Raw genomic sequence first — 54702 nt, 5'->3', positions numbered from 1 at the left:
CATCGCCGCCTCGCCCGTGCTCACCCCGCCACGCATCGCCTCGGTGCTCGGCATGCGCGGCGCCGTCCGGGTGCCGTTCCGGGTGATCCGCGGCATCGTGACGCTGACGTGGCGGCTCCGGATCCAGCCGACGGACGCCGGCTGGGTGGACATCGCCGCGTCCGTGCCGATCATGTCGACCGAGCGGGCGCGCACGGAACTCGGATGGGAGGCCCGGCACCGTTCCACGGACGCGCTCGGTGACCTGGTGGCCGGGTTCGCGGACGGTGCGAGCGTCCCGGGATCGGGTCCGCTGCACGGGTAGCCTGGCCCGGTGCTGCCTCCGGACCTGCTCGGCGACTGGGCACTGGACCGCCTCGTGCTCGACCGCCGCGCGGGGTCGACCGGGCGGGTCACCGGGACGGCGCGGCTGCGCGCCGTGGACGGGTCGACCGTGTCGTGGGTGGAGTCCGGCACGATGACGTTCGACGGCCGGTCGACGCCGGTCTCCCGGACGCTCCTGGTGCGCGGTGCCGACGACGGCCGGTGGAGCGTGCACTTCGCCGACGGGCGTCCCTTCCACGACTGGGTGTGGGGCGCCGCCGTGGTGCACGACTGCGCGCCGGACGAGTACACGGGCGTGCTCGACGGGGACCGGTCGCGGTGGACCGTCCGGTGGGAGGCGCGCGGCCCGGCGAAGGACTACCGGCTCGACAGCGTGCTGACCCCCGCTCGGTGACGGCGGTCCGCGGCAGACTGGGTGGATGGCCCGCACCTCTGGCAAGTCCTCCGGCACCGACGCTCCGCGCATCACCCTCACCGAGCCCGGTGACCTGACCGGCTGGGCGCCCGGTCCCGGCGACGTGCTCTCCGGGGACCGGATCGACGGCCGGCGGATCGGGTCGCTCGACCTCGCCGGGGAGCGGCTGCCCGACCTCGAGGTCGAGGAGTGCGTGATCGAGGCGCTCCACGCCGACGGCGCCGACCTCCGGGGCGTCCGGATCCACGACACCGTCGTCGGGACGCTCGACGCCCCGGTGCTCCGCGCCTCGAGCAGCTCCTGGCGCGAGGTCCGGATCGGCGGCGGCCGGGTCGGCTCCGCAGAGCTCTACGACTCCGGGCTGAACGGCGTCGAGTTCGTCGGGATGAAGCTCGGGTTCGTGAACCTCCGCGGGGCCACGGTCACCGACGTGGTGTTCCGCGACTGCGTCATCGACGAGCTCGACATCGCCGACGCCCGACTGCTGCGGGTGTCGTTCGAGGGCACCCGGATCCGCGCGGCCGAGGGCTCGAACACCCGCATCGACCACGTGGACCTGCGCGGCGCAGACCTGGACCGGGTCGAGCGGCTCGAGGGCTTCCGCGGTGCGACCATCGCGGCGGACCAGCTGTACACGCTCGCCCCGCTGCTCGCCGCGCAGGCCGGCTACCGCGTCGACTAGCCCCTCGCACCGTGCGAGGCGGCCGCGCAGTGTGCGAGCTTGCGTACACGGTGCGAGGTGCTCTGCCCCGCACGGTGTACGCAAGCTCGCACAGTGCTGACGCGTCGCGGCTACACCCCGGCCTGCACCAGGTCGCCGTGGACCGCGGCGCCCGCCTGGGTCCCGGCAGCCGCGGCGGCGATGACCGTGGCCATCGGGGACGTCACGTTGCCCGCCGCCCAGACCCCGCGCACCGTGGTCTGTCCCATCGCGTCGACCGGCACCGCGCCGGCGACCCGGACGTCCCCCATCCGGACGTCCTCGGCGACGAGTCCGAGCCCCTCGAGCCCGTCGACCCGTGCCTCGGCGGTGCTCGCGGCGGCCAGTGCGTCGAGCTCGACGGTCGACCCGTCGGCGAGTGCGACGCCGGTCAGCGTGCCGTCCGTGGCGAGCACCTGCACGACCGAGTCCTCCACCACGCTGATGCCCCGGGCAGCGAAACCTGCTCGGGCGGTGTCGTCGGCGAGCGCGGGGTCGGCCAGGAACACCGTCACGTGCTCGCTCAGCGCCCGCCAGAGCAGTGCCTGGTGCACCCCGACCGGCGACGTCACGAGCACGCCGATCCGGCGGTCGCGGACCTCCCACCCGTGGCAGAACGGACAGTGCACGACGCCGTGACCCCACTGCTCCGCGAGGCCCGGCACGTCCGGCAGGACGTCCACGGCGCCGGAGGCGACGACCACCCGTCGGGCGCGCACCTGCGCGCCGGAGTCCAGGGTGGCCGTGAAGCCGACCGGGTCGCCGTCCGTCACCGGCGCAGCGGACGCGGCCACGAGCCTCCCGGCCGTCACCTCGACGCCGTACCGGGCGACCTCGTCCCGGCCGGTCCTGGTGAGCTCGAGCGGTGGTGTGCCCTCCTGCCCGAGGTAGTTGTGGACCCCCGCTGCCGGGGCGTTGCGGGGTTCGCCCGCGTCCACCACCAGCACGGAGCGGCGGGACCGGCCGAGGATGAGGGCTGCTGAGAGGCCGGCGGCTCCGCCGCCGATGACGATCACGTCGTAGGTGTCACGCATGCGGACATCGTGCGGTGTCGATCCGTCGCTGGCAACGATCCTTGCTGCTCTGGCAACATTGCGGGATGGCACACGGACACCGGGCACCGTCCCCTCCACGGACGACGGCACAGGTCGTCGACGGGGTGGGGCCGCGGCTGCGCACCCTGCGGCAGCGACGTGCCGTCACGCTGGCGGCGCTGGCGGCGGAGACGGGCATCTCGGTCTCGACGCTCTCCCGGCTCGAGTCGGGGCAGCGCAAGCCGACGCTCGAACTCCTGCTGCCGTTGGCGCGGGCGTACCAGGTGCCACTCGACGACCTGGTCGGGGCGCCGCAGACCGGGGACCCGCGGGTGCACCTGAAGCCCGAGGTGCACGGTGGACGCGTGGTGGTCCCGCTCACCCGACGGACCGGGGGCGTCCGGTCGTTCAAGCAGCTGTTCCCGCCGAACTCGCCCGGCGGCGAGCCGGACCTGCGGACGCACGAGGGCTACGAGTGGCTCTACGTGCTGTCCGGACGGCTCCGGCTGGTGCTCGGCGAGCACGACCTGGACCTCGGGCCCGGCGAGGTCGCGGAGTTCGACACCCACACCCCGCACTGGATCGGCAACGTGACCGACCACGTCACCGAAGTCCTCTGCCTGTACGGGCCGCAGGGGGAGCGGGCGCACGTGCGGGCGCGTCCCCTGGGCTGAGCTCGGTGCGTTCCGTGGCCTTCCTGGGCCGCTGACCATCGAGCAGCGCGCATGGTCAGCCGGTACGCCGCGGGTGCAGGGCCCGTGACGACCGACCCGGAAGGCCCACCATGACGACCACCCCACCCGGGAACGACCCCGGGACCCCGATCCACGACCGGACGGCCGCCGCGGAGGGTCACGAGATCCGCCCCGGCGTCACCGTCCCCAGCTGGGCGGACACCACCCCGCTCGACGACGGTCGCGACGCCGACATCGGCGCCCCGGCCGACTCGCATGCGCCGCCGGTCGCCTCGCACCTGCCGCCGGCCGCTCCCGCCGACTCGCACCTGCCGCCGGCCGCCCCGGCAACCCCCACCGATACCGGCGACGACGGGTCGGACGCGAAGGCCACGGGGGACGCCGCGAAGGCCAAGGCGGACGCCGCGAAGGGCGCTGCGAAGGACACCGCTGCCGACGCGAAGGAACAGGCGTCGAAGGTCGCCGGCACCGCGAAGGAGCAGGCCCAGAACGTGGCGGCAGAGCTCAGCGACCACGCCAGGCAGATCTTCGGCGAGGCGAGCGGCAACCTCAAGGAGCAGGCGGCCGACCAGCAGCAGCGCGCGGCCGGCGGTCTCCGCAGCCTGAGCGACCAGCTCTCCCGCATGGCGGACAACGACGACGAGCAGGGCCTCGCGGCGCGCGTCGTGCGTGACCTGTCGGGTCGTGCGCACTCCGTCGCGGGGTACCTCGACGACCGTGACCCCGGTTCGCTCCTCGATGAGGTGAAGACCTTCGCCGCGAAGCGCCCGGGCACGTTCATCGCGATCGCCGCCGGCGCCGGCATCCTCGCCGGGCGCCTGACGAAGGCACTGACGGCCGAGGCGAAGCACGAGAAGGAGCACGCGCAGGAGCACGAGGCGGCCGCCGATCACGCGTCCCCGTCTCCGTCCCCGGACACGACGAGCGCCACCGGGGTGGGGACCGTCGCATGAGTCACACCGTCCCCGGTGCCGCACCGCGCGGTGAGCCGAGTCCCGAGGAACGCGCAGCCACCACCCCGCTCGGGGAACTGCTGTCCGACGTGTCACGCGACATCTCCACCCTCTTCCGGCAGGAGGTCGCCCTCGCGAAGGCCGAGCTGACCGACTCCGCGAAGAAGGCCGGCAAGGGCGCCGGGATGTTCGGCGGCGCCGGACTCACCGGGCTCTTCACGCTGCTGTTCCTGTCGATCGCCGCCTGGTGGGCCCTCGGGTACCTGGTGGGGAACGCCTGGTCCGCGCTGATCGTCGCCGGGGTCTACCTCATCGCGACGGCGATCCTCGCGATCCGCGGTCGCGCCGCGATCAAGGAGATCAAGGGTGCCCCGCAGACGGTCGAGACCGCCAAGGAAATCCCCGAAACACTCAAGCCGAACACCGGGAGGAAGCCATGAGCACCCCAGACGAGATCCGCGCCGAGATCGAGCGCACCCGCGGCGAACTGGGCGGAGACGTCGACGCGCTCGCCGACAAGGTGAACCCGTCCTCGATCGCCCATCGCCAGACCGAGAAGGTGAAGAGTCGCTTCCAGGACGTCCGCGAGTCCGTGATGGGTGCGGCGGGCTCCGCCAGGTCGAGCACGACCGGCGCGGCCGACTCCGCCAGGGACGCCGGCCAGCGAGCCGTCGGGAAGGCGAAGGGCAACGCGCTCGCCGTCGGTCTGATCGCGTTCGGTGCCGGCTGGCTCGCCTCGGCGCTCCTGCCCTCGTCGGACGGCGAGGAAGCGCTCGCCGGTGAGATCAAGGAGAAGGCGGCTCCGCTCGTCGACAAGGTCAAGGAGCAGGCGAAGGACGCCGGTTCGCAGCTGGGCGACGTCGCCAAGGAGCACGCGCAGGACCTCAAGGCGACGGCCCAGGACGCCGCGCAGACCGTCAAGGACGAGGCGCAGGGCGCCGCGTCCGACGTCAAGGACCACGCGCAGCAGTCCGCAGAGGACGTGCGCGGGGCCTGAGACCGGACCACAGGACGGACGGGAGGCCCGGTGCCAGCTGGCACCGGGCCTCCCGTCCGTCATCCGGTCGCCTCGCGCGGATCGCGCGACCGCCGGTGGGCGGGCGGCTGGGCGGCCGCTGAGGGTCTCGGAGTTCGCTGGAGGGATGCCTGCAGATCCCAGCACCGCGGTCCTGTTCGACATCGACGGCACCCTCGTCGACTCCAACTACGCCCACGTCGACGCCTGGTGGCGTGCCCTCCGGGCGGTCGGCGCCGGTGTGGACGCCTGGCGCGTGCACCGGGCGATCGGGATGGACTCCTCGCGCCTGCTGGACGAGCTGCTGCCGGACGCCTCGGAGGACGAGCGCGACACCGCGAAGCAGTACCACTCCGCGTACTACGCCGAGCACATGCCGCTGCTGAGCCCGCTGCCGGGAGCCCGGGCGCTGCTCGAGGCCGTGGCGTCACGCGGTCACGCGGTGGTGCTCGCGACGAGTGCGCCCGCGACGGAGCTCGAACGGCTGCGCCAGGTGCTCGACGTCGAGCAGTGGATCACCGCGGTGACGAGCTCCGAGGACGTGGACGAGGCCAAGCCGGCGCCCGGCATCATGCAGGTCGCGCTCAACCGGGTGGGGGTCGATCCCACGCGTGCCGTGATGGTCGGCGACGCGATGTGGGACGTCGAGGCGGCGTCCAAGGTCGGGATCCCGTGCGTGTCGGTGATGACCGGCGGCATCGGCGGTGACGAGCTGCGGGGAGCGGGCGCGGCCGCGGTGTACGACGACGCGGCTGCGCTGCTCGCCGGGCTCGACGGGTCCCCGATCGGGGCGCTGGGTGCGGGTGGGTCGGCCGGGTCGGCTGGTTCGGCTGGTTCGGCGGGATCGGCCGGGTCGGCCGGTTCGGCTGGTTCGGCTGGCTCGGCCGGTTCGGCGGCTCGCTCGTGACCGTCCGCGGGGTGGACCACGTCGGGCTCACGGTGCCGGACGTCGACGCCGCCACCGAGTTCCTCGCCGCAGCCTTCGACGCGGTCGTCCTCTACGACACGCTGCCCGCCGACGCACCTCCGAAGGGCGGACACGCGACGGACCGACGACTGGGCGTGCCGGACGGCGCCCGCGAGGTCCGGGTCCGGATGCTCGCGCTGCCGGACGGACCGGGCATCGAGCTGTTCGCGTTCGACGGCGCGCCGCAGCACGACCCCGCGGTGCCGACGGACCTCGGCTGGCAGCACCTCGCGCTGTACGTCGACGACCTCGACGCCACGCTCGACCGGGTCGTCACGGCCGGGGCCGTCGCGCTCGGTGTGCCGCGGCCGTTGCCGGGGCCGGAGGCCGGCGAGCGGAACCGGTTCGTGTACGTGCGGACGCCGTGGGGGAGCACCATCGAGCTGCTCACGTACCCGGACCCGCAGCCGTACGAGCAGTCCACCGACCGTCGGCGCTGGCACCCCTGACCGTTCGCTCGGGCGGGCTGTGTCCGGTCGGGCGGGCTGTGTCCGGTCGGGTTCGGCGGCGTCCGCTCGGTCGGGTTCGGCGGCGTCCGCTCGGCCGTGGGAGGATCGTCGATCGTGATCACGATCGAACGCGTCAGCTGGGACGACCCCCGCGGAGTCGTCCTCCGCGCCCGCATGGACGAGGAGATGCACGAGCGCTACGGCTCCGCCGCCGGCGACGAGGACCCCGCCGTCACCGAGGAACGGAACCGCGCACTCGCCGTCGACCCGTCCACCGTCATCACCTCGTTGCTCGCGATCGACGAGTCCGGTGACGCGGTCGGGCACATCGCCATCAGGCGTCTCCGGGACGAGGTCGAGCTGAAGCGCCTCATCGTGCTGTCCTCGGCGCGCGGGAAGGGCGCCGCGACCGCGCTGCTCGACGAGTGCGAGCGGGTCGGACGCGAGCAGGGGGCCGCACGGCTCATCCTGCAGACGGGTGACAAGCAGCCCGATGCGGTGGCTCTCTACGAGAAGACCGGCTGGCGCGCGATCCCGGTCTACGAGCCGTACGCGGCGACGATGCCGTGGTCGTTCTGCTTCGACAAGGCCCTGTAGCTGGGAACTCTCCTCAAAGGAATTGCACTCTTATGATCGGAGTGCAATTCTTGCTCGGTGAGCACGGCTGAACGCACCCGCACGCTGCGTCGACGCATGATCGTCGAGGCACGTCGGTCGACCGTGGACAACGGTCTGCACGGGTTCACGATCGAACAGCTCTGCGAGACCGTCGGCGTCTCCCGCCGCACGTTCTTCAACCACTTCGCGTCGAAGGAAGACGCCGTCCTCGGCATCGAGCTCAACGCGAACGTCGACATGCTGCTGGCGTACGCCCGCGGAGAGGTCGTCCCGGCGACCCTCGACCCGCTGACGTCCGTCGTCGCGCTCGCCGTCGAGCAGGTCCGCACCGTCGGGCTCGACCGCTCGGACGAAGCCCTGGTCCGCCGGGTCTTCGAGCGTGAACCCGCGCTGGTCGCCCGGTTCCTCTCGGCGACCGACGTGCAACTCGCCAAGGTCGCGGAAGCGGTGCGGGAGCGCTTCGGCTGGACCGTGCCCGACGACCCCCGCGCCCGGCTCGTCACCGAGTCCGCCGCCGGGCTGCTCCGCGTCACCGCCGCCGACTACTTCGACGACGACTTCGACGAGTCGACGGGTCCGCCGTTCGGCGAGTTGCTCACCACGAACCTCCGCCTCATGAGGGCGGCCATCTCCACCGGACAGGACGACACCCCATGAGCACCTCAGCGCCGCGCACCGCCAAGCGCGCACGCCCGGGCAGCGACGGACCACTGCTGCTGACCCAGCGCCGCATCTGGATCATCTTCTCCGCGCTCATCGCCGGGATGCTGCTCTCCAGCCTCGACCAGACCATCGTGTCGACCGCGATGCCGACCATCGTCGGTGACCTCGGCGGTGTCGCACACCAGGCGTGGATCACGACCGGGTACCTGCTGGCCTCCACGATCGTGATGCCGATCTACGGCAAGTTCGGTGACGTCATCGGGCGCCGCAACCTGTTCCTCGTCGCGATCGCACTGTTCACACTGGCGTCCCTCGGGTGCGCCATGTCGACCGACTTCTGGCAGTTCGTGGTGTTCCGCGCGCTCCAGGGCCTCGGTGGCGGCGGTCTGATGATCCTGTCGCAGGCGATCATCGCGGACATCGTCCCCGCGTCCGAGCGCGGCAAGTACCTCGGCCCGCTCGGCGCGATCTTCGGCCTGTCCGCCGTCGGTGGGCCGCTCCTCGGTGGCTTCTTCGTCGACCACATGACCTGGCACTGGGCGTTCTGGATCAACATCCCCGTGGGCATCGCGGCGTTCGCGGTGGCGTGGTTCGCGCTGACCCTGCCGAGCAAGAAGGCAACGAAGCGCATCGACGTCCTCGGTGTCGCCCTGCTCTCGGCGACCACGGCCTGCCTGGTGTTCTTCACCGAGTTCGGCGGCAACAGCGACCACGGCTGGGGTGCACTCGAGACCTGGGCATGGGGTGCTGGCTTCATCGTCGCCGCCGCGCTGTTCGTCCTGACCGAGGCGCGCGCGCAGGACCCGATCATCCCGCTGTCGTTCTTCCGGAACCGCACGTTCGTCACCGCCACGGCGATCGGCTTCGTGCTCGGGCTCGGCATGTTCGCCGCGATCGGCTTCGTCCCGACTTTCCTGCAGATGGCGTCCGGCACCTCGGCCGCCGTCTCCGGGCTCCTGATGCTGCCGATGATGGTCGGCCTGATGGGGACCTCGATCCTCTCCGGGACGCTCATCACGAAGACGGGCCGGTACCGGGCGTTCCCGATCATCGGCACCATCGTCGTCGGCCTGGCGATGCTCGGGATGACGACGCTCGCCGCCGCCACCCCGATCTGGCTGATCTGCGTGTACCTGTTCGTGTTCGGCGCCGGCCTCGGCCTGATCATGCAGGTCGTGGTCCTCGTCGCACAGAACGCCGTCGCGCCGGAGCACGTCGGCACGGCGACCTCGACGAACAACTACTTCCGCGAGGTCGGCGCCTCCCTCGGCGTCGCCGTCTTCGGCGCGATCTTCACCTCGCGCCTGACCGAGTCGCTGACCGACGTCTTCACGAGTGCCGGGGGCAGTGCCTCGCAGGCAGCGAGCGCGAGCTCGAGCATCGACCCGACCCAGCTCGCGAAGCTGCCCGAGGCGGTACAGGACGGCATCGTGAACGCCTACGCCGACTCGCTCTCCCCGGTGTTCTGGTACCTGCTGCCCTTCATCGCGGTGGCGCTCGTCCTGGCACTGTTCATCCCGCAGATGAAGCTCGCGGACGTGGCCGGCATGGTCGCCCGCGGCGAGGCAGTCGGTGGCGCCGAGGCCGACGAACTCGAGCGCGCGCAGCGCGGAGACGCCGACCGTCCGGCCGAGTCGGTCGGCTCCGGCACGGGGTCGGTCCCGACGGCGCGGCACGACGAGTAGTCGTCACCATCCACTGACGGGAGGCCCGGTGCCAGTTGGCACCGGGCCTCCCGTCCGTCCGTGGTCGCGTCCGCGCGCATGCGTCCGCGCCCCGACACCGCAGCGCTCGTTCGACTGGCGCCGTGTCGACTCGTGCGGACGCATCGTCCGCATACGCATGGTTCGACGCGGCAGAAGTCGTTCGACTGGCGCCGTGTCGACCCCTGCGGACGCATCGTCCGCGTGCATGCGTCCGCGCCTTCCGACACTGCAGCGCGCGTTCGACTGGCGCCGTGTCGACCCCTGTGGGCGCATCGTCCGCGCGCATGCGTCCGCACCTTCCGACACTGCAGCGCGCGTTCGACTGGCGCCGTGTCGACCCCTGTGGGCGCATCGTCCGCGTGTGCATGGTTCGACGCGGCAGAAGTCGTTCGACTGGCGCGGTGTCGACCCTTGCGGACGCATCGTCGGCGTGCGCATGGTTCGACGCGGCAGAGGTCGTTCGACCCGCGCCGTGTCGACCCTTGCGGACGCATCGTCCGCGCCCATGTGTCCGCACCTTCCGACACCGCAGCGCTCGTTCGACTGGTGCGGTGTCGACTCGTGCGGACGCATCGTCTACGTGTGCATGGTTCGACGCGGCAGAAGTCGTTCGACTGGCGCCGTGTCGAACCCCGCGTGCCGCCGCACCCGCGCAGCGCCCCGCGGCCCCGCGTGCCGCCGCACCCGCGCCAGCGCCCCGCGGCCCCGCGGCCCCGCGGCCGCCCGCGCCGGGCGCCTCAGGCGCCGGTACTCGCGCGGGGAATGAGCCTCGTGGGGAGCGACGGGGCCGGCGCCGAGGTGCCGTCGAGCATCGCGAGCAGCTGGAGCGCAGCGGCCCGACCGAGATCGGCGCCCGGGAGCGCCACGCTCGTCAGGGCCGGCGCGGTGACGGACGACGACGGCAGGTCGTCGAAGCCCGCGACGGCGAGACCCGCGGGAACGCCGATGCCTCGGGCAGCGGCGACACGGAGCACCCCGTACGCCAGGGTGTCGGCAGCGGCGACGACGGCCGTGACCCCCTCGGCGAGCCACGTGTCGACGACGGCGTCCACCGCGGCAGCGGCGGCGTCGATCGTCAGGTCGGCCTGGGCGCCGGTCTCCGACACCGCGATGCCCGCCGCGGCGCAGGCGTCCTCGAACAGGGACCGGCGGACGGCGAACGTCGTCGCCCGCGAGGTCCCGTCGAGGTACCCGACCCGACGGTGTCCGGCCGCAGCCAGGTGTGCGACGAGCGCGGAGACACCGGGGGAGAGGTCGTAGTTCACGGCGTCGGTGCCTCCCGGGGCGTCGAGCAGCACGACGGGGACGCTCGCGGACATCGACTCGCCCGCGGCCGGGGCGTCGACGAGGATCCCGGCGGGGCGGAGCCGCTCGAACCGCTTGACGTCGGCGTCGACCGGTTGCGCACCGCGCTCGGTGACCGAGAGCACCAGCTGGAAGCGGTCGCCGACGGTGTCCCGCACGCCGCGGATGACCTCGGCGAAGAACGGGTTCGACAGGTCCGGCGCGATGAGGACCACCAGGTCGCCGCTGCCCCGCGCCAGGGAGCTGGCGGCGTGGTCGACGACGTACCCGAGCTCCTCGACGGCGTCACGGACACGCGTGGCGATCGGCACGGAGACCCGCCCGCGGTCCTTGCCGTTCACGACGAGCGAGACCGTCGCGATGCTCGTCCCGGCGCGTTCGGCGACCATCGCCGCGGTGACGCGACGGGAGTTCGGAGGAGGGGGCGCCACGCGTCGATGCTACCGATCCGACCCGCCGGACTTGACGTCAAGCGTTTGATGCGGTGTGATGTCAAACGCTTGACGCGGCGTGCATGGCGCGTCAGGCCATCGACATCCCGGGTCGGACCCGGATCCCCAGCGAAGTGGAGCACCAGTGCCCGAGAAGATCATCCTCGACTGCGACCCCGGTCACGACGACGCCGTCGCGATCCTGCTCGCCCACGGCAACCCGGACATCGAGCTCCTGGCCGTGACCACCGTCGTCGGCAACCAGACGCTGCCGAAGGTCACCCGCAACGCCCTCGCGGTCGCCCGCATCGCCGGCATCACCGGTGTCCCGTTCGCCGCCGGCGCCGACCGCCCGATCCTCCGCCAGATCGAGGTCGCGCCGTCGATCCACGGCGAGAGCGGCCTGGACGGGCCGATGCTGCCCGAGCCCCCATTCGACCTGGACGAGCGGCACGCGGTCGACCTCATCATCGAGACCGTCATGGCGCACGAGCCCGGCACCGTCACGCTGGTGCCGACCGGCGGTCTGACGAACATCGCCCTCGCCGCGCGCAAGGAGCCCCGCATCGTCGAGCGCGTCAAGCAGGTCGTGCTGATGGGCGGCGGCGTGCACGTCGGCAACTGGAGCCCGGTCGCCGAGTTCAACATCGTGATCGACCCCGAGGCCGCCTCGATCGTCTTCGACGCCGGCTGGGACGTCGTCATGGTCGGCCTCGACCTGACGCACCAGGCCCTCGCCACCCCCGAGGTCGCCGCACGCATCGCCGCCGTCGGCACCGGCCCGGCCGCGTTCGTCGGCGAGCTGCTGGACTTCTTCGGCCAGACCTACAAGGACGCGCAGGGCTTCGACTCCCCGCCCGTGCACGACCCCTGCGCCGTCGCGTACGTCATCGACCCGACGATCGTCCGGGCCGTGAAGGTCCCGATCCACATCGAGACCCAGGGCACGCTGACGCTCGGCATGACCGTCGCCGACTTCCGCGCCCCCGCCCCGGAGGACTGCCGCACGAGCGCCGCGATGGAGCTCGACCACGGCCGCTTCTGGGACCTCGTCGTCGACGCCCTCGAGCGCATCGGCGAGACCCCCGACACCGGCTGGACCCCCCGCGCCGCCGCCACCGCCGTCGAAGCCGGCGCCACCGTCACCACCACGGAGATCTGAGAACCATGACCACCTCATCGACGAAGAAGTCGATCGGCGCACTCACCGCCGCGCTCCTCGCAGCCTGCATCGCGTTCCAGCTCAACGCGAGCATGCTCAGCCCCGCCCTGGTCACCATGGCGCGGGAGCTCAAGACCGACGACGCGACGATCGGGCTCTCGCAGACCCTGCACTTCACGCTCGCCGCGCTCTTCTCGCTGTTCCTGCCGCGCCTGTCCGACATCGTCGGCCGCAAGCGCGTGCTGATCGGCATGCTCGCGGTGATGCTCGTCGGCAGCATCGTGGCCGCGCTCGCGGTCAACGTGCCGATGCTCTTCGCCGGCCGCATCATCCAGGGCGTCACCGGCCCGGTCGTCCCGATCTGCCTGCTCGTGCTCCGCAACGAGATCGCCGACCCGAAGCGCTACGGCGCCGCGCTCGGCCTGCTCACCGCGGTGAACGGCGGCATCGCCGGGATCGACTCGCTCGCCGGCGGCTGGATCGCCACGAACTTCGGCTTCCGCGGGATCTTCTGGGTGATCGCCGTCGTCACGGTCATCGCGCTCGGGATGGTGGCCGTCTGGGGCGTCGAGTCGAAGCCGTCCGTCGGCACGCGGATGGACTGGATCGGCGTCGTGCCGCTGGTCGTCTCCGTCGGTGCGCTGCTGACCGCCTTCAACGAGGCGGGCAAGCTCGGTGCCGCCAACCCGGTCCTCGTCGTCGGCGGGATCGTGGTCGCGCTCGCGGCCTTCGCCGTGTTCTGGGCGGTCGAGTCCCGCGTGAAGGAGCCCCTGGTCGAAACCCGGTTCCTGAAGCGTCGGGCGACGTGGGCGCTCCTCGCGACGACGTTCCTCACCATGACGGGCGTCTTCGCCGTCGTGAACGGACTCGTCACGAGCCTCGCGCAGAACCACGACGCCGGGTTCGGGATGGAGGCCGACCTCGCCTCGCTCGTGTTCCTCACGCCGTACGCGCTGGTCGGCTGGATCGTCGGCCCGTTCGCCGGCCGCCTCGCCCCGACCATCGGGTACCGGGCGATCCTGCGCGTCGGGCTGGTCGGCAGCATCGTCGCCACGCTCCTCATGGCGTTCGTCGGGGTGCACTCGCTCCCCGTGCTGGTCGCCGCGACCGTGCTCATCGGCATCACCTACGCCGGCATCGCGAACATCATCCTGAACGGCCTCGGCATCGTGCTGTCCCCGGAGTCGAACCCCGGCTTCCTGCCCGGCCTGAACGCGGGCGCCTTCAACCTCGGCGCCGGTGTCAGCTTCGCCGTGCTGCCGGCCCTGCAGATCGCCCTCGGCGTCGGCGGGTCAGCGGGGACCGCCGGCTACTCGGGTGGCATGCTGCTCGGTGCCGTGATCACCATCGCCGCGCTCGCCGTCTCGTTCCTGATCCCCCGTCCGGAGAGCGCCGAGACCACGTCCGTGGCCCCGCAGAAGGAGACCGTCCGTTGACCGACACCATCGTGATCGTCGGGTCGCTGAACGCGGACCTGGTGGTCCGCACCGACCGCTTCCCGAAGCCCGGTGAGACCCTGCACGGGTCCGACCTCGCCACACTCCCCGGGGGCAAGTCCGCCAACCAGGCGGTGGCCGCCGGGAGGCTCGGGGGCACGGTGCGCATGATCGGTGCGGTCGGCGACGACGGGAACGGTGCGCTGCTCCGCGACTCCGTCGCGGCTGCCGGTGCGGACACGACGCACGTCGCCGTCCGGGAGGGGGTCGCCACCGGCACCGCCGTCATCACCGTGGACGCGCAGGGGGAGAACACCATCGTGATCTCCGGCGGCGCGAACGCCACGCTGACGCCGGACGACGTCCCCGCCGACGCCTTCACGGGTGCCGCGGTGCTCGGGCTCTGCCTCGAGGTCTCCATCGACGTGGTGCTCGCCGCCGCCCGGGCCGCGCACGACGCCGGTGTCACGGTCCTGACGAACCTGTCCCCGTTCGGCGACGTGCCCCGCGAGCTCCTCGACCTCACCGACGTGCTGCTGGTGAACGAGCACGAGGCCGCCGAGCTCGGCGACCACGGTGTCGCCCGCTCGATCGTCACCCGGGGCGGCGACGGCAGTGTCGTGCACGACGGCGACGCCGACCCCGTCGAGGTCCCGGCGATCCCGGTGCAGGCCGTGGACACCACGGGGTGCGGCGACGCCTTCATGGGTGCCGTGGCGCTCCGGCTCGCCGCGGGCGACTCGCTCGTCGACGCCGCGCGGTACGCCGCCGGTGTCGGCGCGTACGCCGCCACCGGAGCCGGGGCACAGGCGTCCTACCCGACCACGGACCAGCTGGATGCGTTCCTGCGGGCGTGAGCCGGGCCTCCGTCCCGGTATCTTGCGTGCATGCGCGTGGGAGTCCTCGACATCGGGTCCAACACCGGCCACCTCCTGGTGGTCGACGCCCACGGCGGCGCGGCGCCGCTGCCGGCGTCGTCGTACAAGCAGCCGCTCCGGCTCGCCGAGCACCTCGACGAGCACGGGGCGGTCACGCGGTTCGGTATCGACGCCCTCACCGACTTCGTCGCCGAGTCGGTGCGGGTCGCCGAGGAACGCGGCTGCGAGGACATGCTCGGGTTCGCGACCTCGGCCGTGCGTGACGCCGTGAACTCCGAGGCCGTGCTCGCCCACGTCGAGGACCGCACGGGCGTCGAACTCGCCGTGCTCTCGGGCTCGGACGAGGCCCGGTTGACGTTCCTGGCGGTGCGCCGCTGGTTCGGCTGGTCCGCCGGTCGGCTGGCCGTGTTCGACATCGGCGGCGGCTCGCTCGAGATCGCCGGCGGGGCGGACGAGGCCCCCGACGTCGCGTGGTCGATGCCGATCGGTGCGGCACGGCTCGCCCGGTCGTTCTTCGCGTCCGGGACCCCGACCGCCGACGACGTCCGCCGGATCCGCCACGAGATCCGCGTCGAGATCGCGCGGGACGCCGGCAAGCTGCTGCGGTCCGGTGCGCCGGACCGAGCCGTGGCGACCTCGAAGACGTTCCGCTCGATCGCGCGGATCTGCGGGGCGGCGCCGTCCGGGGCCGGGCCGCTCGTGCCGCGCTCGCTCGACGGCGCGGTCCTGCGCGAGCGGCTGCCCTCGCTGCTGACGATGTCGGTCGACGAGCTCGCGACGCTCCCGGGGGTGTCCGTCAGCCGGGCGCACCAGATCGTCCCCGGCGCGCTCGTCGCGGAAGCGTGCCTGGACATCTTCGACCTGCCGGCGCTGGAGATCTGCCCGTGGGCACTCCGCGAGGGCGTGATCCTGGAGCGGCTCGACCAGTTGTCCGTGCTCGGAGCTTGACCATTCTGGTCACAACATGACCATAATGGTCACATGAGTCGAACGCTGCCGCCGCGCATCCCCGTCACCTCCGCCGTCCTCTGGCTGCTCGCCGGGGTCGGCTGGCTGACCGGGGAAGCCGTCACCGCATCGGCCTTCCCGGCGTACAGCTACGCGACGAACTACATCTCCGACCTCGGCGTGCCCGACGTCGGGTCGTTCCAGGGCCGGGCGATCGACTCCCCGCTGAGTGCCGTCATGAACACGACGTTCATCGGGCATGGGGTGCTCTTCGCGCTCGCCGGACTCCTCGCCGCCCGCGCCGCCCGGTCGGTGTCGCACCGTGCCTGGCGGGTCGTGGCCGTGCTCGCGGTCGCGCACTTCGTCGGCATCACCCTGGTCGGGCTCTTCCACGGCAGCCAGGCGAGCGCAGACGACGGTGCGATCGTCCTGCACGTGCTCGGGGCCGCCGTCGCGATCGTCAGCGGCAACGTCGTCGCGATCGTGGCGGGGGCGTCGTCCCGTGCCGTCGGGGCACCGAGGGCCTACCGGGTCGCCAGCGTCGTGCTCGGCATCGTCGGCATCGTGTCCCTGGTGATGCTCCTGGTGGACTCGGGCTCCACCGCGATCACCGTGTTCCCCGACGGCGTGTGGGAGCGTGCGTCGGTGTACACGATCGTGGCGTGGGAGCTCCTGTCCGGTGCGGTCCTGCTCGCCGGCGTGCTCCGCCGACGGGCCGGGGTGCGCGCATGACCCGCGCGGGCGACCGGGCTGCGCGCGGCCGCGGTCGGCAGACCAGTGCCGAGATCGAGCGCGACCTGCTCGACATCACCGCTGGGCTCATCGCCCGGCGCGGCATCAAGGACACCGCGGTCCAGGCCGTCGCGGACCAGGCCGGGTACTCCAAGGCCGCGGTCCTCGCACGGTTCGCCAGCAAGGACGCGCTCGTCGCCGCCGCGGTCCGGCGGTGCATCGAGCAGACGGAGGCGATCCGTGACGCGGTCACCGGCGTCGCGGCCGGCCCGGGACGGGATGCCGCTGCCCTGGCGGCCGTCACCGACCTGGCGCTCGAACGGCCGGGGTGGGCGGAGTTCGCGCTGGCGGGCCTCGCCCTCCGTCGGGGCGACGACCTGAGCGAGCGCCTCGAGCCCATGGGCGCAGCACTCCTGGGCATGTTCGACATCGACATCGAGGACGCCGCAGCGGTCACGCTCGACCGTCGGGCCCGGGTGACGGGTGCGTTCGGCGCGGTCATCGTGCTCTCGCTCACCTACGAGACCGAGGCCTCGCCGGAACAGGCGCGTCCGGTCCTGCTCGACGTCGGGTGGAGCACCCTCGGCCATGGCGGGGCGCCCCCGGCGCGCTGAGGTCTACCGGCGCCTCGGCGGGGCGAGCAGCCACGGTCGGATCATCCGGGTGACGAACGGCAGCACCCAGAACGTCATGATCGGCGTGAGCACGAGCGTCGTGATGAGCACCCGGGGCAGCGCCGCGAGGCCCGCGAACGACGGCACGAGCAGCCCGACCAGGATCGTGAACACGAGGTTCACCGGGAAGAACCCGAGCCAGATGCTCACCGCCTGCTTCCACCGCGGGGGAGCGCTCGAGGACGGGGCGTCCTGCGGGACGTCGAACCACCCCTCGATGCCGGTGCGCTTCTCGACGCGGGACTCCACCACGAGGTCACGGCCGAGGTCGAGCCACCGCAGCCGGTCGTCGGAGTTCTCCCACGTCGACAGGGAGTCGTGGTCCGCGAACCGGTAGAGCATGTGCCACTCGCGGGACTGCGCGCGGGAGCGGACCCATCCGGAGCCGAGGAACCCGGGGTAGCGGTTCGCCAGGTTCACGCCGGACTGCACCCAGCGGGTGACCTCGGGGATGCGGTCGGGTTCGACCAGGCGGGTGATCGAGACGGTGACGGGTGGGCCATCGGTCGCGGGTGGCGACGACAAGGCCCCAGGCTCTTCTGGAGTCATGGGACCAGTCTCGCGGATCCGTGTTTCACGCTCGTGACACGGCCGGGCTAGCTCGCCTTCTTCTTCGCTGCGGTCTTCGTGGCGGGCTTCTTCGCCGGGGCCTTCTTCGCCGCCACGGACTTCGCCGGAGCCTTCTTCGCCGCCGTGGACTTCGTGGCGGACGCCGACTTCGTGTCGGAACCCGACGTGCCGGACGCGGACCCGGACGAACGCGAGCCAGACGACGAACGCGACCCGGAGCCTCCCGTCCGCTTCTTGTCCACGGACGCCCGCAGGGCGGCCATCAGGTCGATGACGTCGCCGCCCTCGTCGTCGGACTCGGGCTGCTCACCGAACGTCTTTTCGGTGTCGATGTCGTCGCCGGACTCGAGCTTGGCGTCGATGAGCTGCTGCAGCTCGACCTGGTACTCGTCGGTGTAGCGGTCCGGGTCGAAGTCCGTCGACATGCTCTCGACGAGCGACGACGACATCTTCAGCTCGTTCGCGCTCACCTTCACCGAGGTGTCGAGCGCCTTGAAGTCGGCCGCGCGGACCTCGTCGCCCCAGAGCAGCCCCTGCAGGAGCAGGACGTCGTCGTGCACCCGGAGCACCCCGAGTCGGGTCTTCTGCCGCAGCGTGAACTGCACGATCGCGAGACGGTCGGTCTCCTCGAGCGTCTTCCGGAGCAGGACGTAGGCCTTGGGGGAGCGGGAGTCCGGCTCCAGGTAGTACGTCTTCTCGAACATCATCGGGTCGACCTGGTCGACCGGCACGAACTCGAGCACCTCGATCTCGTGCGACTGCTCCTGCGGGAGCTTCTTGAAGTCGTCGGCGGTGAGCACCACCGTCTTCTCGCCGTCGTCGTACGCGCGCTCGATGTCGGCGTACTCGACCTCGTGCCCGAGCTCGCAGACACGCTTGTAGCGGATGCGTGCCTTGTCCTCGTCGTGGACCTGGTGCATCGAGACGTCGTGCGTCTCCGTGGCGGCGTAGACCTTGATCGGCACGTTGACCAGCCCGAACGCGATGGAGCCCTTCCAGATCGACCTCATGGGCACATGATGCCCGTGTCCAGCCGGTCGCGTGCGGATCTCCGGGCGATCCGGAGGCTGCGGGGAGCGGACGCCGTCCGTGCCGAGCGGTACCGTCGGGCACATGGCGGGGCACCGGGGAGACGTCGATCGGGGTGCCCTGTGGCGGCTCGCACTCGCCGCGGTGTCCGGACCCGCGGTGTGGCTGGCCATCGGGCTCCTCTACGGCGCGGTCGGCCACGACCCGTCTGCCGGGTTCCTGATCGGCGGCGCCGTCGTCCTCCTCGTGCTCGCCCCGGTCGGGACGTGGTGGGGATGGCAGCGCCGCGGCGGACGGCTCGCGGTGGTCGAGACCCGGCAGTGGATCAGGAGCGGTACCGTCCCGGACGACGTCCCCGATGCTGTCTGGCGGCCGCGTGTGGCCCAGCGGCAGGACGACCTGACGATGGGACTCGTCGCCGCGGCGCTGGGCGTGGTGATCGTGGCGCTGAGCGTGGGGTCGGCCGTCACGGGGTCGCCGACGGCGTGGATCAGTGCGGCGATCTGGACCGAGCTCGCGACGCAGCAGGCCGCGACGTGGGCGCGGTGGCGCCGGCCGGTCGCGGCGCTGCTGGCACGCCGTCCTGCCGTCGTCCACAGCGAGGTTCCTCGGGACGTTCCTCCACAGGAGTCCTCGAACTGAACCGCCGCGCGGCCTCCGCGAGCACGATGGGCGCATGAGCCAGCTCGACAAGGACGACCCGCGGACGAAGTACGCGCGCCCGCCGTTCCCCGCGCAGACGCAGCAGGGGTCGGGGCGCGCGAGCGAGATGGACCCGCCACCGGACCACGGCGAGACGAGCTACCTCGGCACCGGGCGGATGCCCGGCTACCGGGTGCTCGTCACGGGGGCCGACTCGGGGATCGGCCGCGCGGTGGCGATCGCGATGGCGAAAGAGGGCGCGGACGTCGCCCTGAACGCCCTGCCCGAGGAGATCGACGACCTGACCGAGGTGCGCGACCACATCGCGGACCTCGGACGGAACGTCGTGATGCTGCCGGGCGACCTCACCGACGAGGACTTCTGCACCGAGCTGGTGCGCACCGCCGTCAGCGAGCTCGGTGGACTCGACGCGCTCGTGCTGGTCGCCGGCGCCCAGCAGGTGCACGAGGACGTCACCGAGCAGTCCACGGCGGACTTCGACCGCACCATGAAGACCAACGTGTACGCCATGTTCTGGCTGGTCCGAGCCGCAGTGCCGCACATGGCGCCCGGCAGCGCGATCGTGACGACGAGCTCGGTGTCCGCGTACGAACCGCAGGGCCGGATGATCGACTACGCGGCCACGAAGGCGGCGATCATCACGTACACGAACGGGCTGGCGCGACAGCTCGCGGCGAAGGGCATCCGGGCGAACACGGTGGTGCCGGGGCCGGTGTGGACACCCCTGCAGCCGATCAGCTACCCGGGCGACGAGATCGCGGCCTACGGGCAGGGCACGCCGTTCGGCCGTCCGGCACAGCCCGTGGAACTCGGCAGCGCATACGTCTACCTGGCCGGGCCGGAGTCGTCCTACACGTCCGGCACGACGCTGACGGTGGCGGGAGCGACCGGGGTGGCGCTGTGAGTCCGGCCCGTCCGAGCACCGCCGCCCGGAAGACCACGGTGCTCGTCGGGGACCGTCGGCTCGCGCTGACCAACCTCGACAAGGTGCTCTACCCGGAGACGGGCACCACGAAGGGGCGGGTGATCGAGTACTACGAGCGGGTCGCCCCGTGGATGATCCCGCACGTCAAGGACCGCCCGGTCACCCGGAAGCGGTGGGCGAACGGCGTCGACGGCAAGGTGTTCTTCGAGAAGAACCTGCCGGACTCCGCGCCGGACTGGGTCCGGCACCACACGATCCAGCACTCCGAGCACGACAACGAGTACCCGATCGTCGACGACCTGCCGACGCTGGTCTGGATGGCGCAGCAGGCCGCGCTCGAACTCCACGTGCCGCAGTGGCGCTTCGGCCCGCGCGGTGGCCAGCAGAACCCGGACCGGCTGGTCCTCGACCTCGACCCCGGTGACGGCGTGGGCCTCGCCGAGTGCGTCGAGGTGGCGGTCGCCGCACGAGAACTCCTGCAGGGCATGGGCCTCGAGCCGTACCCGGTGACGTCGGGGTCGAAGGGCATCCACCTGTACGCCGCACTCGACGGCCGGTCCGCCACGAACCACGTGTCCGAGGTCGCCCACGAACTCGCGAAGGCACTCGAACAGGACATGCCCGACCTGGTCCTGTCCTCGATGAGCCGTGCCGAGCGCACGGGGAAGGTGTTCGTCGACTGGTCGCAGAACAACGGCAACAAGACGACGATCGCGCCGTACTCGCTGCGCGGTCGCCAGCAACCGACCGTCGCGGCGCCGCGCACGTGGAAGGAGCTCACGGAGAAGGGTCTCGCCCAGCTGACCCTGGACGAGGTCCTCGAGCGGGTGGACGACCGCGGCGACTTCCTGCACCCGGTGGCGGCGGCGTCGCTGGCCGTCGGCCGGGCCGACGACGGACACTGGGACAGCGACCGGACGAAGCAGGCCAACGAGTCCGAACGACAGGAACGGACGCACGACCACGGGGACGACCGGCTGTCGACCTACCGCGCGAAGCGCGATGCGTCGAAGACCCCCGAACCCGTCCCGCAGGACGCCCCGACCGTGCGACAGGACGGCACGCCGACCTTCGTCATCCAGGAGCACCACGCCACACGGGACCACTACGACTTCCGGCTCGAGCACGACGGCGTGCTCGTCAGCTGGGCGCTGCCGAAGGGCGAGCCGACGGACCCGGGGAAGAACCACCTCGCGGTGATGACCGAGGACCACCCGCTCGAGTACGGCGGCTTCGAGGGCACGATCCCGAAGGACGAGTACGGCGGCGGGACCGTCACGATCTGGGACGACGGCACCTACGAGCTCGAGAAGTGGCGAGAGGGCGAAGAGGTCATCGTCACGCTGCACGGCCGGACGCACGGCAACCGCCGGCTCGCGCTCCTGCACACCCGCGGACGGGGGCGCGGCCGTGAGGGGGACGAGAAGAACTGGCTCATCCACCTGACGAAGGACCAACCCGACGCCACCGCGGAGCCCACGGGGACGACGCCCGCGCCCCGACCCCGGAGCGGGCACGGGCACGATGACGGCCGCGAGCGCATCTCCGGTGCCGCTGCCGCATCGACCGACCCCGTCGAGCGCCGCACCATGCAGGCGACCCTGGCGAAGGGCGAACCCCGGCTCGGCGCGGATGAATGGGCGTTCGAGATGAAGTGGGACGGTGTCCGGGCGCTCGCGACGGTCCGGGACGGCACGGTCTCGCTCCGCAGCCGGAACGGCAACGACCTCACGGCGCAGTACCCGGAACTCCAGGAGCTCGGCGAGCGGGCCGGCGTCGACGGGGTCTTCGACGGTGAGGTCGTGGCGCTCGACGACCGCGGGCGGCCGAGCTTCCAGCTGCTGCAGAACCGGATGGGACTGACCAAGAAGCGCGAGGTCGATGCTGCGCGGGAACGCACGCCGGTCCGGTTCCTGCTCTTCGACGTGCTCGAGGCGGACGGCCACGAGCTGACCCGGCTGGCGTACGACAACCGCCGCGAAGCCCTCGAGACCGTGGTCGAGCCGGGCGGGGCGATCGACGTCCCGAAGGCGTACCAGGGCGACCTCGACCGCGCGATGGCGGACTCGAAGGCCGAGGGGCTCGAGGGCGTCGTGGCGAAGAAGCGCTCCTCTCGCTACGCCGAGGGCCGTCGTTCCGAAGCCTGGCTCAAGCTGAAGCACCACGCCACACAAGAGGTCGTGGTCGCCGGATGGAAGCCCGGCAGCGGCCGACGTGAGGGCGGCGTCGGCTCACTGCTCCTCGGGATCCCCGGGGACGACGGGCTGCAGTACGTCGGGAAGGTCGGCACCGGGTTCCGCGACCGCGACCTCGACGAGATCGCCGACGTCCTCGCGCCGCTCGAGCGGAAGACGTCCCCGTTCGTCGACGTGCCCCGACCGGACGCCCGGGATGCCCACTGGGTCACGCCGAAGCGCGTCGGGGAGGTCGAGTTCGCGGAGTGGACGGCGGACGGTCGGCTGCGGCAGCCGTCGTGGCGGGGCTGGCGCACCGACAAGTCGCCGGAGGACGTCGTCCGAGAGTGAGCGCGCACTCGACCCATGCATCCGCATGAGGTCCGCTGGAGGCGAACTTCCGTCCCCCGTCCCGCTGTCGGCCGGGGGACGAATCCCTGACGATCACTGAGGAAAACGTGCCTGACTGTTACGTTCCTCGGGACGAAAGGGTGCGGCGATGAGCGCGAGCAACTACCTGCCACCGTTCACTCCGGAGGAGCGCGTCGCGATCTCGGGGGACCAGGCGCCGCGGAAGTCCGTCGACCCGGGGGTGGTCGTTTCCGACCCCGAGGTGACGTACGCGGACTTCCTCGGCGACGAGGTCGACGCCGCCGGGGTCGACGAGCTCGCCGGGGCCGACGACTGAGGAACCGCGACGCCCGCACGCCGCGTCCGGGCCGGCGCACATCGGCGCGGCGGCCCGTGCGCCGGATCAGGGAACGCACGGACCGCCACCGAAGCGCCGTGGCCGGCCGTTCAGGGATGACCGACCACGGCGCGCTCAGATCACCCGCACGAAGACGGCGCGGATGATGGGCACGTACACAAAGACGTCCCGAGTGGGCGATTCGTCACGCAGGAACCCGAAACCGATCCGGAAGGCCGACTCCTGACCGAGGACCAGCCGCTCTCGTCGCTGTCAGACGGCTCGCTCGTCGAGCGGTCCGCGGACGGCGACACCGCAGCGTTCGGCGTGCTCATCCGCCGGTACGGCCCGCTCATGCGCGCCTACGCCGCCCGGATCCTCGGGTACGGCGACGGCGAGGCCGACGACGCCGTGCAAGAAGCATCGCTGCAGGCGTGGCAGCGCATCGACCGCGTCGAGGACCCGGACCGCGTGCGCTCGTGGCTCTTCCGGATCGCCGCGAACAAGGCCCTCGACCGGCTCCGTCGACGCCACCCGCACCTCGACCTCGAGGCCGTTCCAGAGGTCGGCGACGAGCGTCCGGTCGACGAGGTGGTCATCACGCGCATGCAGGTGGACGAACTCGCCCGCATCGCGCAGAACCTGCCGGATGCGCAGCGTGCAGTCTGGGTGATGCGCGAGGTCGGCGGTGCGTCCTACGCCGAGATCGCCGAGGAGACCGGGATGTCGACCACGGCGGTCAGGGGTGCGCTCGCGCGGGCCCGACGCACGGTGCTCGAGCAGATGGAGGGGTGGCGATGAACGACGACGACGTCGACGACCGGTACGGTGCCTTCACGCTCGACGAGCTCTCCGACTACCTGGACTCCGGCGCGGACCCGGTCCGCGAGGACATCGAAGGCGACCCCGACGCCGCCCGGGCGCTCCAGCGACTCCGCGCCCTGCGGGAGGCCTCGAGCGACCTCCTCGCGTCGGACGTGCGAGCGGCCCACGGCGCGGACGAGGCCTGGATCACCGGGGTGCTCGCGACCATCAGGACGACCGCGCACGCGGGGCGGGACATCCCCGTCCCGGACGACGACCCGGACTCGACGCTCGTCGTCACCGAGGGTGCGCTCCGCGGTCTGGTCCGCCGACTCGGCGACTCGGTACCCGGCGTGCTCGTCCGCCGGACGCGCTTCACCGGTGACGTCGGGACCCCCGGCACACCGATCGACGTCGAAGTCACGATCGCGGTCACGGCCGACGCGCCGGTGCGTGAGCGCGCCGATGCGCTCCGCACACTGGTGGCCGCGGCGCTCGCGGACCACGCGCCCTTCCCGGTGCACGCGCTCACGGTCCGCGTGGCGGACGTCCTCACCCCAGGGAGGCCCTCGTGAACACCGACACCCGCACGCTGTCCCGGATCGCGACCGAAGCGGTCCTCGCGGTCGACGGCGTCCGCTCCGTCATCCCGCCGGGCCCGAGCCTCGCCGTGCTCGTGCGCGACGTCCGGTCGGTCCTCGACCTGCCGCGGGACGGCGGCGCCGTGCTCGTCGACGACCGTGCAGATCGGGTGCGGGTGCGCGCCGTGGTCACGATCGACGCCGGACGTCCGGCGGCCGCGAGTCTCCGGGCGGCGCGGGACGCGATCGTCGCGTGCCTGGCCGACGTCGTGGGTCAGCGTCGGACGGACGTGACGGTCCGGGTGGTCGAGATCACCTGAGCGCGAGGCAGCCGGGTGATCGGTCAGGCTGCTGGTGCGGGCCCGTCCGCGGGTTCGGCGTCGTCCGCCACGGGGAGGTCCTCGTCGATGAGTTCGTCCTCGGACGGCTCGACGACCTCGGCCGCCGCTGCCTTGGCCGCATCGATCGTGTCCTGCGACTCGCGCAGCAGTCGGTCGTCTCCGGTGGGTGCCTGCTCACTCATGGCGCCGACGTTACGCGGGAGCGCCTGAACCGGTCTCCCGGCGTGGGCGCTGCGGCGGCTCGAAGTCGACCGCCGAGGTCGGCGCGGGCGACGTCGGCATCGCCGGTGCGGCCGGGGCGCCGTAGGCATCGGCGGCGTCGAGCACCGCACGGGTGGCAGCAGCGGCCGTCCGGAGCGCGTCCGCGATCGGGAGCGCGCGGTGCGCCGGGGTCCGGACCTCGACGCCCCACGGGTCGTCGTAGCCGAGTTCGCGGACGACACGGATGAACCCGGGGATGTCCCACGCTCCGGCACCGGGCAGGTACCGGCCGTCGCGGGACTCGTCGGCGAGCGTCATCCCGCTCGGGGTGGACAGCAGACCGTCGCTCAGTTCGACCGCCGCCAGGGTCGACGGCATCACGCCCTGGCGGATGGACGCCAGCGTGGAGCCGCCGCGGAGCGCGTGCATGGCGTCGAGCAGCAGGCCTCCGGCACCGGCGGCGGTGATGAACCGCGACGCCCGCTCGACGGTGGGCAGGTTCGACCACGGTTCGGGCTCCAGCACGAGCTGTGCACCGACCCCCTCGGCCTGCCGGGCGAGCACGGCCCAGTCCTCGAGCATCGCGGCGGGCGACACACCGGGCAGCGTGACGTCCGCCCGGGCGACGACCTGCCACGCCCGGAGGGACGCGGCGGCCTCGAGCAGCACGCCGCGGTCGGCGTCCTCACCCGTCGTGCGGCTCGTGCACGTCCACCAGTTCCCGAGGGTCCCGAGCTGTACCCAGACGATGCCGGCGTCGTCGAGCATCCGACGGAGCCGGGCGAACCCGATCGTGGCCCGGACCTCGTGCAGGTCGTCGAGGGCGAGGGAGATCCCCGCGAACCCGGCGTCCCCGACGGCGCGGACGCGCGCGTCGACGGGTTCGTCGCCGTCCCATGTCCAGGACGTGGCGAGCAAGTCGTGTTCCAGCACGTCGCACCTCGAATCCGGCAGCCCGGCGGTGGTCGTCCCCGACGTCCACCGTCCCCGCCCAGTGATGTCGACGCCGGGTTCCCGCACGGCGTCAGGCTCAGTGGTACTCCCCGAGGCTCGGAACGGTCCCAGCGCTCCGAAACACCCGCGTCATCTGGCGCGGCTGCGCACGTGCCGCATCACACGATGCGCGTGGTGACCCGCCCGACGCCCGCGATGGTGCCCTCGAGCAGGGCGCCACGGTCGATGCGGCCGACCCCGTCCGGTGTCCCGGTCATCACGAGGTCCCCCGGCTCGAGTCGGACGAACCGGGAGAGCGACGCGATGACCTCGGCGACGGACCAGATCTGGTCGGCGAGGTCGCCCGCCTGCCGGAGCTCGCCGTCGACGCGGAGCTCGACGGCCCCGGCCGCGGGGTCGACCGCTGCTGCGGGGACGACGGTGCCGATCGGTGCGGAGGCGTCGAACCCCTTCGCCATGTCCCACGGACGCCCGAGCCGCTTGGCCTCCGCCTGCAGGTCACGCCGGGTGAGGTCGAGTCCGACGGCGTAGCCCCAGACGTGGTCGAGCGCCTGCGCGGGAGCGATGTCCGCTCCGCCGGTGCCGATCGCCACGACGAGCTCGACCTCGTGTTCGAGGCGGTCGGTCTCGGTCGGGTAGGGGGTGTCCGCGCCGTCGGTCACGATCGCGTCCGCGGGCTTCGTGAAGAAGAACGGCGGCTCGCGGTCCGGGTCGTGCCCCATCTCCCGCGCGTGCGCGGCGTAGTTCCGTCCGACGCAGAACACGCGCCGGACGGGGAAGCGCCCGCCGGAGGACGTCGGGAGGGTCGGGACGGGCGGGGCCGGGATCACGAGGTCGGACACGGCTCCAGCGTGCCACGTCGGCCCGATCAGTCCGCGAACGACGCTTCTTCCCGCAGTTTCCGGGCTCGGGCGCGCTCCTGTCGCTCGCGCCACTCGATCCGGAGCTGCCGCAGCTCTTCTTCGTCCCCGCGAGCGCGCTTGATCGGCCCGTAATGCGGGTCCGCCATCAGGGCCGGAGTCGTGAACTCGAGCACGTCGAGCCATCGCTTGAACGCCTTGTCACTCGCCTCCGAGATCATCACCGCTCCTGTTCTTCGTCGTCCGTTCCGCCGTGTACTCGCGCCGTTCGAGCTCCTCGAGCACCCACTGGTCGTCACGCGTGATCCACTTGCGTGTGGTGAGCGCATGCACCATCAGCATCGCCGCGTCGCGGCGTTCCGCGTTCGCTGAGGTCGTCCGGTCGGCGACCCAGGACCAACGCTGCCACCAGAGATCGCGATGGGACAAGGTCTCGGTATTTCGCCGGGCTGCGCGCCCTTCGAGCACCGTGACGACCGTGGCCGCGACCGCGCCGCAGGCGCTGACCACCGAGACGAGTGCGCTCGTCCAACCGATCCAGGTGCCGTCCATGCCGACCATCGTGCGTCCCGAGGCGAGCCCCGGGACGGACCGACGGCCGACCTGTGGACGGCGAGCCGAGCTTCCAGGCTGTGGACGGATGCCTCAGCGCCCCGGCGCAGCGCCCTCCGTCTCGCCCTCGCCCGGGTCCCCGCCCGTCCCACCCGAGGCGGGCTCGTCCTGCGGCCACCCCGAGAACTCCCACCCCGCGACGGAGGGTGGTCCTCCCCGTTCGCGTAGGCGTACACCCGCGCGGCGTCGCGCGCCTCGGTGAGCCGGTCGAGCAGCGACGCGAACCGGTCCGACCCGTCCGCCACCCGGGTCAGGGCGTCGTGCGCGAGCGCGAACCGGTCCATCTCGTTCCGGATGAGCATGTCGAACGGCGACGTGGTCGTGCCCCGTTCGAGGAACCCGTGCACGTGCAGGTCGTCGTGCCCGTGCCGACGGTAGGTCAGCTGGTGCACGAGCGACGGGTACCCGTGGAACGCGAAGACGGCGGGGGTACCGGGCAGGAAGAGCTCGTCGTAGCGCTCGTCCGAGACCGGGTGCGAGTGCTTCCGGGTGTCCCCGAGCGCCAGCAGGTCGACGACGTTCACGACCCGCACCCCGACGTCCGGCGCGTGCTGCCGGATGATGTCGGCCGCCGCCACGGTCTCGACGGTCGGTACGTCGCCGGCGCTGACGAGCACCACGTCGGCGCGCCCGACGGACGCCTCGGTGCCGGCCCAGTCCCACACGCCGAGCCCCGCGGAAGCGTGGGCGACGGCGTCCTCCAGCGAGAGGAACACCGGCTCCGGGTGCTTGCCGGCGACGATGACCTCGATGCGGTCGGTCGTCTCCATGGCGTGCTCGGCGACCGCGAGCAACGTGTTCGCGTCGGCGGGCAGCTTGATCCGGACGAAGTCCTGCTGCTTCGACGCGACCACGTCCAGGAAGCCCGGGTCCTGGTGCGAGAAGCCGTTGTGGTCCTGCCGCCACACGTGCGACGAGAGCAGGATCGTCAGGTTCGAGACGGGCGCGCGCCAGTCGATGTCGGCCGACGACTCCAGCCACTTGGCGTACTGCCCGACCATCGAGTCGATGATGTGCGCGAACGCCTCGTACGTGTTGAGGACGCCGTGGCGACCGGAGAGCACGTAGCCCTCGAGCATCCCCTCGAGCAGGTGCTCGGACAGGATCTCGATCACGCGTCCGGTGGGTGCGATGTGTTCGTCGTCCGGACTGTTCGCCGCGCGCCAGACCCGGTTCGTGACGTCGAACACCGCGTCGAGCTTGTTCGACACGGTCTCGTCCGGCCCGAACAGCCGGAAGGACGAGGGGTTCTGCGCGGTGAGCGCCGCCACCCACGGTCCGAGCGTGCCGGTGGCCGAGGCCGTCGTGCCGGGATCGACCGCGTACGAGGACAGCCCCGGTCGGTCGAGCGCCGTCCGGATCCGGCCGCCGTTCGCGTGCGGCGTCGCGCTCATCCGCTTGTCGCCGACCGGCCGGATGCCCTCGAGCAGCCCGACGCCCTCGCCGTCCTCGGAGAACAGCTCCGCCGGCCGGTACGACTCCATCCACGACTGCAGCTGCGCGCGGTGCTCGTCGTTCTCGCGCACGGCCGGCAGCGGGACCTGGTGCGCGCGGAACGTGCCCTCGACGCGCTCGCCGTCGACCTCCTTCGGGCCGGTCCAGCCCTTCGGGGTCCGCAGGATGATCATCGGCCACCGCGGTCGGAGGTCCGACGCGCCGGCCATCTCCCCGGCGGCGGCGCGCGCCGCCTGGCCCCTGGCGGCGGCCTGGATGTCGTCGATCGTCGCGAGCGCCCGCCGGAGTGCACCGTCGAACAGCGCGTGCACGGCGAAGGGGTCGTCGTCGACGCGTGCGGAGTCCACGACGATCGGGTCGTACCCGAGGCCGCGGAAGTACGCGGTGAGGTCCTCGCCGGGGATCCGTGCCAGGACGGTCGGGTTCGCGATCTTCCACCCGTTGAGGTTGAGGATCGGCAGCACCGCGCCGTCGGCGACGGGGTCGATGAACGTGTGCGCCTGCCACGAGCCGGCGAGCGGGCCGGTCTCGGCCTCACCGTCGCCGACCACGCAGGTGACGACGAGGTCGGGGTTGTCGAGTGCCGCCCCGTACGCGTGCGCGAGGGAGTAGCCGAGCTCGCCGCCCTCGTTGATCGAGCCGGGCGTCTCCGGCGCAGCGTGCGACGGGATGCCGCCGGGGAACGAGAACTGCCGGAAGAACTGCTGCAGGGTCGTGCCGGGGTAGAGCTCCTGCCACGTGCCGTCGAGCCACGCGTTCGCGTTCATCGCCGGGCCGCCGTGTCCGGGGCCGCAGACGTAGAGCATGTCCCGGTCGGACGAGCTGATCAGCGCGTTGCAGTGCGCGTACACGAGGTTGAGCGCGGGGGAGGTGCCCCAGTGTCCGAGCAGCCGCGGCTTGACGTCGGCGGGCTCGATCGGGCGGGACAGCAGCGGGTTCTCCATCAGGTAGATCTGCCCGACGGTGAGGTAGTTCGCGGCGCGCCACCACGCGTCGATCGCGCGGATCCGGTCGGTCGTCGCCAGGTGCTCAGGAGCCATGCCCCCACGGTACGGATGCGGGAGCCGGAAGGAATCCAGAAACTCGTCCAATCCGTTCGGGGAGGGGTGCCGAATCATCTGCACAGGGCAAATGCCCAGGGCGCTCTCCGGTCGAACACGGCCGGTGCTCGGCGTACGCACAGGAGCGTGCCGGAGGAGCCCACCACAGCAAAGGATCAGTCCCCATGCGCAAGTTCACCAAGACCACGGTCTCCCTCGCCGCTGCCGGCGCGATCATCCTCGGCGGTGCCGGGTTCGGCGTCTCGGCCGCGCAGGCCTCGACCCCGACGATCCACACCGTCGCGTCCTCGTCCTCGAAGATCCCGGCCCCGGTCGCATCGGTGCCCGAGGTCCTCGGCGGCAACACCTCCGTCGCCCTCGACTCCGGCTTCACCGACGCCCTCACCGCCCTGAAGCTCACCCCCGGCGTGTCCGGCTCCGCGAAGCTCGCCGACGGCGCCGTGTCCTTCCCGATCACCGCCGGGAGCGTCACGTACTGGAACCCCAAGGGCGACTACCGTCCCTACGTGCAGGGCCTGCTGGACCACAACGGTTCGGGTCTGACCCTCAAGGCCGGCGACACCACGGTCACGCTGGAGAACTTCGTCGTGAACCCGGGCTCGTCCAAGCTCTACGGTGACGTCCTGGTCAACGGCCAGGTCGCCGCGGCCAACGCGTACCTGTTCTCCCTGCACGGTGGCACCCTCAAGCCGCTCCAGCTCGAGGGCGACAACGCGATCCTGACCGGCACCACCGTGCACGTCTCCAGCGACGCCGCGAAGCTGCTCAACAGCACCTTCAAGACCGACGCCGTCAAGGCCGGCCTGCTCGTCGGGACCGCCACCATCACCGCCCAGATCAAGTAACACCCCCGCACCACAGCACCACACACGAGAACGCCGCCCCCGACACGGGGGCGGCGTTCTCCGTCTGCCTGCGGCGCGGCCGGGAGGCCCGGGTCGGCTCAGCCGCGCCGGCGCCACCAGCGACGTGGCCGGGACTCGAGCCGCAGCGCGTCCGCAGCGCGCGCTGCGGACGCCAGCCGGGCCTCCCGTCGCTCGTGCCACGCCGCGATCTCGACGTCGACGTCCCGGAGGGGCGTGACGACGGGCGGCCCACCGAGGAGTTGCCGACGGGCCTCCTTCACGCGGGCGTTGAAGTCGACGAGGACGTCGCGGACGTCGTCCTCGCGGGAGAGCGCGTCGAGTGCGTCGTCCAGTCCGGCGTCCTCGGTGCGGAGTGCGAGCGCGGGCGGGGCGATGCCCCGGATGTCCTCACGCTCGATCTTCGACTTGATCCACCAGTCCGGGTCGTGCTGCCCGTCGTTCCCCGGGAGCGGCTTGCCGTGGTACGGGTTGCCCTCGAAGACGCCCCGGCGCTCGGCTTCCTCGATCTGCGCCCGGGCGTGCGCCGCCACGTCGGCCGCCTTGAGCAGCCGTCGTTCCTCGCGGACCTCGTCGGGGTCGAGCGAACCGCGTTCGATCTCGCTGTCGACGAGTTGCTGGTAGCGGTAGCGGGCGGCCCTCCTGAGGCGGTCCATGCGTGCGTCGATGTCGTTCATCGTCGTTCCATGATGCGCCGTGCACCATCAGTCCGTCGAGAGCTCCTCGACGGTCAGCGCTGCCTGGATGAGTGCCAGGTGCGACAGGCCCTGCGGGATGTTCCCCATGAAGTCGCCGTCCTCGCTGAGCATCTCGCTGAAGAGCCCGACGTCGTTCGCCTGGTCGACCATGTCGTCCATCAGCGCGCGGGCGTCGTCGACCCGGCCGATGCGGGCGAGTGCCGCGGCGAGCCAGAACGAGCAGGCCACGAACGGCGACTCCTCGTCCTCGATGCCCGAGTACCGGTACACGAGCGGCCCGCGCTGCAACTGCGCCCGGATCGCGTCGATCGTCGCGGCCATCCGCGGACCGCGGTCGAAGCCGGACATCGCGTGGATCAGGATCGAGGTGTCGAGCGCGTCCGTCTCCGGGTGCATCACGTAGTGGCCGAGCTCCTCGTTCCACCCGTGCTCGGCGACCCAGTCCGCGATGAGGGTCCGGTTCTTGTCCCACATGTCGCGGGAGCCGTCGATCATCCCGGCGTCGTGCAGTTCGATGGCGGCGTCGAGGGCCTGCCAGCAGCCGATCTTGCTCGTCGTGTAGTGCTGCGTGTCCTCGAGCTCCCACATGCCGGCGTCCGGCTTCTCCCACTGCTTGCAGGCGTCGTCGGCGAGGCCCTCGAGAACCGCGGCCGTCTTCCGGTCGAGCACGTTGCCCTGCTGGACGTACTGGCGCATGATCTCGAAGACGTCCCCCCAGACGCCGAGCTGGAGCTGGTCGGACGCGCGGTTCCCCTCGGTGACCGGCCCGATCCCGTTCCACCCGGGGACGTCGCGCTCGACGACCTCGTTGCTGACGTCACCCTCGAGCGTGTAGAAGATCGGCATGTCGTCGTCGTGCTTCGCGATCGTGCGCATCACCCACGACACCGCGGCGTGCGTCTCCTCGCGGAGGCCGAACCGGCCGAGGGCGTGCACCGTGTACGACAGGTCGCGGACCCAGGCGAACCGGTAGTCCCAGTTCTTCCCGCCGGTCCGGTCCTCCGGCAGGCTCGTCGTCGGCGCCGCCGCGATCGCACCCGTCGGCGAGAAGATCAGGAGCTTCAGCGCGAGGGCGCTCCGCTGCACCGCGTCCGCCCACGGGCCGTCGTAGGAGAACTCCTTCGACCAGGTCGCCCAGTTCTCGATCGACCGGTCGATGCCCCGCATCGTGAGCTCCGGCTCGGGCAGGAAGATCGGCTCGTCGAGCGTGCCGACGATCGTCAGGATCCCCTTCGACCCCTCTGTCGTCGAGAAGCGGCCGGAGAACCGGGGTCCGTCCTCGTGCACGGGGTCGAAGCCCTGCTCGACGATGGCGATGGTGACACCGTCGACACCGATCACCGAGCCGTTGACCGTGTCGAGGCGCTTCGGCTCCGCGGTGCCCAGCAGGGTGCCGGGCACGACCGCCCACTCGAGCTCGACCGTCCCGGTGACGCCCTGCACGCAGCGCCCGATCTCCGCCCACGGCAGCCGGCCCGCGACACCGGTCACCATCGCGTCCGTCACGGTGCAGCTGCCCGTCGACGTGGTCCACGTGGTGACGAGCACGTTCGTCCCAGGGACGTACTCGCGGGTGGCCGTCGCGTCGTGGTCGACGGGGCGGAGTGCGACGTGGCCGCCGTTCTCGGCGTCCAGGATGCTGGCGAACACCGGCGGCGAGTCCATCGACGGGATCGGGAGCCAGTCGATCCGGCCGTCCTGCGCGATCAGGGCCACGGTGCGCCCGTCCCCGATCGCCGCGTAGGAGCGCAGCGGTGCGTACCCGTCGGTCCGCTCGGCGGTCTCGTCCACGTCGGGGGTGTCTCGGGTGCGTTGCGACATGCACCCATCGTGCCCGCGTCCGCTCAGGACCCGCCGCGCGCGCCGTACCCCGCGGGCGCACCCCGGACACGCGCAGGGGTCTCGGGCACGCTCGAGTGCATGAGTGACACCGCCGAAGAGGCTGCCCGCGAGACCGGACGACAGGCGCGCCGCGCGGCGGACAGCCGCTGGTTCGAGGTCACGGCCCGCGCCGGCTTCGTCGGCAGCGGGGTCGTGCACCTGCTCATCGGCTACCTGGCGATCCTGCTCGGCATCGGGAACGCGGCCGCCGGCAGTGGTTCGCAGGGATCGCAGTCCGGCGAGACCGACCAGTCCGGGGCGCTGGCGCAGCTCGCGGCCGTGCCCGGCGGGGTCGTCCTGCTCTGGGTCGTCGCGGTCGGCACCGCGGCGCTCTGCATCCGGCTCGTCGTCGAGGCGGTCGTCGGCGGCCGGACGGACAGCGCGCGGGCCTGGCTGAACCGCGCGAAGAACGCCGGCAAGGCGGTCGTCTACGGCGTGATCGCGTACTCCGCCGGGTCGTACGCGCTCGGTGCCGGGAAGAGCTCGAGCGGGTCGACGCGCAGCCTGGCCGCGAAGACGCTCGCGACGCCCGGCGGGGTCTTCGTGCTCCTCCTCGCCGCCGGCATCGCGATCGCGATCGGGGTGGGCCTGGTCGTGATCGGGCTGCGTCGGTCGTACCGGAAGCAGCTCGTCACACCGCCGAAGGCCGTCGAGCGCCCGCTGACCGTCGTCGCCGTGGTCGGCTACGTGGCGAAGGGCGTGGCGGTGACCATCGTCGGCGTGCTCATCGCCGTCGCGGCGTTCCGGAGCGACCCCGACCAGGCGACCGGGCTCGACGGGGCGTTCGACGCGCTGCGCTCGATGCCCGGCGGGGCCGTCGTGCTGGTCGCGATCGGCATCGGGTTCCTGGCCTTCGGCGTCTACAGCTTCGTCCGCGCGAAGTACGCCCGGATCTGACCCCGCGGCTGAGTGGTGCGGGAGCCGTGCCCGGTAGACCTGGACCATGACGACGAGCGCCACCACCGGTCCGGTCCGCGTGTTCTCCGACGCCGGGGCGGTCCTGGTCGAGAGCATCGTGTGGGACCCCGAGCAGCACGTGCTGCGCTGGGCCGACATCACCCTCGGCACCCTGAACACCACCGACGCCCACGGCCGCTCGCTCAGCACGGTCCCGCTGCCCCCGCCGCTCGCGAGCTTCCAGCCCCGCGCCCGCGGCGGATTCGTCGCCGCCCTCGGCGACCGCATCGTGGTCACGGGCCCGGACGGCGCGGACCCGACGACGATCGCGACGGTCGAGCACCGGGTGGCCGGGCTCCGGTTCAATGAGGGCAAGTGCGACCCGTTCGGCCGGTTCCTGGTCGGCAGCATGAACCTGACGACGGGGGAGCCGGACGCCGCGCTGTACTCGGTCGAACCGGACGGCACGACGCGCCTGCTGCGCGGCGGGTTCGGCGTCACGAACGGCATCGAGTGGTCGCCCGACGGGGACGTGATGTACGTCACCGACACGAGCGCGTCGACGGTCTTCCGTGCCTCCTACGGCGCGGACGGGGTGCTCGGCGAACTCGAGCCCTTCCTGGTCGGGGCCGCGCACGACGGACTCGTCCGCGACGACGAGGGCTGCTTCTGGGGCGCGATCTACGGCGCCGGACGGGTCGAGCGCTACGACGCCGCGGGAGCGCACCTGGAGACCGTCGAGCTCCCCGCACCGAACACCACGTCGGTCGCGTTCGGTGGCGACGACATGAGCACGCTCTTCATCGGGACCGCCCGCGAGAACCTCACCGAGGAGCAGCTCGTCGAGCACCCGCACTCCGGCGCGGTGTTCGCCGTGCCGACCCGGGTGCACGGCTTCCCTGCGAACACGTTCGGCGGCTGAGCCGGGCGGGTCCCACGATCGGGGGACACCCGCGGTACGCTGGGCGATCCCGCGAGACCCGAGGAGACACCCGTGAACCAGGAGACCCCGCGCCACGCCGATGCGCTGGAGCACGCGGAGAGCGCCGACGTCGTGGTCAAGGTGGACCGGATCCCGGTCGACGGCACGAACGTCCGCGTCAGCTCCATCGGGGACGTCGGTGAGCGGCCGTTCCTGCTGGTCGCCGGCCTCGGCATCGCCTCGACGTACTACGAGCGGCTGGCCCCGAACCTCAACGAGTTCGGACCCGTCCGGGCGCTCGACCTCCCCGGGTTCGCCGGCGTGCCGAAGTTCCGGGGCGCCGTCTCGATCGAGCGCTACGCGGACGCCGTCGAGCACGTGATCCAGGAACTCGGGCTCGACAACCCGGTGCTCGTCGGCCACTCGATGGGGACCCAGGTCGTCACCGAGGTCGCGGCGCGGCACCCGGAGTACACCGACCTCGTCCTGATCAGCCCCGTCATCGACTCGACGGCACGGACCATGAGCGAGTCCGCGGTCCGCTTCGTCCGCTCGGCGGTCCACGAGCCCTCGGCGGTGCGCTGGCACGCCGTCACCGCGTACGCCCTCTGCGGTTGGCACTGGTTCCGCAAGGTGCTCCCGAAGATGGTCGCGTTCCCGATCGAGCAGCGCGCCCCGCACGTGCAGGCCCGTGTGCTGATCGTCCGCGGCGAGCACGACGCGCTCGTGCCGCGGGACTGGATCCGCCGGCTGGCCCGGGTGTTCCCGCACGCCGTCCTCCGGGAGGTCGTCGGCGGCGCGCACTCCGTCATGCACGCCCAGGCCGACGCGGTCGCGAAGCTCGCCGTGGCACACGTCCGTGGTGACCTCACCGACCGCGGGGTCTCGTCCCTGCAGCGCGTGCGGGACGACTCGACCGCCTCGGACCTCTCCCGGCTGAGCCCGGGTGACGCCTGGCTCGTGGTGCGGGCGCGTGTCAAGGAGCTGTTCGGGATGGCGAAGGGCGACGACGAGGTGCTCGAAGCGGGCAAGTCCGCGCACGCCCTCGCGATGGCGGACGACGCCGACGCACCCGTCGCCCCGCACGTCCGCCAGGAGATCGTCGAGGCGGTCGCGCCCGAGCTGAACCGGGACCGTCCACACGCACAGGACGAGCGCAAGGCCGGCTGACGGCGACGGCCTGGAGGCCCGGTGCCGGTCCGTCGGACCGGCACCGGGCCTCCAGGCCGTTGCGCCGAGCGTGCCGCGGCACGACCGTCAGGCCGTGATGCGGCCCGGCAGCATGTCGCGCGTCAGCGCGTGCGCCTCGGCGAGGACCTTGCGGGCCTCGTCGGTCTTGTCCCAGACGTTCCAGAGCAGCACGCCCCGCACCAGGTCGTCGTCGTCCAGGTAGTAGACGACGCCGGTGACGGTCGGCTCCTGCCAGTCCTCGACGGTCCGGAGCGAGGTGGACACGCGGCCGACGGCCTCGTAGCCCATGTCGAACACGTCCGAGTAGAACATCGGCGTGTGGTCGTAGGTCTCGTCGGCGTCGGCCAGGTTCCGGCCGGCCTGCCGGCCCTGCTGCTGCGCGTTGTCGACGTGCTCGACCCGACGGGTCCCGAGGATCCGGTCCGGGTACTCGGCGACGTCGCCCGCGGCGAACACCGAGGGGTCGTCGGTGACGAGCGTCGAGGAGACGACGATGCCGTCGTCCACGGCGAGTCCAGCCGCCGCGGCGAGTTCCGTCGCGGGTTCGATGCCGAGTCCGGCGACGACCGCGTCGGCCTCGATGACGGAGCCGTCGTCGAGGGTGAGGGTGACGCCGTCGGCGGTCTGCGAGCCGCCGGTGACGCGGCGACCGAGCCGGAGCTCGACGCCGTGGTCGACGAACCGCTGCTGGAAGGCCGCGGCGAGGTCCTCCGGGAACATCCGGCCGCCGACGACCTCGTCCGGGTCGACGAGCGTGACGCGGGCGCCGTTCTGCACGACGCCGGACGCGATCTCCGTGCCGATGTAGCTGCCGCCGACGACCACGATGTGCGCGCCCGCGTCGGCGAGCTCGCGCAGGCGGCGGTAGTCGGCGGCACTGCGGTAGTCGAGGACGCGGTCGGACGGGTCCAGACCGGGGAGTCCCCGCGGGTGGCCGCCCGTGGCGATGAGCAGCCGCTCGTAGCCGAACGTGCCGCCGTCGGACGTCGTCACGGTCTTGCCGTCCCGGTCGATCGAGACGACGCGGGTGCCGAGCACGAACTCGGCACCGGTCTCCTCGGTGTGCAGGTCGACCTTCTCGTCCCAGCTGAAGTCCGGGTCCGTCCAGAGCTTCTTGGACAGCGCCGGTCGGGCGTACGGGCGGTCGACGTCCTCGCTGATGATGCCGATCGAGCCGTCCGGGTCGATCTCCCGGACGCCTCGTGCGGCCGCGTCGGCGACCATCCCCCCGCCGATGACGAGGTAGCGGTAGTCGGTCATGGGGCGCCCTCCTAGATCGTGGCGACCGAGCCGGAGTCGACCCGGTAGTTCGAGCCGTTCACGAAGCTGGCGAGGTCGGAGCAGAGGAACGCGATGACGTTCGCCACCTCTTCCGGTTCGCCGCGACGCTTGAGCTCCATGTACGGGCGTTCCTCGTCGAGGAAGCTCGAGATCGCCTCGTCGAACGAGGTCCCGGTCTCCTTCGCCCGCTTCTTCATCATCGTGTCGGTCATCGGGGTGTGGATGAACGCCGGGCTGACGGTGTTCACCAGCAGCCCCTCCTTCGCGTAGGTCCGCGAGAGGCCCTTCGCGAACGAGAGCACCCCGGCCTTGGCGGCGCAGTAGGGGAGCTCGTCGTCGTACGGCTGCGAGGCGTCCTCGGAGACGAGGTAGACGATCCGACCCCAGCCGCCGTTCCGGAGGTCCGCGATGAACTCGCGGGTGATCCGGACCGGCCCCATCAGGTCGACGTCGATCGTCGACGCCCAGCCGTCCTCGTCGATCTCGTGGAACAGCCCCTGGGCGCCGGTGACGCCCGAGGACTGCACCAGGATGTCGATCTCCCCGACGGCGTCCCGCACCTGCCCGTGCAGCGACGCCAGGCTCTCGGCGCTCGTGACGTCGGCGGCGAAGGCGTGGAGCCTGCCGATCGGCGCCTCGAGCTGGTCGGCCGCGTTGTCGAGCTGCGCCTGGTCGATGTCGGTCACGACGACCGTCGCGCCCTCTGCCAGGAGGATGCGAGCGGTGTTCCAGCCGATGCCGGAGTCGGCGCCGAAGACGAGCGCGGTCTTGCCCTGGATCCCGAGGTCCACGTGGTGACCGTGCTACGCGTGGGCCGAGGCGTCGGCGACGGCGGGCGTCGTCGCGCTCGCGAGCGGCGTGCTCGGCGCGCGGTTCTCGGCGCTGACCATCCAGGCGAGCTGTTCGAGGCGCTCGATGAAGCCGTGCAGCAGGTCCGCCGTCGTCGGGTCTTCCTCGTCGACCTCGTCGTGCACGTCGCGCATGGTCCCGGTGGCCTGGTAGAGGCGCAGCGTGACCTGGTCGATCGCGTCGTGCGTGGTGATCTCGCCCTCGGGGAACTGGTCGAGGTGGCTCTGCGCCGCGACCGTCGACGAGCGTCCGTCCGGCACGGCGTACAGCGCGCGCATGCGCTCCGCGGTGTCGTCGGCGAACTCGCGCGCGGCGTCGACGATCTCGTCGAGCTGCAGGTGCAGGTCGCGGAAGTTCGTGCCGAGGATGTTCCAGTGCGCCTGCTTGCCCTGGACGTGCAGGTCGATGAGGTCCACGAGGACCGCCTGGAGGTTCTTGGCCATCTTGTCCGATGCGTGCATGAGTGGCTCCTTTCGCTTCGGTGACCCTTCCGGTCTACGCGCTGCGACAGGGTGCCTTCTCAGAGCAGGGCGCCGGGGATGTCCCCCGCACGGTGTCGGACCGTGTCAGTGCTGGTCGATCTCGTCGACGGCCTCGCGCATGTTCTCGAGGAAGAACGCCACGGTGCGGGCGTCGTCGGTCGAGAGGCCCTCGGCGATGGACATCATCCGACGGTGCATGACGCCGAGCGTGGCGCGGACCTCGTCGTCGGTCGCGGTGGTCGGCGTGATGACGAGGGCGCGGCGGTCGGTGGGGTGCGGGTCGCGCCGCACGTGGTTGCTCTTCACGAGACGGTCGATGAGGATCGTGGTCGACGCCGACGAGATCCCGAGGTGCGCGGCGAGGTCCTTGGGGCTGATCTTCCGCCCGGAGCGCTGCGCCTGGAGCAGGTAGCGCACGGCCAGCAGGTCCGTCTCGCCCATCCCCATCGAGTCGCGGGTCCGGCGGCGCATCGCGGTCTCGGCGGCACGGTAGCGGCGCAGCGCGTTCAGCACGGCGACCCCGCGCTGGGTCGCGTCGTCGTCCGGGAACCAGTACCCGGACGCCTCCGTGACCTCGTGCGCTGCCATGGGATTCAGGGTAACCCGTCTCGTTGCTAGACCGTCTAGGCAACGCACGGGATGCGGTCTCCCGCACCCACGAGACGGACTGGAGGCTCGGTGCCGGGCCGGCACCGAGCCTCCAGTCGGTGGGTGGTCGCGTCGCGACCGGGTGCTGCTCGGTTACGCGGCGGCGGGCTCCGAGGCGGCCGCGGCGAGCGCGTCGAGCGCGCCCTGGACCAGCTGGGTGACCTCGGCATCCTCGCGCGGGTGCGTCTCGGCGAAGCGGACGACCGACTGCGGGATCGCGACCTTGACGTCCTCGAGGACCTTCGCACCGGCGATGCCGGCGGCCTTGCGGGCGTCGTCGTGGGCCCAGACGCCGCCGTACTGGCCGAACGCCGAACCGATGACCGCGAGCGGCTTGCCGGAGAGCGGGGAGGCGCCGAACGGACGCGAGGCCCAGTCGAGCGCGTTCTTCAGCACGGCCGGGATGGTGCCGTTGTACTCGGGGGTGATGAGGAGCACGCCGTCGGCCTCGGCGAGGGCCGTGCGGAACGCGGTGGCCGCTGCGGGCGGGGTGTCGCCGTCGATGTCCTCGTTGTAGAAGGGCAGGTCGACGATGCCCTCGTACACCGAGAGCTCGAAGCCCTCCGGCGCGTGGTGGATGGCGGCTTCGGCGAGCTTGCGGTTGATGGAGCCGGCGCGGAGGCTGCCGACGAGGACGAGGACGTTCGTCATGGGGGACCTTTCGTTGCTGAACGGAATGGTTTCACCGACAACCAATGCAGCGGGAGCCCGCGTCATTCCCGCCGACCTGACGACGGGCGTGTCGGCGTGGATAGGTTGGGCCGGTGACCGAGCTCAGGACACCCACCAGCACCCCGCGCACCCCGGACCCGGACTGGTGGCGCCAGGCCGTCGTCTACCAGGTCTACCCGCGCAGCTTCGCCGACTCGAACGCCGACGGGCTCGGTGACGTCGCCGGCATCACGAGCCGGGTGCCGTACCTCGCCGCGCTCGGCGTCGACGCGATCTGGCTCTCGCCGTTCTACCCGTCGCCCCTCGCCGACGGCGGCTACGACGTCGCGGACTACCGGGACGTCGACCCGCGGCTCGGCACCCTGGCGGACTTCGACGCCCTGCTCCACGCGGCGCACGAGCACGACATCCGGGTGATCGTGGACGTCGTCCCGAACCACACCTCGGACCAGCACGAGTGGTTCCGGGCGGCGCTCGCCGCTGCTCCCGGGTCCGCGGAACGGGCGCGGTACGTCTTCCGCGAGGGGTCAGGACCGGACGGTGGACTCCCGCCGAGCGACTGGCGGTCGAACTTCGGCGGCAGCGCGTGGACCCGGGTGCCGGACGGCCAGTGGTACCTGCACCTCTTCGCCCCGGAGCAGCCGGACCTGGACTGGTCGAACCCGTCGGTCCGGAGCGACTTCGAGGACACCCTGCGCTTCTGGTCGGACCGCGGGGTGGACGGGTTCCGCGTGGACGTCGCGCACGGGCTCGCGAAGGACCTGTCCGAGCCCTACCGCCCCTCGAACGAGCACGCGCTGCCGCTCGACGGCTCCGACCCGCTGTACGACCGCGACGAGGTGCACGAGGTCTTCGCGTCCTGGCGCGCCGTCCTCGACGAGTACGACCCACCCCGTGCGGCGGTCGCCGAGGCCTGGGCGCCCGCACCCCGCCGCGTGCTCTACGCCCGACCGGCCGAGCTCGGGCAGGCGTTCAACTTCGACCTGCTCGAGGCGCCCTTCGAGGCCGACGCCGTCCGCACGATCATCGAGCGGAACCTGGCGATGTCCGCGGAGTCCGGGGCGTCGAGCACCTGGGTCCTGTCGAACCACGACGTCGTCCGGCACGCCACCCGGTACGGGCTGCCGGACGGCACGGACACCGACGCCTGGCTGATGACCGACGGGGTCTCGCCGGCACTCGACCGGGACCGCGGGCTCCGGCGTGCCCGTGCCGCGTCCCTGCTGCAGTTCGCGCTCCCCGGCTCGTCGTACGCGTACCAGGGTGAGGAACTCGGGCTGCACGAGGCGGCGGCGATCCCGCGCGACCTGCTGCAGGACCCGAAGTGGCTCCGGTCGGGGCACACCGTGAAGGGGCGCGACGGCTGCCGGGTGCCGATCCCGTGGACCACGTCGGGGCCGTCGTTCGGCTTCGGGGACGTGGCACCGCAGTTGCCGCAGCCCGCCGACTTCGGCGCGTCCTCGGTCGAGGCGGAGCAGGACGACCCCGCGTCGACGCTCTCCCTGTACCGGTCGGCGTTCGCCCTGCGACGCCGGCTGCAGCGGGGCGAGACCCTGACGTGGGTCGACGCCCCGGACGGCGTCGTCGGGTTCGCCCGGCACGACGGCTGGCGCTCGTACACGAACTTCGGCGTCGACCCGGTGCCGCTGCCCGCGGGCACGGTGCTGCTCGCGTCGGGTCCGCTCGGCGACGGCGTGCTGCCGGGGGAGACGACGGTCTGGGTCGCCTGACCGACGGCTCCTCCACAGCCCGGAGGCCGAGGGGCACCATCCCCAGATCGGCTCCGGCCCGCCCGGTGGTGACGTCCCGATCGCGACCATCGGGGCATGACAGATCCACGCACCCCTGCTCCTCTGCCCCGCCGTCGGCGCGTCCTGCGTCGCTCCGCCGCGGTGGCCACCGCCGTCGGCGCACTCGCGCTGCTCGCCGCCCCGGCGTTCGTCGCGCCGCCGCCGTCGGCGACCGCCGCTGACCTGGCCTTCCCGTACGACCAGCCGTTCACCTCCGCCGACGGCGGTGTCCTCAGCGGCGACGCCCGGATCCTCGACGGCCGGCTCCGCCTCACCGACGACGCCCGCAGCCAGGCCGGGTCGTGGGCGACGACCGACACGTTCCCCTCCACCGCCGGCCTCGAGATCGACTTCGACTACGCCATGTACTCGACGGGTGAGCGCGCCGGAGCGGACGGGCTGGTGCTCTACCTCGCCGACGGGACCTCGCCGGCCGGTGTCGGCGCGACCGGAGCCGGCCTCGGGTACACCTGCGTCACGCAGGCGACCCAGGGGCAGGGCGTGTGCGACGTCGCCGGCATCCCCGGCGGGTTCGCCGCGGTCGCCCTCGACCACTACGGCAACTTCTCGCAGCCGATCAACGAGAGCGGCCCTGGTCCCACCCCGGACTCCGTCGTGATCAGGGGGTCCGGCAACGGGACCGACGGCTACCGGTACGTCCGGGGCGCTCCGGCACCGGCCGGGGTCGTCTCGTCGGGCTCGACGCCACGGAGGGTCGCGGTCACGCTGCTCCCCGGCGCGGCCGGCGAGCTCGCGGTGACCGTCAGGATCGAGGCCGGTGGGGGCATGCGCACCGTGCTCGACCGCGTCCCGCTGCACGGCGACGGCCAGGCACCGCTGCCGCCGACGCTCCGCCTCGGCCTCGCCGGTGCCACGGGGTCCTTCTCCGAGGTGCACGAGATCGACTCCCTCCGTGTCCGGCAGCCCGCCGACCTGCGCGTCGAGCACGACGTGCCGCCGGTGGTCGCCGGGGAGCGGGTCAGCTACACGGTGACCGCGTCGAACGTCGGCGCCAACGACTCGACCCCGAGCCCGCTCACCGTCGACGTGCCCGACCAGCTGTCCGACGTCCGGTGGAGCACCGACGGTGCGAGCGGGACGGGGGACGTCACGACCGACCTGGCCCTGGACCGCGGCGCATCGGCGACCGTGACGATCGAGGGGCTGCTCGACCCCGAAGCCACCGGGGACCTGACGAGCACCGCGACGATCGGGACGGCACCGCACCTCGCCGACTCCGACGAGTCGGACAACACCTCCACCGCCACCACCCCGATCACGACGACCGCCGCGCTCGAGACGGACAAGTCGGTGTCGCCGGGGACCGGGGTGCAGCCGGGCCAGGCAGTCGAGTACACCGTGACCGCGCGGAACCGCGGCCCCTCGACGGCCCGGTCGGTGTCAGTGGTGGACGACCTGCCCGCCGCACTCACGTTCACCGACTCACCCGACGGCTGCACGGCCGACGGACAGCGCGTGACCTGCGGCGGGGACACGGACCTGGCTCCCGACGGCGCGCGGTCCTTCCGGTTCCACGCCGACCTCGACGCGGCGTACCGCGGCGACGGGTCCGACGTGGTGAACGTGGCGACGGCCGCGTCCCCGACCGACGCGGACGGCGGCGACCCCTCGCCCGGGGTCGACCTCGACGTCGTGGACCCGGACGCACCGGGCGACGGCTCGGACGACGCGGACGACGCCGACGCCGACGCCGACGCCCCGACACCGGGACCGACCCGGTCGGTCGTGCCCTCCGCCGCACCGGTCGCCGACCACGGCGGCGGTACCCCCGCGCGGGGCGGGGTCCTGGCGTACACCGGCGCGTCCGACCTGGGGCTCGTGGCCGCCATCGCAGGGGTGCTCACCGCGGCGGGCGGTGTCGGCTGGTGGGCCGTTCGCCGACGTGCCCGGGCCTCGGCGCACGACACGACGGCGGACTGAGGCCACCCGTCCCGACCTGCGCCGGCGGCAGCTCGCCCCGGCGCAGGTCGGAGCATCCTCAGTTCCGCAGGGGCCGTGCACGGACGGGGCACATCCCGGGCGGCGGTAGGATCGATCGTACGATCCGCATGCCCGAAAGAGGTCTCGTGTCCGACTCCGTCGCAGACGCACACCAGCGCGCGCGGTACTGGCCGATCCCCATCCTCCGGGCAGTCCCCGCCGCCGTCGTCGCGCTCGTCATCACCTTCTCGTCGAACCACGCCGCCGGGTACGGCCTGCTGCTGTTCGGCGTCTTCGCCGTCGTCGAGGGCGCGGTCCTCGGCATCGGCAGCGCCACCCGACTGCGCGAGGACGGCCGCTCGCGCCGCACCGCGCTCGTCCAGGCGGTCATCAGCGTGCTCGCCGGGATCGCGGCGGTGGCGTGCAACGGACTCGGACTGCCGGCGTTCATCACAGTGGTCGTCGCCTTCGCGGTCCTCACCGGAGCACTCGAGCTGACGCAGGGCATCCGCGCCCGCCGCCGGTCGCCGTTCGCCCGCGACTGGATGACCATCGGTGGCCTGACGCTGCTCCTGGCGGTCGCGTTCCTCGTGACACCGCCGGACTACTCGCAGCAGCTCGGCGGGATCGAACAGGTGCCGGGCACCCTGGACGCCTCGGTCGTCCTGGTCGGCCTGCTCGGCGCGTACCTCGCCATCACGGCGGTCTTCCACGTGATCGCCGGCCTCTCGCACAAGTGGGGGACGGCTGCTCCGGCGGCCTCCCCGGACGGAGCACCACACGCATGACCACCCCCAGCCGTCGTGACCGCCTGCGCCCGGTCGAGCTCCTCGGGATCTCCGCGATCATCGCGGTGTTCACCGGGCTCGTCGTGCTGCTGTCGACGCGTGAGGTCACGCTCGCACTGATCTTCCTCGGCATCGCCTTCATCGTGGTGGTCGTGGTACTGGCCATGCTCCAGCTCGCCTCCACGAGCGACCAGGACGACAACGACATGCTCGGCGGTCACAAGACCCCGGGCGACGGTGACGGCGACGGCTTCCACTGACGTCCGACGCCCGGTCCAGGGCGACCCGGAGCTCCCCACGCGGTACCGCCACCGGTACCTGATCCTCGCGGTCTGCTGCATGAGCCTGTTCATCGTCTCGATGGACGCCACGGTGGTGAACGTCGCACTGCCGTCGATCGGCCGCGAACTCCACTCGACCATCTCCGGCCTGCAGTGGACGATCGACGCCTACACGCTCGTGCTCGCCAGCCTGCTGATGCTCTCCGGCTCGACCGCCGACCGGATCGGCCGCCGCCGGACGTTCCAGATCGGGCTCGCGCTGTTCTCGGTGGGGTCGCTCCTCTGCTCCGTCGCACCGAGCGTCGGGTGGCTCGTGGTCTTCCGCATGGTCCAGGCCGTCGGCGGCTCGATGATGAACCCCGTCGCGATGTCGATCATCACGGCGACGTTCGACGACGCCAAGGAGCGCGCCCGGGCCGTCGGCGTCTGGGGTGCGGTCGTCGGGGTCTCGATGGGCGTCGGCCCGCTCGTCGGCGGCGCGCTGACCGACACCGTGGGCTGGCGCGCGATCTTCTGGATCAACGTGCCGATCGGCATCGCGGCGATCGTCCTCACGTTCCTGTTCGTCCCCGAGTCCCGCGCACCGAAGCCGCGGCGACTCGACCCGCTCGGGCAGGGCATCGTCATCGTGCTGCTCGCCACGCTGGTCGGCGGCCTGATCGAGGGCCCTCGTCTCGGGTGGGCGTCCGTCGGCACGCTCGGCCTGTTCGTCGTCGCCGCTGCCGCCCTCGTGCTGCTGGTCGTCGTCGAACGTCGGCGCGACGAGCCGCTCATCGACGTCCGCTTCTTCCGGAGCATCCCGTTCTCGTCCTCGGTGCTCACCGCCATCGTGGCGTTCGGGGCGAACGGCGCGTTCCTGTTCCTCAACGCGCTCTACCTGCAGGAAGTCCGTGGGATGTCGCCGTTCGAGGCCGGGCTCTGGACGCTGCCCGCCGCCCTCGCGACGATGCTCGTGTCGCCGCTGTCCGGGCGGCTGGTCGGGTCGGTCGGCACCCGGGTCCCGCTCGTCCTGGCCGGCATCGGCATCCTCGGCGCCGGACTCGTCCTCACCACGATCGACGCGCACACGCCGATGGGCGTCCTCGTCGCGGCCTTCGTCCTGTTCGGGTTCGGGTTCGGCATGGTGAACGCGCCGATCACGAACACCGCGGTGTCGGGCATGCCCCGCGCGCAGGCCGGGTCCGCCGCTGCCGTGGCCTCGACGAGCCGGCAGACCGGGGTCTCCCTCGGCGTCGCCCTCGCCGGGACGGTCACCGGCGCGAGTGCGGTGGCCAGCGTCGGCGCGGACTTCGCGGTGGCCACCCACGCGATGTGGTGGATCGTCGTCGGCATCGGGGCGTTCATCCTGGTGATCGGCTTCGTGTCGTCCTCCGCCGCCGCACACCGCTCGGTCGAACGCGTCGCCCCGCTCCTCGACGCCTGAGCCGCGTCGCCGGTCAGCGCCGGGCGGCCACGATGTCCCGCGCGAGCGCCCGGACCGCGCGGTTCGGCTCGACGTCGGCGCGCATGGCCAGACCGACGCGGAGCGGGGTGACCTCGTCGACCAGGTCGATCGCGACCCCGTCGTGCTCGACACCGGAGTCCGGCACCACGCCGACCCCGAGCCCGGCGGTGGCGAACCGGATAACCGCGGGCATGTCGTTCATCTCCGCGACGATGCGCCGGCGGATCCCGAGCCGCTCGAGCGCCTGGTCGAGGATGATCCGGTTGCCGAACCCGTGTGCCGTGTCGATGAAGGACTCGTCCGCGAGCTCGGACAGGGACAGTGACGCCCGTCCGGCCAGGGGGTGGTCGGCGGCGAGGAAGACCCGGAACGGCATCTCCCGCAGCGGCTCGACGACGATGCCGGCGGGGAGCGACGGCAGCCCGGCGTACGCCAGGTCGAGCCGTCCGGCAGCCAGGTCCTGCACGAGTCCGGTGGTGCCGGACGGGGACGTCCGGAGCTCGACGGTGACCAGCGGGTGCCGGTCGCTGAACGTCCGCAGGACCCCGGTCAGGTCGACGATGTCCATGCTCGTGAAGATGCCCAGCCGCACCCGTCCACGCAGGTCCGCGTCGTCCGTCGTCGCCAGGTCCTGCATCCGGTCGATGGTCGCGAGCACGGCGCGGGCGTGCGGGAGCAGGTCCTCGCCGACGGCGGTCAGCACGAGGTGCCGGCCGGTGCGGTCGAACAGACGAACGCCGAACGTCCGCTCGAGGCTGGCGATCCCCGCGGACACCGTCGACTGCGCGGCCCAGAGGCGCTCGGCGGCCCGGGTCACACTGCCCTCGGCGGCGACGGTGACGAACTGTTCGAGCAGGCGTGTCTCCATGGACTCATCATCGACCTGATCGATGGTGAACATCAAGAAGATCCGTTGGACTCGATGGACCCGAAGCGCGATCCTCAGAGCATGTCAACCGTCATCGAGACCGCCGGAACGCCCACCGCAGCGACCCCCGTCGCTGCTCCCGGCTCCACGCCCGCCGCACCGCGCGGGCGCCGAGCACACTCCCGTCGTCGGCACGGGCTCGGCTTCTGGTCCGTCGCGTTCGCGTTCGCCGCGGTGATGGCGTTCGGGACCGTCCCGGCACCGCTCTACGTGCTGTACCAGGCGCGGGACGGGTTCCCGACCTTCACGACCACCGTGGTGTTCGCCGCGTACGGCGTCGGTGTCGTCGGGTCCCTGTGGCTCGCCGGACACCTCAGCGACGTGCACGGGCGGAAGCCGCTCATCCTGGTCTCCATCGCGCTCGAGATCGTCGCCGCGATCCTGTTCCTGGTGTGGAACGACGTCAGCGGCCTCATCGTCGCCCGGCTCGTCACCGGCCTCGGCATCGGCATGCTCACCGCGACGGCCACCGCGCACCTCGGCGAACTCCGTGTCCGGGCGACCGGGGACGAGGCCTCCGCGAAGGGTGCCAGCGTGGCGGCCGGCGTCGTGAACCTCGGCGGCCTGTCCCTCGGCGCGCTGGTCGGCGGCGCCCTCGCCGAGTTCGTCGGCAAGCCGCTCATGGTGCCGTACGAGGTCTTCGTGGTCGCACTGGTGGTCGCCTTCGTCCTGGTCCTCGCCGTCCCCGAGACGGTCGACCGTCCCGTCGAGCGCGTCGTGTACCGCCCCCAGCGCGTCCAGGCGCCAGCGGGGAAGTCCGCGGCGTTCTGGGCCGCCGGTACCGGGGCGTTCGCCGCGTTCGCGGTGCAGGGGCTCTTCACCTCGGTCGCGCCGACGTTCCTCGGCACGACGTTCCACGTCACGGACCGTCTGGCGGCCGGGGCGACGACCTTCGGGGTGTTCGCCGCGAGCGCCGTCTCGCAGCTGGTGTTCGCGCGCCTGGCGCAGCGCACGCAGATCCGTCTCGGCGTCGTGCTGCTGGTCGGCGGCCTCGCGGTCCTCGCGGCCGCGGCCGTGGTCCTGCAGGTCGCCGGGTTCATCGCCGGTGGCGTCGTCGCCGGTGCCGGGGTCGGCCTGCTCTTCCGTGCCAGCATCGGCAGCGCCGGTGCGCTCGCCGCTCCCGCGCAGCGGGGCGGGGTCCTCGCCGCGGTGTTCCTCATCGCCTACGCGGGACTGACGGTGCCGGTCGTCGCGGTCGGCGCGGCCCTGCTGGTGCTGCCGACGCTCGCCGTCCTGATCGGGTACGTGGTGCTCGTCTCGGCGCTCGCGATCGTCGCCGGAGCCCGACTGGCCGCGCGCGCCTGACGCTCGCCGGGCCTCCCGGCATACTGGGCGCATGCCGTCTCGACGCAACCGTTCCGTCGTCACCGGGGTCGCCGCGGTCATCGCGGCGGCCCTCGTGGTCGGCGGGTTCGCGCTGACCGCGCAGCAGGGGAGCGACGACCCGGTGGTCGCCGGCCCCTCGGCGTCGACGGCACCGACGGCCGAGGCGACGTCCGACGGGGTGGTCGTGATCGCCCGCCAGGGGGCGGACCTGCCGGGCGACGCCGTCCTGCGTCGCTGCGACGCGAGCAGCCGTGCGGACGTGGCGCGGTACGACACGGCCGCGCTCGGGGACGTGGTGCTGCAGTGCGGGAACGCGAGCCAGGGCTACGAGCACATCCGGGTGCGCCACACCGCCGACTGGCAGGACGTGCTCGGCGGCGGTGGTTCCCGGGACTGGGACGACGCGATGCTGACCGCCGTGCAGGCAGTGCTCACGGCGCCGCGGGACGGGTTCCCGAAGGACGCCGGCGACGGCAAGGTCTGCTACGCCGCGGCCCTGCGGTTCGACGACGGGTCGATCCCGGCGCCGGACGGGTTCGTCAAGGTCATCGTGTCCGAGACGACCGACCGTGTGATCACCGCGTACCCCACGCGCTCCGACGACTGCTGACGCCGGCGCCGAGCGCTACGCGTGGACGTCGTGCTCGTGCCGACGGTGCGACGCCGGTTCGAGCTGGAAGGTGGAGTGCTCGACCGGCACGTCGAAGTGCTCGGCGACGCACTGCTGCAGTTCGTCGAGGATGGCCGGCGCGTGCGCCGAGGTGAAGCAGTGGTCGTCCACCACCACGTGTGCGGTGAGGTTCGGCACCCCGGTCGCGACGAGCGTCGCGTGCAGGTCGTGCACCGCGATCACGTGGTCGAGCTCGAGGATGTGGCCGCGGACGTCCTCGAGGTCGAGCCCGGGCGGCGTGGCCTCGAGCAGGACGTTGGCGGTCTCGCGCAGCAGCCGGATCGCCCGCGGCAGGATCAGCCCGCCGATGACGAGCGCGGCGACCGAGTCCGCGCGCTCCCAGCCGGTGAGCGCGAGCACGACCGCCGCGGCGATGACCGCGACGGAGCCGAGGGTGTCGTTGAGGACCTCGAGCCGAGCGGCCCGGGACGTGAAGTTCTCGCCGGAGGCCCGGAGCAGCACCGCGTAGGCGACGAGGTTGCCGACGAGCCCGATCACGCCGAAGACCAGGAGCGGCCCGGAGTGGATCTCGGCGGGGACGAAGAGCCGCTGGATCGCGGAGATGATGACGTAGACGCCGACGGCGAGCAGGATCGCCGCCTGCGCGGTGGCCCCGAGGACCTCGGCCCGCTGGAACCCCCAGGTGCGCTGCGAGGTGGGGGAGCGTCGTGCGAGCCGGGTGGCGACGAGGCCGATCCCGATGCCGCCCGTGTCGACGACCATGTGCCCGGCGTCCACGAGGAGCGCCAGGGACCCGGTCACGACGGCGCCGACGACCTCGGCCAGCAGGATCGTCGCGGAGATGCCGAACGCCACCCACAGGGCGCGCTCGTTCGCACCGCCGTGCGCGTGTCCGTGGTCGTGTCCCATGCGGGCAATCGTACGGAGCCGGACCGACGACGTGCCAGGATCGGACCGTGACCCGGTCGCCGTACGAACTGAGCACCACGCCCGACGTCGTCGACCGCCTGCACCCGAGGCTCCGCGCGTACTTCGGCGCGATCCCGCCGGGGCACGTCGGCCGCGGCGACGGCGTCTTCGCCGTGGTCGGGACGCCACGGCGGTGGCTCTGGCCCGTCCTGGCGGTCTTCGCCCGTGACGCCGTGATGTTCCCGGTCTGGGAGCGGGACGTCCCGTTCACGGTCGAGAACCGCCCGGCCCGCGTCGGCCGCGGGGCAGGCACCGGACAGGAGGCCCGGGTCGCCGTCCGCGCGCACCGCACCTTCCACTTCCGCACCGGTGACCGCACGATGGTGGACGCCATCACGGCGGAGCCGGACGGGCTCGTCGACCACCTCGGTCGCCACGGGCGCGTCAGCGCCCTGCTCGACGTCGCGGTCCCCGCGACCGGTCCGGACGCCGGCGCCCTGCGTCTGGTCTCCACGCGGGTGTCGTTCCACGCGCTGGGACGCGAGTGGAGCCTCCCGGCCCGCATCGCCCCGCGTGTGACGCTCGTGGAACGATTCGATGACGAAGCCGACCTGCAGCGCGTGTCCCTGGTGCTCACCGCGCCGATCGTCGGCACGCTGTACCGGTACGAGGGGGCGTTCCGGTACGAGATCGCGCCGGGACCAGAACGGGGATGAGATGAGCGACCAGAGAGGCCGCGCGGTGATCGCGGGGGCGAGCGGGTTCGTGGGGCGGTACCTGCAGGACGCCTTCCGCGACGAGGGCTACGACGTCGTCACGATCGGCCGCAGCGGGGACGCGGTGTGGGGCAACACCCTGCGCATCCGCGAGCTCGTGGACGGCGCCGCGATCGTGGTGAACATGGCGGGCAAGAGCGTCAACTGCCGCTACGGCCGACGCAACCGTGCCGAGATCATCCGCTCGCGGGTCGACACCACGCTGGAACTGGCCGAGGCGATCCGCACGTCGGAGCACCCGCCACCGCTGTGGCTGAACGCGTCCACCGCGACGATCTACCGGCACGCCGACGACCGCCCGCAGGACGAGGCCACCGGCGAGCTCGGCGAGGGCTTCTCGGTGGGGGTCGCCAGTGCGTGGGAGGACGCCTTCTTCGGCGCGGACCTGCCCGGCACCCGTCGTGTCGCACTCCGGATGGCGATCGTGTTCGGCGACGGCAGCGTGCTCCTGCCGCTGCTCCGCCTGGCGCAGGCCGGCCTCGGCGGGGCGCAGGTCGACGGCCCCTGGTTCCCGACGCCCGGGCGCCTCGCGGCGGGCACGTACCACCACGACCGGCACACCCGCGGGCGCCAGAAGTTCAGCTGGGTGCACATCGCAGACGTCCTCGGTGCGATCCGCTTCGTCCGGGACCACGAGGACATCGACGGCCCGGTGAACGTCTCCAGCCCGAACCCGTCCGACAACCGCACGGTGATGGCGACGATCCGGGACTCGGTGGGGCGGCGGTTCGGGCTGCCGACATCGCGGTGGATGCTCGAGATCGGGACGTTCGCGATCCGCTCGGAGACGGAACTCGTGCTGAAGAGCCGGTGGGTCGTCCCGACGCGGCTGGTCGAGGCCGGCTACGAGTTCCGGTACCCGCTGCTCCGCGGGGCGCTCGCGAGCATCATCGCGGAGCGTCGCCAGCACCGGGGCTGAGCACCGGCACGTCCGGGCTGGTGCTGGTGCTGGTGCTGGTGCTGATGCCGGTGCGGGTGCGGGTGCTGGTGCTCGTGCTCGTGCTGGGGCTCGTGCGCACCGGCACGTCCGGCGCCGCGGGCACCGGCAGCGCCCGCGGCGTCCGCGACGCCCACAGCACCCCGCCCACGACGACGGCCCCGGCGAGGACCTCGACCAGGTCCGGCACCTCGCCGAACGCCACCCACGACGCCAGGACCCCGACCACGGGGACGAGCATCGAGAACGGCGCGACCGTGCTCGACGGGTAGGTGCCGAGCAGCCGTGACCAGATGCCGTACCCGACGAGCGACGCCACCAGGACGATGTAGAGCAGCCCGAGGTCGGCGGGCAGCGCCTCGACGGTGAACGCCGTCCCGAGCGCGTGCCCCATCCGTGCCGGCCCCTCCACCAGGAACGACAGCACGGCCATCGGGATCGGTGGGACCACCGACCACCACAGGGTCAGGTGCAGCGGGTTCACCGGCCCCGCACGCCGGGTGGCGACGTTGCCGATCGCCCAGCCGAGTGCCCCGCACAGCGCGAGCACGACGGGCAGCAGCGCGGCGGTCTGGGACCGGTGCACGGCGATCGCCGCGAGGGCGCACACCGCGATCGTGACCCCCGCGACCTGCCGCCCGGTCAGGCGCTCGCGGAGGAACACCCCCGCGAGCACGACGGTGAACGGCGCCGAGGCTTGCAGTACGAGCGAGGCCAGCCCGGACGGCATCCCGGACGCCATGCTCAGGTAGAGGAACGCGAACTGCAGCACCCCGAGCCCGAACCCGACGAGCAGCAGTCGCCCGAACGGCATCTTCGGGCGCGGCACGAACAGCAGCGTGGGGACCGCGAGCAGCGTGAACCGCAGCGCGGCGAGCAGGAACGGCGGGAAGTGCTCCAGTGCGAGCGCCGTCGCGGGGAAGTTCAGACCCCAGACGACGGCGACGACCACGGCGAGGAGACGATCACGGAGCAGCACCCTCCGATCGTGGCGCAGCAGAAGCGGTAGGACCAGCGAACGTTCTGACAGCCACGATGTAGGGTCCCTGCATGGTCGCCTTCGACATCGCGCTGTTGCCCGTCCTCCGGGAGCTCGAGGAACGCGGGTCGGTCTCGGCCGTCGCGGCCGCCACCCACCGGACGCCGAGCGCGGTGTCGCAGCAGCTCCAGACCCTGCAGCGCCAGGTCGGCGTCCCGCTCGTGGAGCGCGTCGGACGCGGGGTCCGGTTGACCGACGACGGCCGGGTGCTGGCGGGCCTGGCCACCGGGGTGGCGACGGCGATCGCGACCGTGGACGCCGCGTGGCAGGAGCACCTCGGCGGCGCGTCCGGCACGGTCGACCTGGCGATCTTCCCGTCCGCGGCGGAGCTGCTGCTGCCCGGCCTGCTCACCCGGATGCGTGAGCACCCCGGCATCGAGCTCGTGCTCTCCGACGTCGACGTGAGCGAGGACGAGTTCGCCCCGCTCGCGGCCGACCACGACGTCGTCGTCGGGCACCGGCCGGACGGTGCCCCGGCTCCCGACCGCGCGGCCCTGACGACGGTGCCGTTGCTCCGGGAGCCGCTCGACGTCGCCCTGCCCGAGGGGCACCGGCTGGCCGGACACGAGCGCGTCCGGATCGACGAGGTCGTCGACGAGACCTGGATCGGCGTACCGGAGGGCTACCCGATCGACCGGGTGCTCACCGCGATGGCGGCTGCGACGAACGCACCGCCACAGGTCGCGTTCCGGACGATCCACCTGCCGGTGATCGAGAACCTGGTCGCCGCGGGACACGGGGTCGCGCTGGTCCCGCGCTACACCTCGGGCACGCGGGCGCCCGGCCGCTTCCGCATGGCGGAGCTGGCCGACGTCCGCGCGGGGCGGCGGATCGAGGCACTGGTCCGCCCCGACCGCATGGTCCGCCCCGTGGTCCGCACGGTGCTGGAGGCCCTGGTCGCCACCGCCCTGGACCTCACCACCTGAGGCCCGCGCCGGCGGCGCCGCCGGCGCCGGCGCCCCGGCCCTGAAGGAACACGAAACGCGCGTAGGCGGTCGGAAGTTCCGACTGCCCACGCGCGTTCCGCCTTTCCAGCGCGCCCGTTGTGGGAAGGAAGTGCTGTGGATCAGCCCGCGAAGGTGACCGCGGCGGGGACCGCCGTCGGGACCGGCGCGACCGGGATGACCGGCGTGGGTGCCTCGGTCGGGTCCGCCGTGACCACGAAGGCCTCGGAGAGCACGATGCCCGAGGTCTCGCCGACGAGGGCGAGGGTGTAGGTACCCGGGCCGGTCACGACGGCGGCGGGGATGACGATCTGCTCGTCGAACGAGCCGTCCGCGTCAGCCGTGAGCGTCAGGCCGTCGATCGGGCCGCCGGTCTGCGATCCCTCCGGCACGAAGCCGACGGCGATGGTCTCGCCGGGGAAGTAGCCCGAGCCGATGACGTGGATGCCGTCGGTCGTGACCTCGGTCACGGTGCCCGACGTCGGCTGGTACGTGCCCTCGGGGTCCGGGGTGAAGTACGTCGTCGTGCCGCCGAACTGGACCGCCTGCACGGTGCCGGTG

60 protein-coding genes (2 of these 60 cut by a window edge) are annotated in these 54702 nt (G+C 72.3%); 39 read left to right on the top strand and 21 right to left on the bottom strand.

Annotated elements, in window-relative coordinates:
* The 3 genes in view from ACIPJY_RS06475 to ACIPJY_RS06465 are tightly spaced (at most 25 nt apart) and all read left to right on the top strand, a layout consistent with a single transcriptional unit that may run on beyond the window.
* Window positions 1-304, top strand: partial view of an NAD-dependent epimerase/dehydratase family protein gene (locus ACIPJY_RS06475; RefSeq protein WP_400466425.1) — the end only. Its footprint begins 725 nt before the window's first position; 304 of the gene's 1029 nt are visible here — the last part of the coding sequence; its start codon lies beyond the left edge, outside the window; it ends in the stop codon at window positions 302-304.
* A gap of 9 nt (window positions 305-313) precedes the next feature.
* The gene (locus tag ACIPJY_RS06470; RefSeq protein ID WP_400466428.1) at window positions 314-718 is read left to right on the top strand and encodes a DUF6314 family protein; all 405 of its coding nucleotides are present in this window, start codon (window positions 314-316) and stop codon (window positions 716-718) included.
* Window positions 719-743: 25 nt separating this feature from the next.
* On the top strand, window positions 744-1421 hold the full coding sequence (locus ACIPJY_RS06465) for a pentapeptide repeat-containing protein (RefSeq protein ID WP_400466430.1): 678 nt from the start codon (window positions 744-746) through the stop codon (window positions 1419-1421).
* A 110-nt stretch (window positions 1422-1531) separates the two neighbouring features.
* On the opposite strand, the gene ACIPJY_RS06460 is transcribed toward ACIPJY_RS06465, so the two are convergent.
* Complete coding sequence (locus ACIPJY_RS06460) at window positions 1532-2473, bottom strand: NAD(P)/FAD-dependent oxidoreductase (RefSeq protein ID WP_400466433.1); 942 nt, start codon at window positions 2471-2473, stop codon at window positions 1532-1534.
* A 65-nt stretch (window positions 2474-2538) separates the two neighbouring features.
* On the opposite strand from ACIPJY_RS06460, the gene ACIPJY_RS06455 reads away from it, so the two are divergent.
* The 9 genes from ACIPJY_RS06455 (at window position 2539) to ACIPJY_RS06415 (ending at window position 9518) form a co-directional block, all read left to right on the top strand.
* Window positions 2539-3147 (top strand): helix-turn-helix domain-containing protein, encoded by a 609-nt coding sequence (locus ACIPJY_RS06455; protein WP_400466436.1) that lies wholly within the window; start codon window positions 2539-2541, stop codon window positions 3145-3147.
* A gap of 110 nt (window positions 3148-3257) precedes the next feature.
* A complete protein-coding gene (locus tag ACIPJY_RS06450) occupies window positions 3258-4121 on the top strand; it encodes a hypothetical protein (protein WP_400466438.1) in 864 nt (287 codons plus the stop codon).
* Complete coding sequence (locus ACIPJY_RS06445) at window positions 4118-4561, top strand: phage holin family protein (RefSeq protein WP_400466441.1); 444 nt, start codon at window positions 4118-4120, stop codon at window positions 4559-4561. The genes ACIPJY_RS06450 and ACIPJY_RS06445 overlap by 4 nt, the downstream gene beginning before the upstream one ends.
* The gene (locus tag ACIPJY_RS06440; RefSeq protein WP_400466443.1) at window positions 4558-5118 is read left to right on the top strand and encodes a DUF3618 domain-containing protein; all 561 of its coding nucleotides are present in this window, start codon (window positions 4558-4560) and stop codon (window positions 5116-5118) included. Before ACIPJY_RS06445 ends, ACIPJY_RS06440 begins: the two co-directional genes overlap by 4 nt.
* Before the next feature lie 145 nt (window positions 5119-5263).
* Window positions 5264-6043 (top strand): HAD family hydrolase, encoded by a 780-nt coding sequence (locus ACIPJY_RS06435; protein WP_400466446.1) that lies wholly within the window; start codon window positions 5264-5266, stop codon window positions 6041-6043.
* 11 nt (window positions 6044-6054) lie between these two features.
* Complete coding sequence (locus ACIPJY_RS06430) at window positions 6055-6552, top strand: VOC family protein (protein ID WP_400466449.1); 498 nt, start codon at window positions 6055-6057, stop codon at window positions 6550-6552.
* A gap of 114 nt (window positions 6553-6666) precedes the next feature.
* Window positions 6667-7149, top strand: coding sequence for a GNAT family N-acetyltransferase (locus ACIPJY_RS06425; protein WP_400466451.1), 483 nt, complete (start codon window positions 6667-6669; stop codon window positions 7147-7149).
* A gap of 57 nt (window positions 7150-7206) precedes the next feature.
* Window positions 7207-7827: a TetR/AcrR family transcriptional regulator gene (locus ACIPJY_RS06420; protein ID WP_400466453.1), complete on the top strand. Its 621-nt coding sequence runs from the start codon at window positions 7207-7209 to the stop codon at window positions 7825-7827.
* Window positions 7824-9518, top strand: coding sequence for an MDR family MFS transporter (locus ACIPJY_RS06415; RefSeq protein ID WP_400466455.1), 1695 nt, complete (start codon window positions 7824-7826; stop codon window positions 9516-9518). The genes ACIPJY_RS06420 and ACIPJY_RS06415 overlap by 4 nt, the downstream gene beginning before the upstream one ends.
* A 758-nt stretch (window positions 9519-10276) precedes the next feature.
* Here the strand turns inward: ACIPJY_RS06415 and ACIPJY_RS06410 are convergent.
* Window positions 10277-11275, bottom strand: coding sequence for a LacI family DNA-binding transcriptional regulator (locus tag ACIPJY_RS06410; RefSeq protein ID WP_400466458.1), 999 nt, complete (start codon window positions 11273-11275; stop codon window positions 10277-10279).
* Between the two features lie 145 nt (window positions 11276-11420).
* On the opposite strand from ACIPJY_RS06410, the gene ACIPJY_RS06405 reads away from it, so the two are divergent.
* From ACIPJY_RS06405 to ACIPJY_RS06380, 6 genes are read left to right on the top strand one after another with little or no spacing between them, the layout of a single operon-like run.
* Window positions 11421-12437, top strand: a complete 1017-nt coding sequence (locus tag ACIPJY_RS06405; RefSeq protein WP_400466461.1) for a nucleoside hydrolase — start codon at window positions 11421-11423, stop codon at window positions 12435-12437.
* A 5-nt stretch (window positions 12438-12442) separates the two neighbouring features.
* The gene (locus tag ACIPJY_RS06400) at window positions 12443-13873 is read left to right on the top strand and encodes an MFS transporter (RefSeq protein WP_400466464.1); all 1431 of its coding nucleotides are present in this window, start codon (window positions 12443-12445) and stop codon (window positions 13871-13873) included.
* The gene (locus tag ACIPJY_RS06395) at window positions 13870-14730 is read left to right on the top strand and encodes a ribokinase (RefSeq protein WP_400466467.1); all 861 of its coding nucleotides are present in this window, start codon (window positions 13870-13872) and stop codon (window positions 14728-14730) included. Before ACIPJY_RS06400 ends, ACIPJY_RS06395 begins: the two co-directional genes overlap by 4 nt.
* A 30-nt stretch (window positions 14731-14760) precedes the next feature.
* Window positions 14761-15699, top strand: a complete 939-nt coding sequence (locus tag ACIPJY_RS06390) for a Ppx/GppA family phosphatase (RefSeq protein WP_400466469.1) — start codon at window positions 14761-14763, stop codon at window positions 15697-15699.
* A gap of 33 nt (window positions 15700-15732) precedes the next feature.
* A complete protein-coding gene (locus ACIPJY_RS06385) occupies window positions 15733-16431 on the top strand; it encodes a DUF998 domain-containing protein (RefSeq protein WP_400466472.1) in 699 nt (232 codons plus the stop codon).
* Window positions 16428-17045, top strand: a complete 618-nt coding sequence (locus ACIPJY_RS06380; RefSeq protein WP_400466475.1) for a TetR/AcrR family transcriptional regulator — start codon at window positions 16428-16430, stop codon at window positions 17043-17045. The genes ACIPJY_RS06385 and ACIPJY_RS06380 overlap by 4 nt, the downstream gene beginning before the upstream one ends.
* Window positions 17046-17048: 3 nt before the next feature.
* Here ACIPJY_RS06380 and ACIPJY_RS06375 read toward each other — a convergent pair whose 3' ends face one another.
* Together ACIPJY_RS06375 and ACIPJY_RS06370 are read right to left on the bottom strand one after the other, a co-directional pair.
* Window positions 17049-17654 (bottom strand): antibiotic biosynthesis monooxygenase, encoded by a 606-nt coding sequence (locus ACIPJY_RS06375; protein WP_400466478.1) that lies wholly within the window; start codon window positions 17652-17654, stop codon window positions 17049-17051.
* Between the two features lie 47 nt (window positions 17655-17701).
* Window positions 17702-18685, bottom strand: coding sequence for a Ku protein (locus tag ACIPJY_RS06370; protein ID WP_400466481.1), 984 nt, complete (start codon window positions 18683-18685; stop codon window positions 17702-17704).
* Between the two features lie 103 nt (window positions 18686-18788).
* Between ACIPJY_RS06370 and ACIPJY_RS06365 the strand changes: the two genes are divergently transcribed.
* The 7 genes from ACIPJY_RS06365 to ACIPJY_RS06335 all read left to right on the top strand — a co-directional run bounded on the left by ACIPJY_RS06365 (window position 18789) and on the right by ACIPJY_RS06335 (window position 24859).
* Complete coding sequence (locus tag ACIPJY_RS06365) at window positions 18789-19346, top strand: hypothetical protein (RefSeq protein ID WP_400466484.1); 558 nt, start codon at window positions 18789-18791, stop codon at window positions 19344-19346.
* Window positions 19347-19380: 34 nt separating this feature from the next.
* Window positions 19381-20271 (top strand): SDR family oxidoreductase, encoded by an 891-nt coding sequence (locus ACIPJY_RS06360; protein WP_400466487.1) that lies wholly within the window; start codon window positions 19381-19383, stop codon window positions 20269-20271.
* A complete protein-coding gene (locus ACIPJY_RS06355) occupies window positions 20268-22817 on the top strand; it encodes an ATP-dependent DNA ligase (protein WP_400466490.1) in 2550 nt (849 codons plus the stop codon). The genes ACIPJY_RS06360 and ACIPJY_RS06355 overlap by 4 nt, the downstream gene beginning before the upstream one ends.
* A 148-nt stretch (window positions 22818-22965) precedes the next feature.
* Window positions 22966-23154 (top strand): hypothetical protein, encoded by a 189-nt coding sequence (locus ACIPJY_RS06350; RefSeq protein WP_400466493.1) that lies wholly within the window; start codon window positions 22966-22968, stop codon window positions 23152-23154.
* A gap of 243 nt (window positions 23155-23397) precedes the next feature.
* Window positions 23398-23955, top strand: coding sequence for an RNA polymerase sigma factor (locus ACIPJY_RS06345; RefSeq protein ID WP_400468163.1), 558 nt, complete (start codon window positions 23398-23400; stop codon window positions 23953-23955).
* Window positions 23952-24533 carry a hypothetical protein gene (locus ACIPJY_RS06340; protein WP_400466496.1) on the top strand — a complete coding sequence of 194 codons (582 nt, stop codon included), beginning with the start codon at window positions 23952-23954 and terminating at the stop codon, window positions 24531-24533. Before ACIPJY_RS06345 ends, ACIPJY_RS06340 begins: the two co-directional genes overlap by 4 nt.
* Window positions 24530-24859: a hypothetical protein gene (locus ACIPJY_RS06335; RefSeq protein ID WP_400466499.1), complete on the top strand. Its 330-nt coding sequence runs from the start codon at window positions 24530-24532 to the stop codon at window positions 24857-24859. Before ACIPJY_RS06340 ends, ACIPJY_RS06335 begins: the two co-directional genes overlap by 4 nt.
* A 23-nt stretch (window positions 24860-24882) precedes the next feature.
* Here ACIPJY_RS06335 and ACIPJY_RS06330 read toward each other — a convergent pair whose 3' ends face one another.
* The 6 genes from ACIPJY_RS06330 to ACIPJY_RS06305 all read right to left on the bottom strand — a co-directional run bounded on the left by ACIPJY_RS06330 (window position 24883) and on the right by ACIPJY_RS06305 (window position 30002).
* Window positions 24883-25062 carry a hypothetical protein gene (locus tag ACIPJY_RS06330; protein ID WP_400466502.1) on the bottom strand — a complete coding sequence of 60 codons (180 nt, stop codon included), beginning with the start codon at window positions 25060-25062 and terminating at the stop codon, window positions 24883-24885.
* Window positions 25063-25072: 10 nt separating this feature from the next.
* Window positions 25073-26014 (bottom strand): sugar phosphate isomerase/epimerase family protein, encoded by a 942-nt coding sequence (locus ACIPJY_RS06325; protein ID WP_400466505.1) that lies wholly within the window; start codon window positions 26012-26014, stop codon window positions 25073-25075.
* A 179-nt stretch (window positions 26015-26193) separates the two neighbouring features.
* A complete protein-coding gene (locus tag ACIPJY_RS06320; RefSeq protein WP_400466508.1) occupies window positions 26194-26877 on the bottom strand; it encodes a fumarylacetoacetate hydrolase family protein in 684 nt (227 codons plus the stop codon).
* Window positions 26878-26903: 26 nt separating this feature from the next.
* Window positions 26904-27116 (bottom strand): hypothetical protein, encoded by a 213-nt coding sequence (locus tag ACIPJY_RS06315; RefSeq protein WP_400466510.1) that lies wholly within the window; start codon window positions 27114-27116, stop codon window positions 26904-26906.
* Window positions 27097-27231 (bottom strand): hypothetical protein, encoded by a 135-nt coding sequence (locus ACIPJY_RS06310; protein WP_400466513.1) that lies wholly within the window; start codon window positions 27229-27231, stop codon window positions 27097-27099. Before ACIPJY_RS06310 ends, ACIPJY_RS06315 begins: the two co-directional genes overlap by 20 nt.
* Complete coding sequence (locus tag ACIPJY_RS06305) at window positions 27231-30002, bottom strand: phosphoketolase (RefSeq protein WP_400466516.1); 2772 nt, start codon at window positions 30000-30002, stop codon at window positions 27231-27233. Before ACIPJY_RS06305 ends, ACIPJY_RS06310 begins: the two co-directional genes overlap by 1 nt.
* Before the next feature lie 185 nt (window positions 30003-30187).
* Here ACIPJY_RS06305 and ACIPJY_RS06300 point away from each other — a divergent pair, with 185 nt between their 5' ends.
* Window positions 30188-30868: a hypothetical protein gene (locus ACIPJY_RS06300; RefSeq protein WP_400468152.1), complete on the top strand. Its 681-nt coding sequence runs from the start codon at window positions 30188-30190 to the stop codon at window positions 30866-30868.
* A 98-nt stretch (window positions 30869-30966) separates the two neighbouring features.
* Here ACIPJY_RS06300 and ACIPJY_RS06295 read toward each other — a convergent pair whose 3' ends face one another.
* Window positions 30967-31563, bottom strand: a complete 597-nt coding sequence (locus ACIPJY_RS06295; protein ID WP_400463819.1) for a DUF1992 domain-containing protein — start codon at window positions 31561-31563, stop codon at window positions 30967-30969.
* 27 nt (window positions 31564-31590) lie between these two features.
* A complete protein-coding gene (locus tag ACIPJY_RS06290; protein WP_400463816.1) occupies window positions 31591-33405 on the bottom strand; it encodes a glycoside hydrolase family 15 protein in 1815 nt (604 codons plus the stop codon).
* Between the two features lie 99 nt (window positions 33406-33504).
* Between ACIPJY_RS06290 and ACIPJY_RS06285 the strand changes: the two genes are divergently transcribed.
* The 3 genes from ACIPJY_RS06285 (at window position 33505) to ACIPJY_RS06275 (ending at window position 36454) form a co-directional block, all read left to right on the top strand.
* Entirely contained in the window at window positions 33505-34362 is an 858-nt protein-coding gene (locus ACIPJY_RS06285; protein ID WP_400463813.1) for a DUF1206 domain-containing protein, read from the top strand.
* A gap of 46 nt (window positions 34363-34408) precedes the next feature.
* A complete protein-coding gene (locus tag ACIPJY_RS06280) occupies window positions 34409-35284 on the top strand; it encodes an SMP-30/gluconolactonase/LRE family protein (protein ID WP_400463810.1) in 876 nt (291 codons plus the stop codon).
* Between the two features lie 72 nt (window positions 35285-35356).
* Window positions 35357-36454, top strand: coding sequence for an alpha/beta fold hydrolase (locus ACIPJY_RS06275; protein WP_400463807.1), 1098 nt, complete (start codon window positions 35357-35359; stop codon window positions 36452-36454).
* A gap of 87 nt (window positions 36455-36541) precedes the next feature.
* On the opposite strand, the gene ACIPJY_RS06270 is transcribed toward ACIPJY_RS06275, so the two are convergent.
* The 5 genes from ACIPJY_RS06270 to ACIPJY_RS06250 all read right to left on the bottom strand — a co-directional run bounded on the left by ACIPJY_RS06270 (window position 36542) and on the right by ACIPJY_RS06250 (window position 40386).
* Window positions 36542-37735, bottom strand: a complete 1194-nt coding sequence (locus tag ACIPJY_RS06270; protein WP_400463804.1) for an NAD(P)/FAD-dependent oxidoreductase — start codon at window positions 37733-37735, stop codon at window positions 36542-36544.
* Between the two features lie 11 nt (window positions 37736-37746).
* Window positions 37747-38547, bottom strand: a complete 801-nt coding sequence (locus ACIPJY_RS06265) for an SDR family NAD(P)-dependent oxidoreductase (RefSeq protein ID WP_400463801.1) — start codon at window positions 38545-38547, stop codon at window positions 37747-37749.
* 12 nt (window positions 38548-38559) lie between these two features.
* A complete protein-coding gene (locus ACIPJY_RS06260) occupies window positions 38560-39066 on the bottom strand; it encodes a Dps family protein (protein ID WP_400463798.1) in 507 nt (168 codons plus the stop codon).
* Between the two features lie 105 nt (window positions 39067-39171).
* Complete coding sequence (locus ACIPJY_RS06255; protein ID WP_400463795.1) at window positions 39172-39675, bottom strand: MarR family winged helix-turn-helix transcriptional regulator; 504 nt, start codon at window positions 39673-39675, stop codon at window positions 39172-39174.
* Between the two features lie 153 nt (window positions 39676-39828).
* Window positions 39829-40386, bottom strand: a complete 558-nt coding sequence (locus ACIPJY_RS06250) for an NADPH-dependent FMN reductase (protein WP_400463792.1) — start codon at window positions 40384-40386, stop codon at window positions 39829-39831.
* Between the two features lie 113 nt (window positions 40387-40499).
* On the opposite strand from ACIPJY_RS06250, the gene ACIPJY_RS06245 reads away from it, so the two are divergent.
* From ACIPJY_RS06245 to ACIPJY_RS06225, 5 genes are all read left to right on the top strand, one after another.
* Window positions 40500-42137 (top strand): alpha-amylase family glycosyl hydrolase, encoded by a 1638-nt coding sequence (locus ACIPJY_RS06245; RefSeq protein WP_400463789.1) that lies wholly within the window; start codon window positions 40500-40502, stop codon window positions 42135-42137.
* Between the two features lie 96 nt (window positions 42138-42233).
* Entirely contained in the window at window positions 42234-44138 is a 1905-nt protein-coding gene (locus ACIPJY_RS06240; RefSeq protein ID WP_400463786.1) for a hypothetical protein, read from the top strand.
* A 146-nt stretch (window positions 44139-44284) separates the two neighbouring features.
* Window positions 44285-44926: a DUF308 domain-containing protein gene (locus ACIPJY_RS06235; protein ID WP_400468151.1), complete on the top strand. Its 642-nt coding sequence runs from the start codon at window positions 44285-44287 to the stop codon at window positions 44924-44926.
* Window positions 44923-45186, top strand: a complete 264-nt coding sequence (locus tag ACIPJY_RS06230) for a hypothetical protein (protein ID WP_400463780.1) — start codon at window positions 44923-44925, stop codon at window positions 45184-45186. Before ACIPJY_RS06235 ends, ACIPJY_RS06230 begins: the two co-directional genes overlap by 4 nt.
* The gene (locus tag ACIPJY_RS06225; RefSeq protein ID WP_400463777.1) at window positions 45164-46630 is read left to right on the top strand and encodes an MFS transporter; all 1467 of its coding nucleotides are present in this window, start codon (window positions 45164-45166) and stop codon (window positions 46628-46630) included. Before ACIPJY_RS06230 ends, ACIPJY_RS06225 begins: the two co-directional genes overlap by 23 nt.
* 13 nt (window positions 46631-46643) lie before the next feature.
* Here the strand turns inward: ACIPJY_RS06225 and ACIPJY_RS06220 are convergent, their stop codons facing one another.
* Window positions 46644-47519, bottom strand: coding sequence for a LysR family transcriptional regulator (locus ACIPJY_RS06220; protein WP_400463774.1), 876 nt, complete (start codon window positions 47517-47519; stop codon window positions 46644-46646).
* 81 nt (window positions 47520-47600) lie between these two features.
* On the opposite strand from ACIPJY_RS06220, the gene ACIPJY_RS06215 reads away from it, so the two are divergent.
* Entirely contained in the window at window positions 47601-48884 is a 1284-nt protein-coding gene (locus tag ACIPJY_RS06215) for an MFS transporter (RefSeq protein WP_400463771.1), read from the top strand.
* A 31-nt stretch (window positions 48885-48915) separates the two neighbouring features.
* Window positions 48916-49515, top strand: a complete 600-nt coding sequence (locus ACIPJY_RS06210) for a hypothetical protein (protein WP_400463768.1) — start codon at window positions 48916-48918, stop codon at window positions 49513-49515.
* A 15-nt stretch (window positions 49516-49530) separates the two neighbouring features.
* On the opposite strand, the gene ACIPJY_RS06205 is transcribed toward ACIPJY_RS06210, so the two are convergent.
* Complete coding sequence (locus ACIPJY_RS06205) at window positions 49531-50445, bottom strand: cation diffusion facilitator family transporter (protein WP_400463766.1); 915 nt, start codon at window positions 50443-50445, stop codon at window positions 49531-49533.
* A gap of 47 nt (window positions 50446-50492) precedes the next feature.
* Between ACIPJY_RS06205 and ACIPJY_RS06200 the strand changes: the two genes are divergently transcribed.
* Together ACIPJY_RS06200 and ACIPJY_RS06195 are read left to right on the top strand one after the other, a co-directional pair.
* A complete protein-coding gene (locus ACIPJY_RS06200) occupies window positions 50493-51161 on the top strand; it encodes a DUF4166 domain-containing protein (protein ID WP_400463763.1) in 669 nt (222 codons plus the stop codon).
* A gap of 1 nt (window position 51162) precedes the next feature.
* On the top strand, window positions 51163-52140 hold the full coding sequence (locus tag ACIPJY_RS06195) for an epimerase (RefSeq protein ID WP_400463761.1): 978 nt from the start codon (window positions 51163-51165) through the stop codon (window positions 52138-52140).
* Here the strand turns inward: ACIPJY_RS06195 and ACIPJY_RS06190 are convergent.
* The gene (locus tag ACIPJY_RS06190; RefSeq protein ID WP_400463758.1) at window positions 52109-53137 is read right to left on the bottom strand and encodes an EamA family transporter; all 1029 of its coding nucleotides are present in this window, start codon (window positions 53135-53137) and stop codon (window positions 52109-52111) included. The two genes, ACIPJY_RS06195 and ACIPJY_RS06190, sit on opposite strands and share 32 nt — an antisense overlap.
* Window positions 53138-53208: 71 nt before the next feature.
* Here ACIPJY_RS06190 and ACIPJY_RS06185 point away from each other — a divergent pair, with 71 nt between their 5' ends.
* The gene (locus ACIPJY_RS06185; protein ID WP_400463756.1) at window positions 53209-54123 is read left to right on the top strand and encodes a LysR family transcriptional regulator; all 915 of its coding nucleotides are present in this window, start codon (window positions 53209-53211) and stop codon (window positions 54121-54123) included.
* Between the two features lie 140 nt (window positions 54124-54263).
* On the opposite strand, the gene ACIPJY_RS06180 is transcribed toward ACIPJY_RS06185, so the two are convergent.
* Window positions 54264-54702, bottom strand: the end of a protein-coding gene (locus ACIPJY_RS06180; RefSeq protein WP_400463753.1) for a hypothetical protein. Its footprint extends 593 nt past the window's final position; the window shows 439 of its 1032 coding nt (coding positions 594-1032); the start codon falls outside the window, past its right edge — the gene reads right to left on this strand; the stop codon is at window positions 54264-54266.

The sequence above is a fragment of the Curtobacterium sp. NPDC090223 genome, assembly GCF_044746585.1.
Classification (GTDB): domain Bacteria; phylum Actinomycetota; class Actinomycetes; order Actinomycetales; family Microbacteriaceae; genus Curtobacterium.
Note: the sequence above shows the minus strand (reverse complement) of the source record. Positions and strands in the feature narration are given on the sequence as shown.

What these genes read in the sequence shown, in the direction of transcription:
- ACIPJY_RS06270 (WP_400463804.1), bottom strand. Translation starts at nt 37,735, where the DNA reads ATGACCGACTACCGCTACCTCGTCATCGGCGGGGGGATGGTCGCCGAC.
- ACIPJY_RS06350 (WP_400466493.1), top strand. Translation starts at nt 22,966, where the DNA reads ATGAGCGCGAGCAACTACCTGCCACCGTTCACTCCGGAGGAGCGCGTC.
- ACIPJY_RS06450 (WP_400466438.1), top strand. Translation starts at nt 3,258, where the DNA reads ATGACGACCACCCCACCCGGGAACGACCCCGGGACCCCGATCCACGAC.
- ACIPJY_RS06250 (WP_400463792.1), bottom strand. Translation starts at nt 40,386, where the DNA reads ATGACGAACGTCCTCGTCCTCGTCGGCAGCCTCCGCGCCGGCTCCATC.
- ACIPJY_RS06385 (WP_400466472.1), top strand. Translation starts at nt 15,733, where the DNA reads ATGAGTCGAACGCTGCCGCCGCGCATCCCCGTCACCTCCGCCGTCCTC.
- ACIPJY_RS06290 (WP_400463816.1), bottom strand. Translation starts at nt 33,405, where the DNA reads ATGTCGCAACGCACCCGAGACACCCCCGACGTGGACGAGACCGCCGAG.
- ACIPJY_RS06365 (WP_400466484.1), top strand. Translation starts at nt 18,789, where the DNA reads ATGGCGGGGCACCGGGGAGACGTCGATCGGGGTGCCCTGTGGCGGCTC.
- ACIPJY_RS06195 (WP_400463761.1), top strand. Translation starts at nt 51,163, where the DNA reads ATGAGCGACCAGAGAGGCCGCGCGGTGATCGCGGGGGCGAGCGGGTTC.
- ACIPJY_RS06285 (WP_400463813.1), top strand. Translation starts at nt 33,505, where the DNA reads ATGAGTGACACCGCCGAAGAGGCTGCCCGCGAGACCGGACGACAGGCG.
- ACIPJY_RS06435 (WP_400466446.1), top strand. Translation starts at nt 5,264, where the DNA reads ATGCCTGCAGATCCCAGCACCGCGGTCCTGTTCGACATCGACGGCACC.
- ACIPJY_RS06360 (WP_400466487.1), top strand. Translation starts at nt 19,381, where the DNA reads ATGAGCCAGCTCGACAAGGACGACCCGCGGACGAAGTACGCGCGCCCG.
- ACIPJY_RS06295 (WP_400463819.1), bottom strand. Translation starts at nt 31,563, where the DNA reads ATGAACGACATCGACGCACGCATGGACCGCCTCAGGAGGGCCGCCCGC.
- ACIPJY_RS06375 (WP_400466478.1), bottom strand. Translation starts at nt 17,654, where the DNA reads ATGACTCCAGAAGAGCCTGGGGCCTTGTCGTCGCCACCCGCGACCGAT.
- ACIPJY_RS06255 (WP_400463795.1), bottom strand. Translation starts at nt 39,675, where the DNA reads ATGGCAGCGCACGAGGTCACGGAGGCGTCCGGGTACTGGTTCCCGGAC.
- ACIPJY_RS06310 (WP_400466513.1), bottom strand. Translation starts at nt 27,231, where the DNA reads ATGGTGCATGCGCTCACCACACGCAAGTGGATCACGCGTGACGACCAG.
- ACIPJY_RS06440 (WP_400466443.1), top strand. Translation starts at nt 4,558, where the DNA reads ATGAGCACCCCAGACGAGATCCGCGCCGAGATCGAGCGCACCCGCGGC.
- ACIPJY_RS06230 (WP_400463780.1), top strand. Translation starts at nt 44,923, where the DNA reads ATGACCACCCCCAGCCGTCGTGACCGCCTGCGCCCGGTCGAGCTCCTC.
- ACIPJY_RS06280 (WP_400463810.1), top strand. Translation starts at nt 34,409, where the DNA reads ATGACGACGAGCGCCACCACCGGTCCGGTCCGCGTGTTCTCCGACGCC.
- ACIPJY_RS06380 (WP_400466475.1), top strand. Translation starts at nt 16,428, where the DNA reads ATGACCCGCGCGGGCGACCGGGCTGCGCGCGGCCGCGGTCGGCAGACC.
- ACIPJY_RS06445 (WP_400466441.1), top strand. Translation starts at nt 4,118, where the DNA reads ATGAGTCACACCGTCCCCGGTGCCGCACCGCGCGGTGAGCCGAGTCCC.
- ACIPJY_RS06415 (WP_400466455.1), top strand. Translation starts at nt 7,824, where the DNA reads ATGAGCACCTCAGCGCCGCGCACCGCCAAGCGCGCACGCCCGGGCAGC.
- ACIPJY_RS06305 (WP_400466516.1), bottom strand. Translation starts at nt 30,002, where the DNA reads ATGGCTCCTGAGCACCTGGCGACGACCGACCGGATCCGCGCGATCGAC.
- ACIPJY_RS06260 (WP_400463798.1), bottom strand. Translation starts at nt 39,066, where the DNA reads ATGCACGCATCGGACAAGATGGCCAAGAACCTCCAGGCGGTCCTCGTG.
- ACIPJY_RS06370 (WP_400466481.1), bottom strand. Translation starts at nt 18,685, where the DNA reads ATGAGGTCGATCTGGAAGGGCTCCATCGCGTTCGGGCTGGTCAACGTG.
- ACIPJY_RS06220 (WP_400463774.1), bottom strand. Translation starts at nt 47,519, where the DNA reads ATGGAGACACGCCTGCTCGAACAGTTCGTCACCGTCGCCGCCGAGGGC.
- ACIPJY_RS06400 (WP_400466464.1), top strand. Translation starts at nt 12,443, where the DNA reads ATGACCACCTCATCGACGAAGAAGTCGATCGGCGCACTCACCGCCGCG.
- ACIPJY_RS06465 (WP_400466430.1), top strand. Translation starts at nt 744, where the DNA reads ATGGCCCGCACCTCTGGCAAGTCCTCCGGCACCGACGCTCCGCGCATC.
- ACIPJY_RS06300 (WP_400468152.1), top strand. Translation starts at nt 30,188, where the DNA reads ATGCGCAAGTTCACCAAGACCACGGTCTCCCTCGCCGCTGCCGGCGCG.
- ACIPJY_RS06215 (WP_400463771.1), top strand. Translation starts at nt 47,601, where the DNA reads ATGTCAACCGTCATCGAGACCGCCGGAACGCCCACCGCAGCGACCCCC.
- ACIPJY_RS06330 (WP_400466502.1), bottom strand. Translation starts at nt 25,062, where the DNA reads ATGAGTGAGCAGGCACCCACCGGAGACGACCGACTGCTGCGCGAGTCG.
- ACIPJY_RS06210 (WP_400463768.1), top strand. Translation starts at nt 48,916, where the DNA reads ATGCCGTCTCGACGCAACCGTTCCGTCGTCACCGGGGTCGCCGCGGTC.
- ACIPJY_RS06340 (WP_400466496.1), top strand. Translation starts at nt 23,952, where the DNA reads ATGAACGACGACGACGTCGACGACCGGTACGGTGCCTTCACGCTCGAC.
- ACIPJY_RS06315 (WP_400466510.1), bottom strand. Translation starts at nt 27,116, where the DNA reads ATGATCTCGGAGGCGAGTGACAAGGCGTTCAAGCGATGGCTCGACGTG.
- ACIPJY_RS06185 (WP_400463756.1), top strand. Translation starts at nt 53,209, where the DNA reads ATGGTCGCCTTCGACATCGCGCTGTTGCCCGTCCTCCGGGAGCTCGAG.
- ACIPJY_RS06455 (WP_400466436.1), top strand. Translation starts at nt 2,539, where the DNA reads ATGGCACACGGACACCGGGCACCGTCCCCTCCACGGACGACGGCACAG.
- ACIPJY_RS06390 (WP_400466469.1), top strand. Translation starts at nt 14,761, where the DNA reads ATGCGCGTGGGAGTCCTCGACATCGGGTCCAACACCGGCCACCTCCTG.
- ACIPJY_RS06460 (WP_400466433.1), bottom strand. Translation starts at nt 2,473, where the DNA reads ATGCGTGACACCTACGACGTGATCGTCATCGGCGGCGGAGCCGCCGGC.
- ACIPJY_RS06240 (WP_400463786.1), top strand. Translation starts at nt 42,234, where the DNA reads ATGACAGATCCACGCACCCCTGCTCCTCTGCCCCGCCGTCGGCGCGTC.
- ACIPJY_RS06205 (WP_400463766.1), bottom strand. Translation starts at nt 50,445, where the DNA reads ATGGGACACGACCACGGACACGCGCACGGCGGTGCGAACGAGCGCGCC.